This is a genomic window from Pseudomonas sp. FSL R10-0056, assembly GCF_009600105.1.
Classification (GTDB): Bacteria; Pseudomonadota; Gammaproteobacteria; order Pseudomonadales; family Pseudomonadaceae; genus Aquipseudomonas; species Aquipseudomonas bubulae.
Window position 1 is genome coordinate 1 of record NZ_WIWL01000161.1, and the last position, 57,671, is coordinate 57,671.

The 57,671-nt window shown below is 58.3% G+C and carries 49 protein-coding genes and 1 pseudogene; 21 read left to right on the forward strand and 29 right to left on the reverse strand.

Annotated elements, in window-relative coordinates; all coding sequences use genetic code 11:
- Both GHO42_RS08160 and GHO42_RS08165 read right to left on the reverse strand, forming a co-directional pair.
- Positions 1 to 274: pseudogene (locus GHO42_RS08160) on the reverse strand (YdcF family protein); the annotation flags it as partial.
- Between the two features lie 157 nt (positions 275 to 431).
- The gene (locus GHO42_RS08165) at positions 432 to 716 is read right to left on the reverse strand and encodes a hypothetical protein (RefSeq protein ID WP_094999426.1); all 285 of its coding nucleotides are present in this window, start codon (positions 714 to 716) and stop codon (positions 432 to 434) included.
- A 235-nt stretch (positions 717 to 951) separates the two neighbouring features.
- On the opposite strand from GHO42_RS08165, the gene leuS reads away from it, so the two are divergent.
- The 5 genes from leuS to GHO42_RS08190 all read left to right on the forward strand — a co-directional run bounded on the left by leuS (position 952) and on the right by GHO42_RS08190 (position 7,018).
- Entirely contained in the window at positions 952 to 3,558 is a 2,607-nt protein-coding gene (leuS, locus tag GHO42_RS08170) for a leucine--tRNA ligase (RefSeq protein WP_095039136.1), read from the forward strand.
- Positions 3,559 to 3,647: 89 nt separating this feature from the next.
- Positions 3,648 to 4,253: an LPS assembly lipoprotein LptE gene (lptE, locus tag GHO42_RS08175; RefSeq protein ID WP_094999428.1), complete on the forward strand. Its 606-nt coding sequence runs from the start codon at positions 3,648 to 3,650 to the stop codon at positions 4,251 to 4,253.
- Between the two features lie 42 nt (positions 4,254 to 4,295).
- A complete protein-coding gene (gene holA / locus GHO42_RS08180; RefSeq protein WP_094999429.1) occupies positions 4,296 to 5,333 on the forward strand; it encodes a DNA polymerase III subunit delta in 1,038 nt (345 codons plus the stop codon).
- Positions 5,334 to 5,507: 174 nt separating this feature from the next.
- On the forward strand, positions 5,508 to 5,657 hold the full coding sequence (gene arfA / locus GHO42_RS08185; protein ID WP_003444166.1) for an alternative ribosome rescue factor ArfA: 150 nt from the start codon (positions 5,508 to 5,510) through the stop codon (positions 5,655 to 5,657).
- A gap of 50 nt (positions 5,658 to 5,707) precedes the next feature.
- Entirely contained in the window at positions 5,708 to 7,018 is a 1,311-nt protein-coding gene (locus tag GHO42_RS08190; protein ID WP_094999430.1) for a lytic murein transglycosylase, read from the forward strand.
- A gap of 38 nt (positions 7,019 to 7,056) precedes the next feature.
- Here the strand turns inward: GHO42_RS08190 and GHO42_RS08195 are convergent, their stop codons facing one another.
- The 13 genes from GHO42_RS08195 to GHO42_RS08255 form a co-directional block, all read right to left on the reverse strand.
- Positions 7,057 to 8,007 carry an LD-carboxypeptidase gene (locus GHO42_RS08195; RefSeq protein WP_153327104.1) on the reverse strand — a complete coding sequence of 317 codons (951 nt, stop codon included), beginning with the start codon at positions 8,005 to 8,007 and terminating at the stop codon, positions 7,057 to 7,059.
- 4 nt (positions 8,008 to 8,011) lie between these two features.
- A complete protein-coding gene (lipA, locus tag GHO42_RS08200; RefSeq protein ID WP_094999432.1) occupies positions 8,012 to 9,052 on the reverse strand; it encodes a lipoyl synthase in 1,041 nt (346 codons plus the stop codon).
- A 1-nt stretch (position 9,053) separates the two neighbouring features.
- Positions 9,054 to 9,707 (reverse strand): lipoyl(octanoyl) transferase LipB, encoded by a 654-nt coding sequence (gene lipB, locus GHO42_RS08205; protein WP_094999433.1) that lies wholly within the window; start codon positions 9,705 to 9,707, stop codon positions 9,054 to 9,056.
- The gene (locus tag GHO42_RS08210; RefSeq protein ID WP_016779266.1) at positions 9,707 to 9,982 is read right to left on the reverse strand and encodes a DUF493 domain-containing protein; all 276 of its coding nucleotides are present in this window, start codon (positions 9,980 to 9,982) and stop codon (positions 9,707 to 9,709) included. The genes lipB and GHO42_RS08210 overlap by 1 nt, the downstream gene beginning before the upstream one ends.
- Before the next feature lie 79 nt (positions 9,983 to 10,061).
- Entirely contained in the window at positions 10,062 to 11,219 is a 1,158-nt protein-coding gene (locus GHO42_RS08215; RefSeq protein ID WP_094999434.1) for a D-alanyl-D-alanine carboxypeptidase family protein, read from the reverse strand.
- 176 nt (positions 11,220 to 11,395) lie between these two features.
- Positions 11,396 to 12,385 carry a septal ring lytic transglycosylase RlpA family protein gene (locus GHO42_RS08220; RefSeq protein ID WP_094999435.1) on the reverse strand — a complete coding sequence of 330 codons (990 nt, stop codon included), beginning with the start codon at positions 12,383 to 12,385 and terminating at the stop codon, positions 11,396 to 11,398.
- Positions 12,385 to 13,395: a lytic murein transglycosylase B gene (mltB, locus tag GHO42_RS08225; RefSeq protein WP_094999436.1), complete on the reverse strand. Its 1,011-nt coding sequence runs from the start codon at positions 13,393 to 13,395 to the stop codon at positions 12,385 to 12,387. Before mltB ends, GHO42_RS08220 begins: the two co-directional genes overlap by 1 nt.
- Positions 13,396 to 13,412: 17 nt before the next feature.
- Positions 13,413 to 14,516, reverse strand: a complete 1,104-nt coding sequence (gene rodA / locus GHO42_RS08230; RefSeq protein WP_165484550.1) for a rod shape-determining protein RodA — start codon at positions 14,514 to 14,516, stop codon at positions 13,413 to 13,415.
- A gap of 31 nt (positions 14,517 to 14,547) precedes the next feature.
- The gene (gene mrdA, locus GHO42_RS08235) at positions 14,548 to 16,443 is read right to left on the reverse strand and encodes a penicillin-binding protein 2 (RefSeq protein ID WP_153327106.1); all 1,896 of its coding nucleotides are present in this window, start codon (positions 16,441 to 16,443) and stop codon (positions 14,548 to 14,550) included.
- A 12-nt stretch (positions 16,444 to 16,455) separates the two neighbouring features.
- Complete coding sequence (rlmH, locus tag GHO42_RS08240) at positions 16,456 to 16,923, reverse strand: 23S rRNA (pseudouridine(1915)-N(3))-methyltransferase RlmH (RefSeq protein ID WP_003444191.1); 468 nt, start codon at positions 16,921 to 16,923, stop codon at positions 16,456 to 16,458.
- Between the two features lie 9 nt (positions 16,924 to 16,932).
- Positions 16,933 to 17,427: a ribosome silencing factor gene (gene rsfS, locus GHO42_RS08245; protein WP_016779261.1), complete on the reverse strand. Its 495-nt coding sequence runs from the start codon at positions 17,425 to 17,427 to the stop codon at positions 16,933 to 16,935.
- 72 nt (positions 17,428 to 17,499) lie between these two features.
- Positions 17,500 to 18,222, reverse strand: coding sequence for a nicotinate-nucleotide adenylyltransferase (gene nadD, locus GHO42_RS08250; RefSeq protein WP_232527619.1), 723 nt, complete (start codon positions 18,220 to 18,222; stop codon positions 17,500 to 17,502).
- On the reverse strand, positions 18,191 to 19,462 hold the full coding sequence (locus tag GHO42_RS08255) for a glutamate-5-semialdehyde dehydrogenase (protein WP_095019051.1): 1,272 nt from the start codon (positions 19,460 to 19,462) through the stop codon (positions 18,191 to 18,193). Before GHO42_RS08255 ends, nadD begins: the two co-directional genes overlap by 32 nt.
- Positions 19,463 to 19,638: 176 nt before the next feature.
- On the opposite strand from GHO42_RS08255, the gene GHO42_RS08260 reads away from it, so the two are divergent.
- Together GHO42_RS08260 and GHO42_RS08265 are read left to right on the forward strand one after the other, a co-directional pair.
- Entirely contained in the window at positions 19,639 to 20,307 is a 669-nt protein-coding gene (locus GHO42_RS08260; protein WP_153327144.1) for a DNA-3-methyladenine glycosylase, read from the forward strand.
- Positions 20,308 to 20,468: 161 nt separating this feature from the next.
- On the forward strand, positions 20,469 to 21,785 hold the full coding sequence (locus tag GHO42_RS08265; protein ID WP_153327108.1) for a bifunctional DedA family/phosphatase PAP2 family protein: 1,317 nt from the start codon (positions 20,469 to 20,471) through the stop codon (positions 21,783 to 21,785).
- Positions 21,786 to 21,787: 2 nt separating this feature from the next.
- Here GHO42_RS08265 and GHO42_RS08270 read toward each other — a convergent pair whose 3' ends face one another.
- The 3 genes from GHO42_RS08270 to GHO42_RS08280 are packed head-to-tail and all read right to left on the reverse strand — an operon-like array spanning position 21,788 to position 23,464.
- Positions 21,788 to 22,378: an LON peptidase substrate-binding domain-containing protein gene (locus GHO42_RS08270; RefSeq protein WP_095019053.1), complete on the reverse strand. Its 591-nt coding sequence runs from the start codon at positions 22,376 to 22,378 to the stop codon at positions 21,788 to 21,790.
- Positions 22,379 to 22,388: 10 nt separating this feature from the next.
- Positions 22,389 to 23,105 carry an LrgB family protein gene (locus GHO42_RS08275; RefSeq protein WP_094999443.1) on the reverse strand — a complete coding sequence of 239 codons (717 nt, stop codon included), beginning with the start codon at positions 23,103 to 23,105 and terminating at the stop codon, positions 22,389 to 22,391.
- A complete protein-coding gene (locus GHO42_RS08280) occupies positions 23,102 to 23,464 on the reverse strand; it encodes a CidA/LrgA family protein (protein ID WP_094999444.1) in 363 nt (120 codons plus the stop codon). The genes GHO42_RS08275 and GHO42_RS08280 overlap by 4 nt, the downstream gene beginning before the upstream one ends.
- A 166-nt stretch (positions 23,465 to 23,630) precedes the next feature.
- Between GHO42_RS08280 and GHO42_RS08285 the strand changes: the two genes are divergently transcribed.
- Positions 23,631 to 25,313, forward strand: a complete 1,683-nt coding sequence (locus tag GHO42_RS08285) for a C13 family peptidase (RefSeq protein WP_094999445.1) — start codon at positions 23,631 to 23,633, stop codon at positions 25,311 to 25,313.
- Between the two features lie 49 nt (positions 25,314 to 25,362).
- The gene (locus GHO42_RS08290) at positions 25,363 to 26,004 is read left to right on the forward strand and encodes an oxidoreductase (protein WP_094999446.1); all 642 of its coding nucleotides are present in this window, start codon (positions 25,363 to 25,365) and stop codon (positions 26,002 to 26,004) included.
- Positions 26,005 to 26,020: 16 nt separating this feature from the next.
- Here GHO42_RS08290 and GHO42_RS08295 read toward each other — a convergent pair whose 3' ends face one another.
- The 4 genes from GHO42_RS08295 to GHO42_RS08310 form a co-directional block, all read right to left on the reverse strand.
- The gene (locus tag GHO42_RS08295) at positions 26,021 to 26,308 is read right to left on the reverse strand and encodes a YceK/YidQ family lipoprotein (RefSeq protein WP_094999447.1); all 288 of its coding nucleotides are present in this window, start codon (positions 26,306 to 26,308) and stop codon (positions 26,021 to 26,023) included.
- The gene (ubiX, locus tag GHO42_RS08300) at positions 26,301 to 26,930 is read right to left on the reverse strand and encodes a flavin prenyltransferase UbiX (RefSeq protein ID WP_094999448.1); all 630 of its coding nucleotides are present in this window, start codon (positions 26,928 to 26,930) and stop codon (positions 26,301 to 26,303) included. The genes GHO42_RS08295 and ubiX overlap by 8 nt, the downstream gene beginning before the upstream one ends.
- Positions 26,927 to 28,276 carry a UDP-N-acetylmuramate:L-alanyl-gamma-D-glutamyl-meso-diaminopimelate ligase gene (mpl, locus tag GHO42_RS08305; RefSeq protein WP_153327110.1) on the reverse strand — a complete coding sequence of 450 codons (1,350 nt, stop codon included), beginning with the start codon at positions 28,274 to 28,276 and terminating at the stop codon, positions 26,927 to 26,929. The genes ubiX and mpl overlap by 4 nt, the downstream gene beginning before the upstream one ends.
- 189 nt (positions 28,277 to 28,465) lie before the next feature.
- A complete protein-coding gene (locus GHO42_RS08310) occupies positions 28,466 to 30,346 on the reverse strand; it encodes a sigma-54-dependent Fis family transcriptional regulator (RefSeq protein WP_095023463.1) in 1,881 nt (626 codons plus the stop codon).
- Positions 30,347 to 30,692: 346 nt separating this feature from the next.
- Between GHO42_RS08310 and GHO42_RS08315 the strand changes: the two genes are divergently transcribed.
- The 8 genes from GHO42_RS08315 (at position 30,693) to GHO42_RS08350 (ending at position 39,370) form a co-directional block, all read left to right on the forward strand.
- Positions 30,693 to 32,213 (forward strand): aldehyde dehydrogenase family protein, encoded by a 1,521-nt coding sequence (locus tag GHO42_RS08315; RefSeq protein WP_095020958.1) that lies wholly within the window; start codon positions 30,693 to 30,695, stop codon positions 32,211 to 32,213.
- A 193-nt stretch (positions 32,214 to 32,406) separates the two neighbouring features.
- Positions 32,407 to 33,852 carry an ethanolamine permease gene (eat, locus tag GHO42_RS08320; protein WP_094999452.1) on the forward strand — a complete coding sequence of 482 codons (1,446 nt, stop codon included), beginning with the start codon at positions 32,407 to 32,409 and terminating at the stop codon, positions 33,850 to 33,852.
- A gap of 52 nt (positions 33,853 to 33,904) precedes the next feature.
- Positions 33,905 to 35,305, forward strand: coding sequence for an ethanolamine ammonia-lyase subunit EutB (locus GHO42_RS08325; protein WP_095024993.1), 1,401 nt, complete (start codon positions 33,905 to 33,907; stop codon positions 35,303 to 35,305).
- Between the two features lie 2 nt (positions 35,306 to 35,307).
- A complete protein-coding gene (eutC, locus tag GHO42_RS08330; RefSeq protein ID WP_094999454.1) occupies positions 35,308 to 36,105 on the forward strand; it encodes an ethanolamine ammonia-lyase subunit EutC in 798 nt (265 codons plus the stop codon).
- Between the two features lie 212 nt (positions 36,106 to 36,317).
- On the forward strand, positions 36,318 to 36,971 hold the full coding sequence (locus tag GHO42_RS08335) for a DedA family protein (protein ID WP_094999455.1): 654 nt from the start codon (positions 36,318 to 36,320) through the stop codon (positions 36,969 to 36,971).
- Positions 36,972 to 36,986: 15 nt separating this feature from the next.
- Positions 36,987 to 37,799: a zinc-dependent peptidase gene (locus GHO42_RS08340; RefSeq protein ID WP_094999456.1), complete on the forward strand. Its 813-nt coding sequence runs from the start codon at positions 36,987 to 36,989 to the stop codon at positions 37,797 to 37,799.
- A 101-nt stretch (positions 37,800 to 37,900) separates the two neighbouring features.
- Complete coding sequence (ppa, locus tag GHO42_RS08345; protein WP_016779241.1) at positions 37,901 to 38,428, forward strand: inorganic diphosphatase; 528 nt, start codon at positions 37,901 to 37,903, stop codon at positions 38,426 to 38,428.
- 207 nt (positions 38,429 to 38,635) lie between these two features.
- Entirely contained in the window at positions 38,636 to 39,370 is a 735-nt protein-coding gene (locus GHO42_RS08350; RefSeq protein WP_095019059.1) for an XRE family transcriptional regulator, read from the forward strand.
- A gap of 444 nt (positions 39,371 to 39,814) precedes the next feature.
- On the opposite strand, the gene GHO42_RS08355 is transcribed toward GHO42_RS08350, so the two are convergent.
- The 4 genes from GHO42_RS08355 to GHO42_RS08370 are packed head-to-tail and all read right to left on the reverse strand — an operon-like array spanning position 39,815 to position 47,505.
- On the reverse strand, positions 39,815 to 42,499 hold the full coding sequence (locus GHO42_RS08355) for a TnsA endonuclease N-terminal domain-containing protein (RefSeq protein ID WP_153327113.1): 2,685 nt from the start codon (positions 42,497 to 42,499) through the stop codon (positions 39,815 to 39,817).
- Positions 42,489 to 44,381 carry a site-specific DNA-methyltransferase gene (locus GHO42_RS08360; RefSeq protein ID WP_178126954.1) on the reverse strand — a complete coding sequence of 631 codons (1,893 nt, stop codon included), beginning with the start codon at positions 44,379 to 44,381 and terminating at the stop codon, positions 42,489 to 42,491. The genes GHO42_RS08355 and GHO42_RS08360 overlap by 11 nt, the downstream gene beginning before the upstream one ends.
- Positions 44,378 to 47,296 (reverse strand): ATP-dependent DNA helicase, encoded by a 2,919-nt coding sequence (locus GHO42_RS08365; protein WP_153327115.1) that lies wholly within the window; start codon positions 47,294 to 47,296, stop codon positions 44,378 to 44,380. Before GHO42_RS08365 ends, GHO42_RS08360 begins: the two co-directional genes overlap by 4 nt.
- Positions 47,293 to 47,505 (reverse strand): helix-turn-helix domain-containing protein, encoded by a 213-nt coding sequence (locus GHO42_RS08370; RefSeq protein ID WP_153327117.1) that lies wholly within the window; start codon positions 47,503 to 47,505, stop codon positions 47,293 to 47,295. Before GHO42_RS08370 ends, GHO42_RS08365 begins: the two co-directional genes overlap by 4 nt.
- 123 nt (positions 47,506 to 47,628) lie before the next feature.
- Here GHO42_RS08370 and GHO42_RS08375 point away from each other — a divergent pair, with 123 nt between their 5' ends.
- Both GHO42_RS08375 and GHO42_RS08380 read left to right on the forward strand, forming a co-directional pair.
- A complete protein-coding gene (locus GHO42_RS08375) occupies positions 47,629 to 50,898 on the forward strand; it encodes a sacsin N-terminal ATP-binding-like domain-containing protein (protein WP_340056903.1) in 3,270 nt (1,089 codons plus the stop codon).
- Between the two features lie 110 nt (positions 50,899 to 51,008).
- A complete protein-coding gene (locus GHO42_RS08380; protein WP_153327150.1) occupies positions 51,009 to 51,929 on the forward strand; it encodes a restriction endonuclease in 921 nt (306 codons plus the stop codon).
- A 435-nt stretch (positions 51,930 to 52,364) separates the two neighbouring features.
- Here the strand turns inward: GHO42_RS08380 and GHO42_RS08385 are convergent, their stop codons facing one another.
- A complete protein-coding gene (locus GHO42_RS08385) occupies positions 52,365 to 52,598 on the reverse strand; it encodes a helix-turn-helix domain-containing protein (protein WP_153327118.1) in 234 nt (77 codons plus the stop codon).
- A gap of 478 nt (positions 52,599 to 53,076) precedes the next feature.
- Here GHO42_RS08385 and GHO42_RS08390 point away from each other — a divergent pair, with 478 nt between their 5' ends.
- Together GHO42_RS08390 and GHO42_RS08395 are read left to right on the forward strand one after the other, a co-directional pair.
- Positions 53,077 to 53,427, forward strand: a complete 351-nt coding sequence (locus GHO42_RS08390) for a hypothetical protein (RefSeq protein ID WP_153327120.1) — start codon at positions 53,077 to 53,079, stop codon at positions 53,425 to 53,427.
- Positions 53,428 to 54,079: 652 nt separating this feature from the next.
- Positions 54,080 to 55,261, forward strand: coding sequence for a hypothetical protein (locus GHO42_RS08395; RefSeq protein WP_153327122.1), 1,182 nt, complete (start codon positions 54,080 to 54,082; stop codon positions 55,259 to 55,261).
- 1,431 nt (positions 55,262 to 56,692) lie between these two features.
- Here the strand turns inward: GHO42_RS08395 and GHO42_RS08400 are convergent.
- Both GHO42_RS08400 and GHO42_RS08405 read right to left on the reverse strand, forming a co-directional pair.
- Positions 56,693 to 56,893, reverse strand: coding sequence for an AlpA family phage regulatory protein (locus GHO42_RS08400; protein ID WP_256670571.1), 201 nt, complete (start codon positions 56,891 to 56,893; stop codon positions 56,693 to 56,695).
- A gap of 77 nt (positions 56,894 to 56,970) precedes the next feature.
- Complete coding sequence (locus GHO42_RS08405; RefSeq protein WP_153327126.1) at positions 56,971 to 57,609, reverse strand: hypothetical protein; 639 nt, start codon at positions 57,607 to 57,609, stop codon at positions 56,971 to 56,973.
- Positions 57,610 to 57,671: the final 62 nt, after the last annotated feature.

A 57,671-nucleotide genomic window follows, 5' to 3' on the forward strand; every position in this document is an offset into this window, starting at 1 on the left:
GCTCACGCCCCGAGCCCAGCACCACAATGGCATCGGCACGCGCGGCCAGCGTCGACCACTCGCTCTGCGCCAGCGGTGGTTCGCGCTCCAGCACACGGGCGCCCCACTCCACCATTATTGGCAAACTCATCAGCCAGAAGCCGCCCAGCCCCAGGGCAAACAACACACCCGCCACTCGCGGGCGCGAACGCCGTAGCCACCAGGCAAGCGCCAGGAGCAACAGAAAAATGCCAGGGGGTAATAGAAGCTGTTTTAAAAAGTATCGAATAGGCATCGAGCATCTCCAAAGATGCCCGAAGCCTAAGGGGGTTGATTGAGCGCATCAACAACGCAGGTGAGAAACCCAAACACAAACGTGTAATGCATCAACCCGGAGGTACAACTTTCTTGATGCGGCTTTGTTGAAGGCCGGGCTTGAATCGCCGTATGGCCTAAGCTCCCTGCACCCTGTCTTTAAGCCAGATAACCTTGGCCCTGGGGGCATCCTGCATGTTCACGCTGCCTTGCGAGCGTTTAATTGCCTCACGCCCGATCCGGTTCAAATAGAGGTTGATCAACTCCAGCTCGGCATGACTCAAGCCTCGCAATTCCAACTCGACTGGGCGTTCATCACGTAATTGGACAGCCGTCTTTGCTGAATCAAGAGCCACACTCAAACGATCAATCAGCCGCTCATACACTTGCGATGTTGCTACGCTGCGTTGCAACTCTGCCATCCGTCCACCTCATTTAAGGAAATGAATCTCCCCCACAGGAGAGCTTAGCTGCGCTTGTAAAAGCGGCGTGCTGCTGCGACCAACGGAGTGATGAGGCAATCAGGGTTTCCCTCGATAGAGCGGGGTCATGTATGCTACGGGACTTCCTGTAACCCCTGCTCCAACCTGACCGGGCAACACTGTCGCCGGTCTATGTTGAAGAGGATTAGGCCACCCTTTATCAGTACAAGTAGCCATGCACGAACAATATCAGCCCCGTGAAATAGAAGCCGCCGCCCAATCATTCTGGGACAACCAAAAGTCCTTCGAAGTCAGCGAAGATCTAGGCAAAGAGACGTTCTACTGCCTATCGATGTTCCCGTACCCAAGCGGCAAGCTACACATGGGGCACGTGCGCAACTACACCATCGGTGACGTGATCTCCCGTTACCAGCGCATGCTCGGCAAAAACGTCCTGCAACCCATGGGCTGGGACGCCTTTGGCATGCCGGCCGAAAACGCCGCGATGAAAAACAAGGTCGCGCCGGCCAAATGGACGTACGAAAACATCGCCTACATGAAAACCCAGCTGCGCAGCCTGGGTCTGGCCGTTGACTGGTCGCGCGAAATCACGACCTGCAAGCCGGATTACTACCGTTGGGAACAATGGCTGTTCACCCGCCTGTTCGAAAAAGGTGTGATCTACCGTAAAAACGGCACCGTGAACTGGGACCCGGTGGACCAGACCGTTCTGGCCAACGAGCAAGTGATCGACGGCCGTGGCTGGCGTTCGGGCGCGGTAATCGAAAAACGCGAAATCCCGATGTACTACTTCAAGATCACCGCTTACGCGGATGAGCTGCTTGAAAGCCTCGACGACATGCCGGGCTGGCCCGAGCAGGTTAAAACCATGCAGCGCAACTGGATTGGCAAATCCCGCGGCATGGAAGTGCAGTTCCCTTACAACGTCGAGTCCATCGGCGCAGCAGGCGCGCTCAAGGTTTTCACCACCCGCCCTGATACCTTGATGGGCGCGACCTATGTCGCTGTGGCTGCCGAGCACCCGCTCGCCACCCAGGCAGCGCAGGGAAACCCCGAGCTGCAAGCGTTTATCGCTCAGTGCAAAGGCGGCAGCGTGGCAGAAGCCGACATGGCAACCCAGGAAAAAATGGGCCTGCCAACCTCCCTGTTCGTCGAGCACCCGCTGACCGGCGAAAAGCTTCCTGTATGGGTCGCCAACTATGTACTGATGCATTACGGCGACGGCGCGGTGATGGCTGTACCAGCACACGACGAGCGTGATTTCGAATTCGCCACCAAGTACAACCTGCCGATCAAGCCGGTTGTGCGTACCAGTGCTGGCGACGAGTCACCGGCACCGTGGCAGGACGCTTACAACGAGCACGGCCCGCTGATCAACTCCGGCGAATTTGACGGCCTGGATTTCGACGCCGCATTCGCCGCCATCGAAGCCGCCCTGACTGCCAAAGGCCTGGGCCAGGCGCGCACCCAGTTCCGCCTGCGTGACTGGGGCATCAGCCGCCAGCGCTACTGGGGCTGCCCGATCCCGATCGTGCATTGCGATACCTGCGGTGACGTACCAGTACCTGAAGCCCAGCTGCCAGTGGTCTTGCCAGAAGATGTCGTACCCGATGGTGCCGGTTCGCCACTGGCACGCATGCCTGAATTCTACGAGTGCAGCTGCCCTAAATGTGGCGCACCGGCCAAACGCGAAACCGACACGATGGACACCTTCGTCGAGTCGTCGTGGTACTACGCACGTTACGCCTCGCCGCACTATGAAGGCGGTCTGGTCGAGAAATCGGCAGCAGACCACTGGCTACCGGTGGACCAGTACATCGGCGGTATCGAACACGCCATTTTGCACCTGCTGTACGCGCGCTTCTTCCACAAGCTGATGCGTGACGAAGGCCTGGTCAGCTCCAACGAGCCGTTCAAGAACCTGTTGACCCAGGGCATGGTGATCGCCGAGACCTACTTCCGTACGCTGGACAACGGCGGCAAGGATTACTTCAACCCGGACGACGTGGAAATCGAACGTGATGCCAAGGCCAAGATCATCGGCGCCACGCTGAAGAGTGACGGCCTGCCGGTGGAAATCGGCGGCACGCAGAAAATGTCCAAGTCGCTCAACAACGGTGTTGACCCGCAATACATGATCGAACAGTACGGCGCAGACACCTGCCGCCTGTTCATGATGTTTGCTTCGCCGCCTGACGCAAGCCTGGAATGGTCCGACTCGGGTGTTGAAGGCTCCCACCGCTTCCTCAAGCGTGTATGGCGCCTGGCCCATGCCCATGTAGGCCAAGGCCTGCCGGGCGCGCTGGATATCGCCAGCCTGAACGATGAGCAAAAAGTCATTCGCCGTGCCATCCACCAGGCTATCAAGCAAGCCAGCCAGGACGTCGGCCAGCACCACAAGTTCAACACCGCCGTCGCCCAGGTGATGACCGTGATGAACGTGCTCGAAAAAGCACCGCAAGCGACTGAACAAGACCGCGCCCTGCTGCAGGAAGGTCTCGAGACTGTAGCTCTGGTACTGGCGCCGATCACACCGCACATCAGCCATGAGCTGTGGAACCGGTTGGGGCATGCAGGTGCAATCATCGACGCTGCATGGCCAACCCTGGATGAAACCGCGCTGGTTCAAGACACCCTGCAACTGGTTATCCAGGTCAACGGCAAGCTGCGCGGGCATATTGAAATGCCAGCTGCTGCCAGCCGTGAAGAGGTTGAAGCTGCTGCCCGCACCAACGAAAACGTACTGCGCTTTACAGAAGGCCTGACGATTCGCAAAGTGATCGTGGTACCAGGCAAATTGGTCAATATCGTCGCCAGCTAACTGGAACAGGCGCCCGCGTCATGCGCGGGCGCCCAACAAGACCTTCAGGGCCGCGTGGTCGGCCCATCTGGTTTCAAGGGGAGCAACACATGATCAAACGCAACTTGCTGGTGATGGGTCTCGCAGTTCTGTTGAGCGCCTGCGGCTTTCAACTGCGCGGTACCGGCACCAACCAGCTGACGATCACCGAACTCGATGTCAGCGCGCGCAATGCCTATGGCGACACTGTGCGCCAGCTGCGTCAGGTGCTGGAAAACAGCGGCGTGAAAATCACTGCCAACGCACCATACAAACTGGTTCTGACCGACGAGAAGGAAACCCAGCGTTCTGCCAGCTACACCGGCAATTCGGGTACCGCCGAGTATCAGTTGAACAACGTAGTGAAATACGAAATTCAGGGGCCGAGCCATCTGACGCTGCTGAGCGACAAGGTTGAAGCCTACAAAGTCTACCTGCAGGATGGCAGTAACGTGGCAGGCAGCACCCAGGAAGGCGACATGATCCGTAAGGAAATGCGCCGCGACCTGATCCAGCAACTGGTTCTGCGCCTGGAGCAATTGACCCCGGCCCAGCTGGAAGTACTGCAACAGCAAGCCGAAGCGAAGGCCAAGGCTGAAGCCGATGCCATCGAAGCTGCACGCAAGGCTCAAGAGGAAACTCCTCAACAGTCGCCTCTCGAACTGCAAAACCAGTAAGGCATACGGGGCGCTCAAGCGCCCCGCTATCGTTATGGTCCTATGAAACTCGCTCCCGCCCAACTCGCCAAGCATCTGCAAGGCCCCCTTTCGCCCGTCTACATCATCAGCGGCGATGACCCGTTGTTGTGTCAGGAAACCGCCGACGCCATCCGCAGTACCGCCCGCAAGCAGGGTTTCGATGAGCGCCAGGTGTTCAGCGCCGACGCCAGCTTTGACTGGGGCACGCTGCTGCAAGCTGGTGCCAGCATGTCGCTGTTTGCCGAAAAGCGCCTGCTGGAACTGCGCCTGCCTTCGGGCAAGCCTGGCGACAAGGGTGCTGCGGCGTTGATCGAATACTGCTCGCGCCCTGCCGAAGACACCCTGCTGCTGATCAGCCTGCCCAAACTCGACGGCAGTGCGCAAAAGACCAAGTGGGGCAAGGCGCTGATTGAAGGGGCGCAAACCCAGTTCGTGCAGATCTGGCCGGTGGACGCCAACCAGTTGCCGCAATGGATTCGCCAGCGCTTGTCGCAGGCCGGGCTGTCGGCCACCCATGATGCGGTGGAACTGATAGCAGCCCGGGTCGAAGGCAATCTTCTGGCTGCTGCGCAGGAAATCGAAAAGCTCAAGTTAATGGCTGAAGACGGGCAAATCACTGTCGAAACCGTGCAAGCCGCAGTGGCTGACAGCGCGCGGTTTGATGTGTTTGGCCTGGTGGATGCGGTACTTAACGGCGAAGCTGCCCATGCCCTGCGTATGCTCGAAGGCTTGCGCGGTGAAGGCGTAGAGCCTCCTGTGATCTTGTGGGCCCTGGCGCGTGAGCTGCGCGTACTGGCCAATATTGCCCTGCAGTACAGCCAGGGCACGCCATTGGACAAGGCGTTCAGCCAGGCGCGACCACCGGTGTGGGACAAGCGCAAACCGTTGATGAGCAAAGCCTTGCAGCGTTATTCGGCGCAGCGCTGGGCACAATTGTTGTTGGACGCGCAGCGTATCGATGCCCAGATCAAGGGCCAGGCAGCAGGGTCTGCCTGGAGCAGCCTGAGTCGTCTGGTGCTGCTGATGTGCGGGCAACGCCTGAATCTGCCAGCTGAATAAACACTGCTTTCTGTGGGAGCGGGCTTGCTCGCGATGCGGGCGTCGCGGCCTGACAGGCTGATAGCGTTGATGCTAACGCGAGCAAGCCCGCTCCCACCGATCACTATCCTGTAGACAATACGAAAAAACCGGCCGATGATTTGCGCTTGTTCAACTCAAGCGAGAGCACATGCCATGAGCAAGCGCCCCAACAAGGCCAAATCCATTGTTGCCCAACCCCTGTTCCGCAGCCGCCAGGAACGCCCCGCCAAAGGCAAAGGCAGCTACCGCCGCGAAGCCTTCCAGTCGAGAGACCGGGAGGCTTTTTACTTTCTGGCTGCCTGACGGCGGGGATGATAAGGTCTGCTTCTGTTTTGCATTACCTGGACCTGCGCATGCTCTCACGTCATACACGCCGTTGGCCGATGCGCCAACTGATCGCTGCTTCCAGCGTCATCCTTTTAGTCGCCTGCGCAGAGAAACCGACCGCAGCCGATGCTCAAACCTTGCCTGTGGTACCTCCGGCACCTGCGGTCATCAGCAGCGCGCCAGTGCCAGGCACCGACACCCCTCTTGTTCAGCCCACTCAAAGCTTCAGCGAGTGGCAAGCCGATTTCCGCGCCCAAGCGCTTAAAGCCGGAATCAACCCGCTGGTATTCGATAACGCCTTTGCCGGGATTACGCCAGACATGAGCGTGATCAAGGCCGACCGCAGCCAGCCCGAATTCAGCCGCCCGGTCTGGGAGTACCTGGACGGTGCCCTGTCGCCTTTGCGTGTACGTAATGGCCAGCGTTTGCTGGAGCAGAATGCCGAACTGCTGGGCCGCATCGAGCAGCGTTATGGCGTTGATCGCCAGGCGCTGGTTTCGGTCTGGGGCATGGAAAGCAATTTTGGCTCGTTCCAGGGCAACAAGTCAGTCATTCGCTCCCTCGCGACCCTGGCCTATGAAGGGCGTCGCCCGGAGTTTGCTCAAAGCCAATTGATCGCTGCACTGAAGATTATTCAGGAAGGCGATATAAGCCCCGAAAAAATGCTCGGCTCGTGGGCGGGCGCAATGGGCCAGACCCAGTTTATCCCCACCACCTATGAAACCCACGCCGTGGATTTCGATGGTGATGGCCGTCGTGATATATGGAACAGCTCGGCAGATGCCCTGGCCTCGACTGCCCACTACCTGCAAAGCTCGGGCTGGAAGCAAGGCCAGCCGTGGGGCTTTGAAGTGACGCTGCCTGCCGGGTTCGACTACGCCCTGGCTGATGGCGCAATCAAAAAGAGCGTTGCCGAATGGCAAAAACTGGGAGTCAAGGTACCTGCCAGCGCCGCAGGCTCAGAGCAGTTAAGCGCTGCCCTGCTGCTCCCTGCAGGCTATCGTGGCCCGGCGTTTCTGGTACTGGATAACTTCCGCGCCATCCTGCGTTACAACAACTCATCATCCTATGCACTGGCCGTGGGCTTGTTGTCGCAACGTTTCAACGGTGGCGGGACCATTTTGGCCGACTGGCCAAAAGACGACCGACCGCTGAGCCGCTCCGAGCGCGTCGAACTGCAAATGCTGCTGAGCCAGCGCAATTATGATGCGGGTAATGCAGACGGCATTATCGGCGCCAATACCCGCAAGGCTATTCGCAGCGCGCAGCAGGCCATGGGTTGGCCAGCAGACGGCTATCCGAGCCACAAGCTGCTGGAGAGTTTGCGTAGCCGGTAAGGTTGCTACCCTCTCCCTATGGGAGAGGGGCTTCAGGTTCAGGCGCTTACAACTACATCCTGCTCAAGCACCAGCAACTGCTGATCAGCATCCAGCCTGACCTGCGCACCCATCGGCAAGGTCAGGTTCGGATCGCAATGCCCGCTGCGCCAACCGGCCAGCACCGGAATACCCAGACCGCCCAGCTCCTGGGTGAGCAACCGCTCCAGCGCCGCGAAATCAACCCCGGCCACATCCCCCACCAGCACTCCGCGCAACCTGTCGAGCTTGCCCGCCAGGCGCAAATGCGTCAGCAGACGGTCGACCCGGTACAACGGTTCGTTGACGTCTTCGATAAACAGGATGATGTCTTCGCTGTCCATTTCAAACGCCGTGCCCATCACCGCGCAGATCATCGACAGATTGCCGCCCAGCAAACGGCCACTGGCGCAGCCCGGGGCAATGGTCGTCAACGGCCAGGCCGCGGGATGCTCCAGCACGGACGGCTGTTGCCCGCCGAGCATACGCAGCAATGAAGTTTCGGTAGGCGGTTGTTTGTTGCCCAGCAGATCAGCGTTCACCATTGGCCCGTGAAACGTCACAAAGCCCGCGTAACGAGTGATCGCCAGATGCAACGCGGTGATATCGCTGTAGCCGACAAACGGCTTGGGATGACGACGCAACAGCTCAAAGTCGATGCCATCGAGCAAACGCGGGCTGCCATAACCGCCACGCAGGCAGAAAATGGCATCGACGCTGTCATCGGCAAAAGCATCATGCAGGTCGCGTAAGCGCTCTGCATCAGAGCCGGCAAGATAACCATCCCTTTGCCACACCCCCGGATATACCCGCAGCTGATAGCCACGGGCATGCATCCATTGGGTCGCGAGGTTCAGATCAAGTTCGGCAGGCCCTGCCGGAGCGATCAGGCCGATCACCCCGCCAGCGGGCAACGCGGGCACCGCGCTGTGAGCCTTGAAAGACACTGGCGCGGTGAGCCGGTTGTTCATGGGATCAGGCACTCACCAGCATGGACTTGACCAGCTTGGCCTGTTCATCAGCGTGGTACGAAGAACGTACCAGCGGACCGGATGCCACGTTTTTAAAGCCCATCTTGTAGCCTTCCTCGGCAAACCACGCGAAGGTGTCCGGGTGCACGAAACGCTGGACCGGCAAGTGGTTGCGCGACGGTTGCAGGTACTGACCCAGGGTCAGCATGTCGATGTCATGTTCGCGCATGCGCTTCATCACTTCGATCACTTCCTCGTCTGTCTCGCCCAGCCCCAGCATCAGGCCCGACTTGGTCGGAATGTGCGGCATCATCTGCTTGAAACGTTGCAGCAGGGTCAGCGACCACTGGTAATCGGAGCCCGGACGCGCAGCCTTGTACAGGCGCGGCACAGTTTCGAGGTTGTGGTTGAACACGTCTGGCGGCTCGGCTGCGGTGATTTCAAGCGCAACATCCATGCGCCCACGGTAGTCCGGAACAAGTGTTTCGAGCAGCACGCCCGGCGACAGTTTGCGGATTTCGCGAATGCAGTCGGCAAAGTGCTGGGCACCACCGTCACGCAGGTCATCGCGGTCTACCGAGGTGATCACCACGTACTTCAGGCGCAGATCAGCGATGGCAATCGCCAGGCTTTCCGGCTCATTGGTGTCCAGTGGCTTCGGTCGGCCGTGGCCCACGTCACAGAACGGGCAACGACGGGTGCAGATGTCACCCATGATCATGAAGGTCGCGGTACCGCCCGAGAAGCATTCGCCCAGGTTCGGGCAGGAGGCTTCTTCGCACACGCTGTGCAGCTTGTGCTTACGCAGCAGGGACTTGATACGGTCGACTTCCGGAGAAACCGGAATGCGTACGCGAATCCAGTCAGGCTTCTTCGGCAGTTCGGTGGTCGGAATGATCTTTACCGGGATACGCGCAACCTTCTCGGCACCGCGCAACTTGACGCCGGTCTCAACCTTGGAACGGGCCTCGCTGGCGCGGGCCGCACGTTCTGAGATATCCAGCGTTGGGATCAGGGTTTGAACAGCGTCTTGCGCAGTAGTCATATCAATCGATTCCGCCCGTCAGGGTCGTCTGCTCAGCATAGTCGAGGTGTTTGACGAGCTGCGAGCGCAGCCGGGCACCAACCTCGGCAAATTCAATCGGCCCTGCATGGTCACGCAGCTGGGTCATCGCCAGCCCCGCATAGCCACAGGGGTTAATCCGTCGAAACGGTTCCAGGTCCATGTCCACATTCAGGGCCAGACCGTGGAAGGAGCAGCCATTGCGGATCCGCAGGCCCAAAGAGGCGATTTTCGCGCCATCAACATACACGCCCGGCGCATCGGCCTTGGCTGCAGCGCTCACGCCATAGCTGGCGAGCAAGTCGATCAGGCACTGTTCCATCCGCGTGACCAGCTCACGTACGCCATAGCCCAGCCGGCGCACATCGAGCATCAGGTAGGCAACCAATTGGCCGGGGCCGTGGTAGGTCACCTGGCCACCGCGATCCGACTTCACCACCGGGATATCTCCCGGTAGCAGCAGATGCTCGGCCTTGCCTGCCTGGCCTTGGGTAAACACCGGCGGGTGCTGCACCAGCCAGACTTCGTCTTGCGTGTCCGGCACCAGCTTGCGCTCATCGGTGAAACGCTGCATCGCCAGCCAGGTGCGCTCGTAATCAAGCTGGCCCAGCTCACGAATACCCAAGACCTGCGACATCACAACACCATATGTACGAAGCCGGTGGCTCGCAATTCGCTGTTGATGTTGTAGAGCTGATCCTGATCAGTGGCCACGATATGCAGCTGGATCGTCGTGTACTTGCCGTTGGTGCTCTGGCGCTCATCGACACGATCATCGTTGACCGTCGCGTGTTTCTTGACGATATCGATGATTTTGTCCTTATTGCCCACACCCGTGTCGCTGATCACCTTAACCGGGTAATCCACGTTGGGGAATTCGATCTTTGGCGCCTTTACTTCGGTATCGCTCATGGCGTATTGGCCTCGTAAGCCCGGAACAACAAAGGTGCCCCCGCGCAGGGTAGGCGCGGGGTCACACAGGTGGGTGCAATCAGTTGAACAGCCCGTAGAAGAATAGACGGATGCTATCCCACACGCGTCGGAAAATACCACCTTCCTCGACGGGCTCAAGGGCGATCAGGTCAGCACTGTGCACAACCTTGTCGTCAAGTTTGACCTCAACCTTGCCGATCACATCGCCTTTGGCGATAGGGGCCATCAGTTGCGGGTTCATGGTCATGCTTGCAGCCAGCTTTTTCAGTTGGCCTTTTGGCAGGGTCATGGTCAGGTCATCCGCCAGGCCAGCCTTGACCTGGTTGGTGGTGCCTTTCCAAACCGGAGCCTGAGCCAGCTCGGTGCCCTTCTGGTAGAAGGTCTGGGTTTCGAAGAAACGGAAACCGTAGGTCAGCAGCTTCTGGGTCTCTGCAGCACGGGCCGCTTCACTGTTGGTGCCGAACACCACGGCGATCAGGCGCATGCCATCACGTACGGCCGAAGACACCATGCAATAGCCGGCTTCGTCGGTGTGACCGGTTTTCAGACCATCAACGGTTTTGTCGCGCCACAACAACAGGTTGCGGTTAGGCTGCTTGATACCGTTCCAGAAGAACTCTTTCTGCGAGTAGATCGCGTAGTGAGTCGGGTCTTCGTGGATGATGGCGCGAGCCAGCAACGACATGTCGTGAGCCGACGAGTAGTGATCCGGGTTCGGCAGGCCGGTCGGGTTCATGAAGTGGCTGTTGGACATGCCCAGCTCACCGGCGGTCTTGTTCATCATGTCGGCAAAAGCGTCTTCGCTGCCGGCAATGTGCTCGGACAGGGCGACGCTGGCGTCGTTACCCGACTGGATGATGATGCCATGCAGCAGGTCGCTGACCGAGACCTGGGTGCCGACCTTGATGAACATCCGCGAACCACCGGTGCGCCATGCGTTTTCGCTGACAGTTACCGGGTCGTTTTCGCCGATCTGGCCACGACGGATTTCCAGAGTCGCGATGTAAGCGGTCATCAGCTTGGTCAGGCTGGCTGGCGGCAGACGCTGGTCGCCGTTGTTCTCGACCAGCACGTTACCGCTGCTGGCATCCATCAGAACATAGGACTTGGCTGCAAGTTGTGGTGGCGACGGCATCATCTCGACTGCCCAGGCGGCAGGAGTGACGATCAGCGGTACTAGCAGGCACAGGCGTTTGGCAAAGGTGGTGATGTTCATCCGTCTCTCGAAGTTGTTAATGGAAACTTACCCTCGCGGGCAAAACTGTACAGGCAGTCGTTTGACTGACTGCCGCGTATTCAGTTGCAGTCCCGGCCCCTGGAAGGGCTTTTATTCTTGACCTCTGCAACTGCGTTTGGGCCCCGACTGCTCAGGGCCCAACGCTTTGTTCGGTGTTACTGATCCGACGTCACAACGCTCGGCTGGCCCAGATTGGCCAGGCGCACGCTGTTTTGTGTTTGTGCCACCTCACCCGCCGAGGCTATTGGCCCCATGCGTACACGGTGCAAGGTTTGCTGATTGCGCACAATCGAACTGATAAACACGGGGGTACTGACCATGCCACTGAGTTTGGAACGAAGCAACTCGGCAGCGTCCGGATTGGCAAAGGCACCGACCTGAAGGTAGGTACCCTGGCCCTTGGCCATTGGACTGACCGGAACCACATCGGCAGCATGCTGCTGTGCGGGCGGCGTCCATTGTTCAACCTTGCCGGTGGACACGGTCGGGGCGGTGTTCTGGGCCACTTTCGGTTCGTTGAGCATCAGCGGCGCAGGGCGACCGCGCTGAGCCCACCAGGCCTGAGGGTCAATACCTTCAACCTTGACCCGGGCCGTACCGGTTTCGGCATAGCCGAGCTTTTTGGCAGCAGCGTAGGACAAGTCGATAATACGATCCGAATAAAACGGGCCACGGTCGTTGACGCGCAGGATCACGGCCTTGCCGTTATCCAGGTTGGTCACCTTGACGTAGCTGGGCAGCGGCAAAGTCTTGTGCGCCGCGCTCATGCCGTACAGGTCATAGACCTCGCCATTGGCGGTGTTCTGGCCGTGAAACTTGGTGCCGTACCAGGACGCGGTGCCCGAGGCCACATAGGTCTTGGACTCTTGCATCGGGAAATAGGTCTTGCCCAGCACCGAGTACGGCGCCGCCTTGTAAGGCCCGGTGTGCAGGGTCGGCGTGGCGTCGGGGATGCGCGAAACGTCAACATCCCACCACGGCGCACCGTCCTTGTGGGCACGGTTGATATCCAGGCCCGGCTTGGAACTGACCGCGGTCGATGTTTGCGGGGGCGTCGAGCGACTGCTCGAGCAGCTCACCAGCAGCAACGCAACAGCGGCGCAGGCGGCGAGTTTCAAAGGTGTACGGGTCGCTAGAAACGGCATTACTTGTTGCCCCGTGCTTGAACCAGCAGATCGGACAGTTGATGCACTGCCATGGCGTACATCACGCTTCGGTTATAGCGTGTGATCGCATAAAAGTTTTTCAGGCCCATCCAGTATTCAGGGCCGTCGGCGCCTTCCAGACGAAACGCCGTGACCGGCATATCGTCGCGCAACGCATCATGACTCGACCAGCCCAGCGCTCGCAACTCCCCGACGGTCTTGACCGGTTCGATCCCCTGGGTCAGGCCTTCATCGGCGCGATCACCGGTCACATCGGCGCGAATCACCACCGGCTCACCGGCTACCCAGCCATGACGTTTGAAGTAGCTGGCAACGCTACCGATGGCATCGTCCGGGTTGCTCCAGATATTGATATGGCCATCACCGTCGAAATCCACGGCATAGGCGCGAAAGCTGCTCGGCATAAACTGCGGCAAGCCCATGGCTCCGGCATAGGAACCCTTCAGGGTCAGCGGGTCAACCTGTTCTTCGCGGCTCAGCAACAGGAACTCTCGCAGTTCCTTGCGGAAAAACTCGGCGCGGGGCGGGTAATCGAAACCCAGGGTCGACAAGGCATCGATCACGCGGTAGTTACCGGTGTTGCGACCATAAAAGGTTTCGACGCCGATAATCGACACAATCACCTGGGCCGGAACGCCATACTCCTGCTCGGCACGGGCCAGAACGGCTTCGTGCTCGCGCCAGAAATCGACACCGCGGGCGACGCGGGCGTCGGTCAAGAACATCGGACCGTATTCTTTCCACTGCTTGACCCGTTCGGCCGGGCGCGAAATGGCGTCGAGGATGCTCTGCTTGCGCTCGGCTTCGCGGAACACGCCCATCAGCTGCTCGCCGGCAAATCCGTAATCACGGGTCATTTCGCCTACGAACTCAGCCACCTGGGGCGAGCCTTCGTAGTCACCGGCCAGCGCACCCTGTGCGGTCCCGAACAGACCCAGCAGGCCTACCCACGACGCGTATCGAGCAGCCCAGCCACGCATTGCTTGCATTGAATAATTCACCTTAATCAAACTTGTGCGATCCACTTGCGATGTGTGTGGATCGACATCAAAACCCCGAACGCTGATAACAGCGTCACGAGCGAAGTGCCGCCGTAACTGATAAAGGGCAATGGCACGCCCACCACCGGCAGCAGGCCACTGACCATACCGATGTTGACGAAAACATAAACAAAAAACGTCATGGTCAGACTGCCTGCCAGCAATTTGCCGAACAGGGTCTGGGCCTGGGCAGTGATCACCAGGCCACGACCAATCAACAACAGATAAATAAGCAGCAGCGCGCAAATGCCGACCAGACCGAACTCTTCGCCCATCACCGCGATGATGAAGTCGGTATGGCTCTCGGGCAGGAAGTCCAGGTGCGACTGGGTACCCAGTAGCCAGCCCTTGCCGAACACCCCGCCCGAACCAATCGCGGCCTTGGACTGGATAATGTTCCAGCCAGTGCCCAGCGGGTCGCTTTCAGGGTCGAGGAAGGTCAGCACGCGCTGCTTCTGATAGTCGTGCATCACGAAGATCCACATGGCCACCGCCACTGGAACCGTCGCTGCCAGTACGCTGAGGATCCAGCGCCAGCGCAGACCGCCCATGAACAATACAAATGCACCGCCTGCCAGTACCAGCAGCGCCGTACCCAGGTCGGGCTGGCGCACAATCAGGGCAAAAGGCACCCCGATAAGCATCAGGCTGACCGCCACATGCTTGAGTTGCGGCGGCAAGGTTCGCTTGGACAGGTACCAGGCGATGGTCGCGGGCATCAGGATTTTCATGAACTCGGAGGGCTGAAAGCGAATCACCCCGGGGATATTGATCCAGCGAGTGGCGCCCATGGCGTTGTGGCCCATGACATCCACCACCACCAGCAACATCACCCCGATCAGATAGCCGATCGGTACCCAGCGCGCCATGAATCGCGGTTCCAGCTGGGCGATGATAAACATCGATACCAGCCCGATACCGAACGAAGTCGCCTGTTTGCTCAGCAAGTCCCAGCTTTTGCCGCTGGCCGAATACAGTACAAACAGGCTGCCAGCCGCCAGGGTCAGCAGCAGAATCAGCAGCGGGCCATCGATATGCAAACGCTGAAGCAGCGTGGCACGGCGACGCATCACGTCCTCACTGGAGAGGATGCGGTCAAAATTACTCATCATTGGCCGCAACCTCTGCCTTTACGGGGCCGCCGTACTCGGGTTTGAGTTTGCCGTCTTCACCCAGCAACCAGGCATCCATGACCTTGCGCACCACGGGCGAGGCGACACGACTGCCGGCTTCGCCGTTTTCAATCATCACCGAGACGGTGATCTGCGGTTTGTTGGCCGGCGCGAAGCCGACGAACAAGGCGTGGTCGCGGTGACGCTCCTGCACCTTGGAACGGTCGTATTTTTCGCCCTGCTTGATCGCCACCACCTGGGCCGTACCGCTCTTGCCGGCAATCAGGTATTGCGCGCCAACGCCCGCCACCCGCGCCGTGCCGCGAGCGCCATGCACCACTTGCTGCATGCCGTGGTTGACCTTGGCCCAGTTGGACGGGTCACGCAGGACAATATCCGGCACCGGGTCCGGGTCCACCGGCGGTACGCCCTCGATGGTCTTGGCCAGGTGCGGACGGATCCACTTGCCTTTGCTGGCGATCAACGCGGTGGCCTGGGCCAGTTGCAAGGGGGTGGACTGCATATAGCCCTGGCCAATCCCCAGAATCAGCGTCTCGCCCGGGAACCAGGCCTGGCGTCGGGTGGCACGTTTCCACTCGCGGGACGGCATCAGCCCGGCGGACTCTTCGAACATGTCCAGCGAGACCTTGCGGCCGATACCGAACTGGTTCATGTAGCTCGACAGACGGTCAATCCCCAGCTTGTGGGCCAGGTCATAAAAATAGGTGTCGTTGGAGCGCATGATTGCGGTATCCAGATCGACGTAGCCATCACCGCTACGGTTCCAGTTACGGTATTTGTGATCGTAATTGGGCAGCTGGTAATAGCCGGGGTCATACACCCGCGAGGAGCCGGTGATCACGCCGCTGTCCAGGCCGGCAATCGCCACTGCAGGCTTGATCGTCGAGCCCGGCGGATACAGGCCGCGCAGGATGCGGTTGAACAATGGTCGGTCAATCGAATCACGCAGCTCGGCATACGCCTTGAAGCTGATGCCGGTCACGAACAGATTGGGGTCAAAACTCGGCTGGCTGACCATGGCCAGCACTTCCCCCGTCATCGGGTTGAGTGCCACCACTGCGCCACGACGCCCTGCCAGCGCCTCTTCAGCTGCTTCCTGCAGTTTGATATCGAGGCTGAGCACGATGTCCTTGCCAGGGATCGGGTCGGTGCGCTTGAGTACTCGCAACACGCGGCCACGGGCATTGGTTTCGACTTCTTCGTAACCCACCTGGCCATGCAGCTCGGCTTCGTAGAAACGCTCGATGCCGGTTTTGCCGATATGGTGGGTGCCGCTGTAATTGACCGGATCGAGGGTTTTAAGCTCTTTTTCGTTGATCCGCCCCATGTAACCCACCGAGTGCGCAAAATGCGCGCCTTGAGGGTAATGCCGCACCAGTTGCGCAACCACTTCAACCCCGGGCAGGCGGAACTGGTTTACGGCAATCCGGGCGATCTGTTCTTCGTTGAGCTCAAACAGAATGGGCACCGGCTCAAACGGCCGCCGCCCCTGCTTCATGCGCTTTTCGAACAGGGCGCGATCCTCGGGCGCAAGCTGCAACACTTCAACAATAACGTCGAGCACTTGCTGCCAGTCACCAGAGCGTTCGCGGGTCATGCTCAGGCTGAAGCTGGGGCGGTTGTCTGCGATCACCACGCCATTACGGTCAAAAATCAGACCGCGGGTAGGCGGGATCGGCTGCACATGCACCCGGTTGTTCTCTGACAAGGTGGAGTGGTAGTCGTACTGCACCACCTGCAGGTAATAAAGCCGCGCGAGCAGCACACAAATCAGCGTCACGACCACAATCGCACCGACCACGACTCGTCCGCGCACAAGGCGTGCGTCTTTCTCGTGGTCTTTAAGGCGGATCGGCTGAGTCATTCAGAGCGCTGACTATTTGTGATACGGGTGCCCGGACAGCACTGTCCAGGCGCGATACAACTGCTCACCGATCAGAATCCTCACCAACGGGTGCGGCAGCGTCAATGGCGACAGCGACCAGCGCTGGTCAGCGCGGGCACAGACTTCCGGCGCCAGCCCTTCCGGGCCACCGACCATAAAGTTCACCGTGCGCGAATCCAGGCGCCAGCGGTCAAGCTCAACCGCCAGCTGCTCGGTACTCCACGGTTTGCCGTGCACTTCGAGGGTTACGATGCGCTCGCCCGGGCCTACCTTGGCCAGCATGGCTTCGCCTTCCTGGCGGATGAAGCGGGCCACGTCAGCATTCTTGCCACGGGTGTTGAGCGGTATTTCCACCAGTTCAAGTGCCAGCTCGGATGGCAGACGCTTGGCATATTCATGCCAGCCTTCTTCCACCCACTTGGGCATACGCGAACCGACAGCGATCAAACGCAGGCGCACAGCGAACCCTTACTCTTGGTCTTTGTTGAGCTTCAGGAAGTGCTCATGGGTGTTTTCCGGGCTGTGGTGAGCAGCGCTGCCTGCACGGCTTTGTTCAGCACCGGCCCACAGACGCTCCAGGTCGTAGAACTGACGGGCACTGGCGGTCATCATGTGAACGATCACGTCGTCCATGTCCAGCAGAACCCAGTCGCTGTCGCCCTTGCCTTCTTCGCCCAGCGGCTTGACGCCCAGAGCCTTCACCGCTTCGCGGATCTTGTCGAGCATCGCACCGATCTGACGGTTCGAAGTACCGGTAGCGATGATCATGAAGTCAGTGATGCTGTGCTTGTCACGCACGTCGATGACCTGGATATCCTGGGCCTTGACGTCTTCCAGGGCGGCAACAGCAACCTTGACCAGCTCTTCACCCTTGAGAGGCTCGGCGCTGAAGGTTTTTTCCGGCAATGGCGCGCTTTTGAAGGTGCCTTTGCGCTTTACTTTGCTTACATCTTTGTCAGTCATATAAAACTCGTTTTGCTCGTATGTTCGGGTGTTTCAATACACGACAATTGGCGCCTTGAAACACACCCTTTTTCAGTTCGACGCACGGTAAAGCCCGTGCGCATCGATGTAGGCCAGGACCGCGTCGGGCACCAGGTAACGTACCGACTTACCGCTGGCCAGCAGTTGGCGGATCTGGGTGGCGGATACCGCGAGCGGCGTCTGCCAAACGAATGCAATCTGTCCGCTTGCCCCCTTCAGGGCCAGCGGGTCGCTTACCGAGCGCGCTGCCAGCAGGTTGCGCAAGGCATCCGGCGGTTCGCTGTCGGCATCCGGGCGCTGTAGCACCAGGATATGGCAATGCTGGAGCAACTCTTCCCAGCGATGCCATGTGGGCAGGCCGCAAAACGCGTCCCAACCCAACAGTAAAAACAACTGGTCATACGCGGCCATCTCGGCCCGCATCAATTCCAGTGTATCGATCGTGTAGGACGGTTTGTCCCTTTGCAGCTCCCGGGCGTCCACTACCAGCGTAGCCACTCCTGCGACAGCGCACTCGACCATCGCCAAACGGTCGTGGGCTGACACCTGGGGGGTGTCACGGTGCGGCGGCCTGGCATTGGGGGTAAGACGCAGCTCGTCGAGCCCCATCATCTCCGCCACTTCCAGCCCGCCACGCAGATGACCGATATGCACCGGATCGAAGGTTCCGCCCAGTACGCCTATGCGTTGGGGTAACACGTCGATCACAGGTGCCGGCGCTGACGCTTTCAGCTTGACCAAGTCAGACTGGCTCCTGACCGCGCAACTGGCCATCGCCGACCACAATGTACTTCTCGCAGGTCAGACCTTCGAGACCCACCGGGCCGCGGGCGTGCAGCTTATCAGTAGAAATGCCAATCTCCGCACCCAATCCGTATTCAAATCCATCGGCAAAGCAGGTTGGTGTGTTGAGCATCACGGAACTGGAGTCCACTTCGGCCATAAAACGCCGGGCATCGCCCTGGTGTTCGGTGACGATTGAGTCGGTGTGATGGGAGCCATAGTGATTGATATGCTCAATCGCCTGGTCCAGACCCTCCACGATACGAATCGACAGGATGGCGTCCAGGTACTCGGTGTTCCAGTCGTCTTCAGTGGCGGCAACCACGTCGATCAACTCCCGGGTACGCTCGCAACCGCGCAGTTCGACGCCCTTGGCGCGAAATTGTTCAGCCATTGCCGGCAAAAATTCTGCCGCGACGGCCTGATCCACCAGCAGGGTTTCCATCGCGCCGCAAATGCCATAACGGTAGGTCTTGGCGTTGAACGCAATGCGTTGCGCCTTGGCAAGATCGGCATGGGCACTGACGTATACATGGCAGATGCCGTCCAGGTGTTTGATCACCGGCACCTTGGCATCACGGCTGACCCGTTCGATCAGCCCCTTGCCGCCGCGAGGCACGATGACATCAACGTACTCGGGCATGGTGATCAGCGCGCCGACAGCGGCACGATCGGTCACTTCAACCACTTGCACCACGGCGGGCGGCAAACCGGCTTCGGCCAGGCCGCGCTGGATGCACACTGCAATGGCACGGTTGGAGTGAATCGCCTCGGAGCCACCGCGCAGGATGGTTGCGTTGCCCGACTTCAAGCACAGGCTGGCAGCATCAATGGTCACGTTAGGACGCGACTCGTAGATGATTCCGACTACACCCAGCGGTACACGCATCTTGCCGACCTGAATACCCGAAGGGCGGTAGCTCATGTCGCGAATCGCGCCGATGGGGTCTGGCAGGCTTGCCACCTGACGCAAACCGACAATCATGCTGTCGATGCGTGCAGGGGTCAGCGCCAGGCGCTCCAGCATGGCCGGCTCAAGGCCGTTGGCCCGGCCGGCGGCCAGGTCCAGTTCGTTGGCAGCAACCAGCTCCAGACGTGCGGCATCCAATGCAGCAGCAGCGCCGTGCAGGGCACGGTTTTTCTGCGCCGTACTGGCACGGCCGATCACGCGGGAGGCTTCGCGAGCAGCGCGACCCAGGCGGGTCATGTAGTCAAGAACGGACTCAGTCATGGTCTCAAGGGTCTTGGCAGGGAGGAAAGCGGCCGATTATAGCGGTCCCGCCGCCTCACGCACAGCGGTGGCAGGCGGATGGTCGAAATGGACCACAAATACACTGCGTTCAGCCCCGATTAAGCATGACTTGCTATGATCTGCACCTTTTCAGCTATCCACTGACCGTCCTGCACATGCCCATGATGCTGCCTGATGCCTTTTTCGATCGAGATGCCCAGCTTGTTGCTTGCCAACTGCTGGGCAAAGTCATTCGCCATCGGGTCAACGGGCTGTGGCTCAGCGCCCGGATTATCGAAACCGAAGCCTATTACCTCACCGACAAAGGCAGCCACGCCTCTCTGGGCTATACCGACAAGCGCAAGGCGCTGTTTCTCGATGGCGGGCATATCTACATGTATTACGCCCGCGGCGGCGACTCGCTGAATTTCAGCGCCCACGGCCCCGGCAACGCAGTGCTGATCAAATCGGCCCATCCCTGGCTTGATGAGCTGGCGGGCCCGGACAGCCTGGCGCAGATGCAACGCAACAACCCGGACGCCCAAGGCAACCCCCGGCCCGCACACAAACTGTGCGCGGGGCAAACCCTGCTGTGCAAAGCGCTGGGGTTGAAGGTGCGCGAATGGGATGCAAAATGTTTCGACCCCGAACGCTTGTGGGTCGATGACGTCAGAGAACCACCTTCGAAAATTATCCAGACCACCCGTCTGGGCATCCCCCACGGGCGCGACGAGCATTTGATGTACCGCTTTGTCGATGCTGACTACGCTGCGTATTGCACGCGTAATCCGCTGCGTCGCGGGCAGGTTGAGGGGCGGGATTTCATCACCCTGGAGCACAACTGATCCTGTGGGAGCGGGTTTGCTCGCGATGGCATCGCCGCAATTGTCCTGACAGACCGCGGGGCCTGCATCGCATGCAAACCCACTCCCACAACTAGAGCCGGGCCAGCTTCAAGACTGTAGCGCCTACAAACAACCTAATAAGCAGACAAGGAAATCGGAACATGGGCCCATGGCTCGATAGCATCACCGGCTGGCTGACAGCCAACCCGCAGTGGCTGGGCCTCGCGGTGTTTATTGTGGCTTGCGTGGAGTGTCTGGCAATTGCCGGCATCATTGTTCCCGGCACCGTATTGTTGTTCGCCATTGCCGTCATGGCCGGCAGCGGCGCCCTGTCCCTGGGCCAAACCCTGCTGCTGGGCTTTCTCGGCGGGTTGCTCGGCGACGCGGTGTCCTACGCCCTGGGCAGGCGCTTCCACCAGAACATTCGCCGCTTACCCCTCTTGCGCACTCATCCCGAATGGATGAACGGGGCCGAGAGCTACTTCCATCGCTACGGTATTGTCAGCCTGTTGGTCGGGCGCTTTATCGGCCCGCTGCGGCCCATGCTGCCGATGGTGGCCGGGATGTGCGACATGCCGATCCCGCGCTTTATCGGCGTCAGCCTGCTGGCCGGAGCAGGCTGGTCGGTGGCGTACCTGCTACCGGGCTGGGCCACCGGTGCTGCCATTCGCCTGCCACTGCCCGAAGGCTTCTGGCTACAGGCCGCCATTGTTGCCGCAGGCCTTGCCGCCCTGCTGGGCCTGAGCATCAATGCCAGTATCCGTCGCCAACCCCGGGCCACGCTGCTGATCGGCACACTCAGCTTCGCCCTGCTACTGGCCGTCTTTATCGGTTATCCACACATGACCGCCTTCGACCAGGGCATCACGGCCCTGGTACAAGAGCATCGCAGCAGTGCCATGGACAGCGCCGCCGTGCTGGTGACGCAAATCGGCAACTTCCGTACCCAGTTTCTGGCGGCAGCCCTGGTGTGCGTCATTCTGCTGTTTACCCGGCAATGGCGGGCAATGTGGTTCTTTGGCGGGGTCACGCTGTTTACCGCGCTGGCCAATACCGCGACCAAGCACTTCTTCGCCCGGGTGCGCCCCGAAGTGCTGGTGGACCCGCTGACCAGCTACAGCATGCCCAGCGGCCACAGTTCAGGGGCATTCGCATTTTTTATAGCCCTGGCCATTCTGGCCGGGCGCAACCAGCCACAACGCATGCGCGTCACCTGGGTATTGCTGGGTTGCCTGCTGGCGATCACCGTGGCGATGTCGCGGGTGTACCTGGGCGCTCACTGGCCAACGGACATCACCGCTGGGGCCCTGCTCGCCATCACGGTCAACGCATTCGCTCTGGCGCTAAGCCAGCGATACATGCCCCTTGAGCCGATCCCGCAGAAAATCTGGTGGCTGATCTTGCCGTCAGTCACTGCGCTCTACGGGTTTTTCATGCTCGGGCACTTGTCCAGGGAACTGCTGCGCTACGCCTACTGAGATCAGTTGAGGGCTTCGCCCTGGATCTCATCGAGCAGCACTTGTATCCCGTCCAGTCGCTGCTGCGGGTCATTGACCTGCAGCAGTTCGATCTTGTCTGCCTCGGCAAAGGGCAACAGGTACGCCAGTTGATTGGACAGCGACTGTTGCCCCGCCACCTCGGTGTTCATGTTCAGGGCCGCCACCATCGGGTGCTCGGCCAGCGCCTTGAGCAAGGCCAGCAGGTCCTGGTCTTCTTCCTGCAGGGGCTGCTCGGGGGCGTCATCCAGCCACTCGATTTGCGCCAGCAGTAGCTGATCGCGCTGCAACTCAGTGCCCAGCACTTCAAAGCGCCGCCCGCCCTCGACGCGAATGCCCAGCAGGCCGTTGTCCTGCTGCTGAAAATCGCGAATCAGGGCTTCACAGCCAATCCCGGCGATACCCTGGGGTGCATTGCCGACCTCACGGCCATCCAGGATGCACACCACACCAAAGCCTGTGCCCTGCTTCATGCAGCGGGCAACCATGTCCAGGTAGCGCGCCTCAAATATCTGCAAATCCAGCACACAACCTGGAAACAGCACGGTATTCAAAGGAAACAGCGGCAATGTCATAGCTTCACCCTTACACCATGAGGGTCACGGCCAACGGCAGGAACACCGCCGTACCCAGACCCATCAGACTCATCGCCAGCGCCGCGAAGGCGCCACACTCTTCACTTTCCTGCAGGGCCACCGAAGTGCCAACCGCGTGCGCCGTCATGCCCAGGGCCATACCTCGGGCCTCCGGGCTGTGAACCCCGAGCAGGCGCAACAGGCCCGGCCCGCAAATTGCGCCGATCACCCCGGTAATCAGCACAAACACTGCTGCCAGCGCCGCCACACCACCAATCTGCTCGGCCACCAGCATGGCAATCGGTGAGGTCACCGACTTGGGCGCCAGGGTCATCAGCATCATGTGCTCGGCCCCGAACCACCAGGCCAGGCCCACCACCAACGCAGTGGCGAAGACGCCGCCAATTACCAGCGTAGTAAAAATGGGCCAGAACAACTGCCGGATCCGCCGCAGGTTCAGGTACAGCGGCACCGCCAGCGCCACCGTTGCGGGGCCCAGCAAAATACTCAGGATATCGGTGCTCTTGCGGTACTCCGCGTAGCTCAGGCCGCAACTGAGCAGCACACCGATCACCAGCAGCATCGAGGCCAGCACCGGCTGCAGGAAGAGCCAGCGGGTTTTCTCGTAAGCGGCGAGCACCAGTTGATAGGCGCCCAGGGTGATACCGATACCAAACAACGGATGATGGATGACTGACTCCCAGGCGCCCTGCCATTGCAGATTCATGGCCGCTCCTCGGGATGGCTGTGATTCTTGAGCAGACGCTGCATCAGTACGCCGACGAATGCCATCGAGATCAATAGCGACAGCACCAGCGCCCCGACAATCGCCCAGAAGTCAGCGGCAATATCGGCGGCGTACACCATCACGCCCACTGCGGGCGGCACCAACAGCAAGGGTAAATAACGCAACAACCCGCCGGCAGCCTGACTCAATGGCTCGCTGACTTGACCGCGCACCATCAAGAAGCCCAACAACAGCAGCAATCCGATAATGGGCCCGGGCAATACGGGGACGAACAAGTGATTGAGGGCGGTACCGAGCAATTGAAACAGCACCAGCCAAGTCAAGCCGCGTAGCAACATTTCACCTCTCCAGCGAATATTTTTGTGCCGCATTATAAGCACGTCCTACCGACCAACGGCCCAGGCTTGCACCTTGGCATACAATAACTGCCGATGTTTCATCCGGGCCTATAGACAGCTTCCATTGCTGCGGCATACTCGGTGGCTTAATTATCCGGATCCCGTTATGCGCCCATTTGCCCCCCTTGCTTTGACCCTGCTGCTGACGGCCTGTGGAGACGGTGAATCACTGTTACCGCCCGACGCACGCCTGCCCGATGGCGGGCGCTATCGAGGCGAAGTGGTCAACGGGTTGCTGCAGGGCCAGGGTCGTATCGACTATCCGAATGGCAATTGGTACGCAGGGGAGTTCAAAAATGGCCAGTGGCACGGCCAGGGCGAGTGGCACGCCAGCAATGGCGATAGCTATCGCGGCGGTTTCGCGCAAGGCCTGTACAGCGGCCATGGCCGCCTGACCACCCACGACAGCACCTACGAGGGCGGGTTCAAGCTGGGCAACCGCGAGGGCGAGGGCACGCTCAAGCAAGGCACCCTGAGCTATCGCGGCGACTTCAAGGATGACCAGTTCTCGGGCGATGGCCATCTGGAGCTGGAAGACGGCAGCCAGTACCAGGGCCAGTTTGCCCACGGCAAACCCCACGGCACCGGCAGGCGCAGCGATGCCAGCGGCAATGAGTTCGTCGGCGAGTTCGTCAATGGCGAACTTGAAGGCAACGGCATCTTCAACAGCGCCGACGGCGACCAGTACGAGGGCGCGTTCAAGCACAACCAGCTCAACGGCAAGGGCCGCTATGAGAATGCCGACGGCGATGTGTGGAGCGGCGACTTCAAGGACGGCGCATTAACCGGCAAGGGCGAACTGACAGGCATCGACGGCAGCCACTACAGCGGCATGTTCAACGAGTGGCGCTTCAACGGTCCCGGCCATTTGAGCCTGCCCGACGGCAGCACCTATGTTGGCGAGTTCGCCGCAGACACCTATCAGGGCCAGGGCACCCTGACCCTGAGCGACGGTACCGTACAAAGCGGCTACTGGCTCAACGGCCAGCGAGTGCGCGATGCCAAAGGGACAGTCTTGCCCGACCCGCTGGAGCTGGGGCTGCTCAACCAGGGCACATTGCTCAACAAGGCGCTGGACGGCGTTGCCCCATCCACCCCGGCAATCGAGCTGTACAGCCTGGTGCTGGCGGGCGACGGCAAGCAGAGCGTGTTCAAGCGCGAAGCCGATTATGTCAGCGACATGCTGGCCAGCCGTTTTGGCAGCCGTGGCCGGATCACCCTGGTGAACCACCGCGACCATCTGCTCGATCGCCCCATGGCCACCCGCGAAAACCTGTACCGCGCGGCAAAAACCCTGGCCGGGCGCACCGGCCCTGAAGACCTGATTTTCATTTATCTGACCAGCCACGGCACCCAGGAACACGAGCTGGTACTCGATCAACCGCGCATGGAGCTGGCAGACCTGCCCGCCGACGAACTGGCTGCAGCCTTGGCCCCACTGAAAAACCGCGACAAGATTATCGTGATTTCATCCTGCTATTCAGGCGGTTTTATCCCCGCGCTCAAGGATGAAAAAACCCTGATCATGACCGCATCCCAGGCTGACCGCGTGTCTTTTGGCTGCTCTGAAGAAGCCGACTTTACCTACTTCGGCAATGCCTTGTTTGCTCAGGCGCTGAACCAGACCGACGACCTGCAAAAAGCCTTCAAACTGGCCAGGCAGTACGTGGCCGAACGCGAACAAGCGGATGGCTACGAGCCATCCGAACCGCAAATCTGGGCGCCAAAAGGCGTTCTGAACCACTGGCAACGCTTGCGTCAACAACAAGCGAAACAGGCTTTGCAGTAAGCAAATAACCCTGGAATGGCTAAGCTGGTTGTATCAAGGGAGAAACATTATGCACTTGACGCCTTCACATATTTTGCTCGCAGGCGCTACCGGCCTTACCGGCGAACTGCTACTTGACCGCCTGCTCAACGAACCCACCATCACCCGCGTGCTCGCCCCTTCACGCAAGCCTCTGGCGGCGCATCCGCACCTGGAAAACCCGGTAGGTGACCCCGCCGTGTTCCTGCCTCAACTCAGTGGCCGGGTCGATGTCGCCTTCTGCTGCCTGGGCACCACGATCAAGCAGGCAGGTTCCGAGGCAGCCTTCCGCGCGGTGGATCACGACATGGTGGTGGCTTTCGCCAAACGCGCGCGGGAAATGGGCGCACGCCATCTGGTGGTGGTCAGTGCCATCGGCGCCGATCCCAAGTCCTCGGTGTTCTATAACCGGGTCAAGGGTGAAATGGAGCAGTCGCTGCGCGCGCAAAACTGGCCGCAACTGACCATTGCCCGTCCTTCCCTGCTACTGGGCGATCGCGTCGAGCCACGTCTGGCCGAACAGATCGCCGGGCCACTGTCCAAACTGATTCCGGGCAAGTACCACGGTATCGAAGCCTGCCAGCTGGCCCGTGCGCTGTGGCGCCTGGCACTGGAAGAACAGGACGGCGTGCGGGTGATCGAATCCGATGAGTTGCGCAAGCTGGGTAAATAGTCACCCGCCCTGCTGGCTACAAACCACCGCTGGCCTGAAACCCGACACCCAGCACCGTCAGCACGGACAACGGCAATAGCACGGTATCGAGCAACGCGCTGGCGGGCAGGTCCAGGCCCGGATAGCGTGGAGCCTCGGCGCCAAAGCGATCCTTGGCACAGCACCCGCCCTCAAGGGCATACACGTCCAGCCGCGTACCCGAGTACACAACGGGAGCGCCCGGCTTGGCCGCATCCAGCGTTCGCACGCTGGCGCAACCACAAACCAGAGCCGCCACCAGCAGGGCCAATAGCGCCTTACTCATCGCCGCCCACATGGTACTCGCCCCAGCGCGGGAGCATGTCCTGGGGGATATTGAGCAGGTTGAGAATGCGCGCCACCACAAAATCCACCAGGTCATCGATAGTCTGCGGTTGATGATAAAAGCCGGGCGATGCAGGCACTATTACCGCGCCCATATTGGACAGCTTGAGCATGTTCTCCAGATGGATACTGGAATACGGCGCCTCACGCGGCACCAGAATCAGCTGGCGACGCTCCTTGAGCGTCACGTCTGCGGCCCGCTCGATCAGGTTGTTGCAAGCGCCGGTGGCAATCCCCGACAGGGTGCCGGTGGAACACGGCACCACCACCATCGCAGCGGGTGCTCCCGACCCCGAAGCCACGGGCGACATCCAGTCCTCCTTGCCGTATACGCGAATCTGCCCTGCGGCAGCGCCCGTGTATTCAGTCAGAAAAGCCTGCATTGCTTGTGGCTTTGGCGGCAGGCTGACATCCGTTTCGGTTGCCATGACCAATTGTGCGGCCTTGGAGATCAGGAAGTGGACTTCGCGGTCTTCGCGCACCAGGCAATCGAGCAGGCGCAAGGCGTACGGCATGCCGGAAGCACCGGTGACCGCCAGGGTTATGCGTTCCGGGCCACTCATTGCAGCGCTTCCGCCAGCTTGCCATGCAGCCCGCCGAAGCCGCCATTGCTCATGATCACCACATGGGTACCGGGCTTAACCTGGGCCTTGACCTCGGCAATGATGGCGTCCAGCGAATCGCACATCTTGGTCGGCACCGGGCTCGATGCCACCGTCGCGGCCAGATCCCAACCCAGATTGGCCGGGGCATACCAGACCACATGATCCGCCTGCACCACGCTTTGCGGCAGGCCATCACGGTGGGCTCCGAGCTTCATGGAGTTGGAGCGCGGCTCAATCACCGCGATCAAGGGCGCGTCACCAATGTGCTTGCGCAGGCCATCGAGGGTGGTCGCGATCGCAGTCGGATGGTGGGCAAAGTCGTCGTAGAGGGTAATGCCGTGGACTTCGGCGACTTTCTCCATACGTCGTTTTACGCTTTTGAAAGCGCTCAACCCATCAATCGCCATGCTCGGCACCACGCCTACATGGCGCGCTGCGGCCAGGGTCGCCAGGGCGTTGGCCACGTTATGCTGGCCGGTCATATTCCAATCGACGGTACCTTGCAGCGCGCCGTCAAACAGCACCTCAAAGCGAGAGCCGTCATCACTGAGCAGCCTGGCTTGCCATTGACCATCGACGCCCGTGGTTTGTACCGGCGTCCAGCAGCCCATTTCGATTACACGCTGCAATGCAGGCTCGGTGGTCGGGTGGATAACCAGCCCTTCACTCGGGATAGTGCGCACCAAATGGTGGAATTGCCGCTCAATGGCCGGCAAGTCCGGGAAGATATCAGCGTGATCGAACTCGAGATTGTTGAGGATTGCCGTGCGCGGACGGTAGTGGACAAACTTCGAGCGCTTGTCGAAAAAGGCGCTGTCATATTCATCGGCTTCTACCACAAAGAACGGCGTATCACCCAGACGGGCCGACACGGCAAAGTTCTGCGGCACACCGCCAATCAGGAAACCCGGGGCCATGCCCGCGTACTCCAGCACCCAGGCCAGCATGCTGCTGGTCGTGGTTTTACCGTGGGTACCTGCCACGGCCAGTACCCAGCGGCCTTGCAGCACATGGTCAGCCAGCCATTGCGGGCCGGACACGTAAGGCAGGCCCTTGTTCAGCACGTACTCAACTGCGGGGTTGCCACGGGACAGCGCATTGCCGATCACTACTACATCTGGCGCCGGATCGAGCTGAACCGGGTCATAGCCCTGGGTTAGTTCAATACCTTGAGCCTGCAGCTGGGTGCTCATCGGCGGATAGACGTTGGCGTCTGAGCCAGTAACGTGATGGCCCAGTTCTTTGGCCAGAACCGCCAGCGACCCCATGAAAGTGCCGCAAATACCCAAAATATGAATGTGCATAGTTGACCTCGTAAACCATCGGCGAAGGGTAGCGTAGCAAGGTTCTTTTCGCACCTGATGATTCTGAAACCCTCACCCTGGCCCTCTCCCTGAGGGAGAGGCGACTAAAAGCAAAAGCGGATTTGCGCAACGCCTCAGGTCAGCCCCCTCACCCTCCGGGAGACGGTTGGGGTGAGGGGCTTTTAAGCATTACCGCTCAATCCCATGCTTGCGCAGCTTTCTATACAGGGTGTTGCGGCTCACCCCCAGTTGCAGCGCGGTATGGGTCATATGCCAGCGGTGCAGTTCGAGCGCCAGCAACAAGGCCTGCTTTTCGGCATCCTCAAGCGGGTATTCACATGCTTCAGGGGCTTTGGGCGGAGCCAGGCGAATAGTGGCCGGCAGATCTTCGTACTGGATCACGTCGTTTTCGCAGAGTGCAGCCAGGGTTCGCAGCACATTGCGCAGCTGACGCACGTTGCCTGGCCAGGCAAAATCCAGCAACGCCTCACGTGCCGCCGGGCTGATAAACAGGCGCTGCCCTCCCGCCTCTTCGGCCAGCAAGAAGTCCAGCAACTGCGATTTGTCCGTGCGCTCGCGCAACGCTGGCAAACCGATTTCCAGTCCATTAAGGCGGTAATACAGGTCTTCACGAAAACTGCCGTCCGCCACGCGCTCCTGCAAGTTACGGTGGGTGGCGCTGATAATGCGCACGTTGACCGCCATCGGCTCGCCACCAATGGGCACCACCACACGGTCCTCCAGCACTCTTAACAACCGGGTTTGCAACGCCAGCGGCATATCGCCAATTTCATCCAGAAACAGGGTGCCGCCATCGGCCTGCTGCAACTTGCCCTGCATGCCTTCCTTGCGTGCCCCGGTAAAACTACCACCGCGATAGCCGAACAGTTCGCTCTCGATCAGGCTTTCGGGGATCGACGCGCAGTTGAGCGCCACAAACGGCTTGCTGCTGCGCAAGCTGGCTTGATGCACAGCCTTGGCAAAGGCTTCTTTGCCGGAGCCGGTTTCACCATTGACCAACAGCGGCACATCGCGCTCAAACACCCGTAATGCCCGGCGAAAATCCGTCTGCAGGGCCTCATCACCCAGGCAGATGCTGCTCGGGCGCGGTGGCTCGGCTTGCACCATGACCGGGGCAGGCCCGTTCCGTGGTTGGCCGCGCAGTGCCGCAAATAATCGACGCCCGTCGCGGGTATGCAGCGGCCAACTGGCATTCGCCTGGAGGGTGGCCCGACTGAAAAGCTCATCCCGCGGGCAATCGAAAACACTGTCGACCGATTGCCCGAGCAAACTGCCACGCACATGCCCTAGCAGGTTCAGGGCACTCTGGTTAACCGCGCCTATAACTCCGTCGCCATCAAACGCCAGCATGCCTTCGCTGAACAATCCGACAGACTCGGCGTGCAGATGAAAACGCAGCAGCCACTGATTCTGAAAGTGCCCGAGGAAGTAGCTGTTTTCGATGATTTTCGCTGACAGATTAACCAGCGCCATCGTATGAAACTGGCTCTGACGGGAAGCCTCATGGCGGGCCGAAGACACGTCGAGCACCGCCAGCAACTCGCCCTGCGGATCGAACACCGGGCTGGCCGAGCAGGTCAGCCCGGTGTGCCGGCCACGAAAGTGTTCATCCTGATGGATGGTCAGTGCCTGACGCTCGACCAGGCAGGTACCGATGCCGTTGGTACCCTCCCTGGCTTCGCTCCAGTCGGCTCCCAGCCACAGCCCCGCCTGCTCGAACACCTTGCGTTCGGAGGGGGCAGTGACACAGTTGAGGATCACGCCACGGGCATCAGTCAATAGCACCGCGTGCCCGGCACCGGAGAGTTGCTGATGCAGGCTGTTCATTTCGTGACCGGCGATTTTCAGCACCTGCTGCAAACGCTCGCGGCCTTCAAGGATACGGCCTTGCTCAAGTACGGTCGGGGCTACGGTTTGCGCAGGATCGAGGTGATAGTCCTCCAGGCAACGCTGCCAGGAACGGACGATGGACGGGTCACACCCTTGCGGGCGACCGCGGGTGACATCAATGACTTGCCGTGCGTGACGGCGCAAATCGGTGCTGTGCATTTCTTATTGTTCTCCGCTCTGTCTCGGTGGTCCCGTGCTCAACAGAGGCAACTCGCCCTCAGCGGCAACAAAGATCCAGTCCAAACCGAACGCCCAGCATCCTCTTGCTCACCGGCCTTTGCAATCGCGAACTGACCGGCCGGTCATCGGTTGTACCAGGACTGGTACAAATTGTCACCACAGCTGTATCAGGTGTGCCACAAGCCCCTCTCCCCAACGACCGGGTAAAACCCGCAAAGCCTTGGAAGACAAGGCCTGCACAAAGATGGCCCAGCCCTTGCTCATACTTTTGCCAGCGCCACAGCGCGTCTTCCCATAAGCACAATAAAGCCAGGAGACACTCACCATGCGTTACGCACAACCCGGTACTGAAGGCTCGATTGTTTCGTTCAAGAGCCGTTACGGTAACTACATCGGCGGCGAATTCGTGGCACCGGTCAAAGGCCAGTACTTCACCAACACCTCGCCGGTCAACGGCAAAGCCATTGCCGAATTCCCGCGCTCTACTGCCGAAGACATCGAAAAAGCCCTCGACGCGGCCCACGCCGCTGCTGATGCCTGGGGCGCGACCTCAGTGCAGGCACGTTCGCTGGTGTTGCTGAAGATTGCTGACCGCATTGAGCAAAACCTCGAACTGCTGGCCATTACCGAAACCTGGGACAACGGCAAAGCCGTACGCGAAACCCTGAACGCCGACGTGCCGCTGGCTGCGGATCATTTCCGTTACTACGCCGGCTGCATCCGCGCTCAAGAAGGCAGCGCCGCCGAAATTGACGGCAATACTGTGGCGTATCACATCCACGAACCGCTGGGCGTGGTCGGGCAGATCATTCCGTGGAACTTCCCGCTGCTGATGGCCGCCTGGAAACTTGCCCCTGCACTGGCGGCGGGCAACTGCATCGTGCTCAAACCGGCTGAGCAAACGCCGCTGAGCATCACCGTTTTTATGGAGCTGATCGGCGACCTGCTGCCACCTGGCGTCCTCAACGTCGTGCAGGGGTTCGGTAAAGAAGCAGGCGAAGCGCTGGCTACCAGCAAACGCATTGCCAAGATCGCCTTCACTGGCTCCACACCTGTAGGCGCTCACATCATGAAATGTGCCGCCGAGAACATCATCCCGTCGACCGTGGAACTGGGTGGCAAGTCGCCAAACATCTTCTTTGAAGACATCATGCAGGCCGAGCCGGCCTTTATTGAAAAAGCCGCTGAAGGTCTGGTGCTGGCATTCTTCAACCAGGGCGAAGTGTGCACCTGCCCGTCGCGGGCGCTGGTGCAGGAGTCGATCTACGACGACTTTATGAAAGTGGTGATGCGCAAGGTCGAGGCAATCAAGCGTGGAGACCCGCTGGACACCGACACCATGGTCGGCGCCCAGGCCTCCGAGCAGCAATTCGACAAGATCCTGTCCTACCTTGAAATTGCCAGGAACGAAGGCGCTGAACTGCTCACCGGCGGTGCCGTAGCCAAGCTCGAAGGCGATCTGGCAACCGGCTATTACATCCAGCCGACCCTGCTCAAGGGCACCAACAAAATGCGCGTCTTCCAGGAAGAAATCTTTGGCCCGGTGGTCAGCATCACCACCTTCAAGGACGAAGCCGAAGCGCTGGCGATTGCCAACGACACCGAGTTTGGCCTCGGCGCCGGCCTGTGGACCCGCGACATCAACCGCGCCTATCGCATGGGCCGTGCCATCAAGGCGGGTCGCGTGTGGACCAACTGTTACCACCTCTACCCGGCACACGCCGCGTTCGGCGGGTACAAAAAATCCGGCGTCGGCCGTGAAACCCACAAAATGATGCTCGACCACTACCAACAGACCAAAAACCTGCTGGTGAGCTACGACATCAACCCGCTGGGTTTCTTCTAACCCAGAACCCTGTAGGAGCGGGCTTGCTCGCGAAAGGATCGCTGCGCTGTACTGAACGACCGCAGCGCCTGCATCGCGAGCAAGCCCGCTCCCACAAACTGGCATCAATAGCTCTACACCGGGCCTTCTGGCCTAGCTCTTGCTTATCTCCCTGTCATATTTTCTCAAACTATAAAAGAACAGGTGAATTCCCATGCCTAGCGAACCTACTGCCGCTGCGGCGGCGTCCTCTGTCGATTTCGAAAAAGTCGGCTCCGATTATTTCCAACAACGTGAACTGAAAAAAGGCGCTGCCGGCTGGGTCCTGCTGGTGGGCCTGGGCGTGGCCTATGTGATTTCCGGCGACTACGCCGGCTGGAACTTCGGCCTGGCCCAGGGCGGCTGGGGCGGAATGTTTATCGCCACATTGCTGATGGCCACCATGTACTTGTGCATGTGTTTTTCACTGGCCGAACTGTCCTCGATGATCCCCACTGCCGGTGGCGGCTACGGCTTTGCCCGCAGTGCTTTCGGGCCGTGGGGCGGGTTCCTCACTGGTACGGCGATCCTGATTGAATATGCCATCGCCCCTGCCGCGATTGCCTGTTTTATCGGCGCCTATTGCGAGTCGCTGTTCGGTATTGGCGGCTGGATGATCTACCTGGCGTTCTACATCATCTTTATCGGCATCCATATTTTCGGGGTCGGGGAAGCGCTCAAGCTGATGTTCATCATCACCGCCGTGGCGGCCATTGCCCTGGGGGTGTTTCTGGTCGCGATGGTGCCGCACTTCAGCGTCGCCAACCTGCTGGATATCCCGGTCACCGAGGCCAAGGGCGCCAGCGCATTTCTGCCCTTCGGTTATGTCGGTGTCTGGGCAGCCATCCCTTATGCGATCTGGTTTTTCCTCGCTGTCGAAGGCGTGCCGCTGGCTGCTGAAGAAACCAAGAACCCCAAGCGTGACCTGCCTCGCGGCCTGATTGGCGCCATGCTGGTTCTGGCCACCTTTGCCCTGCTGATTCTGGTGATCGGCCCGGGCGGCGCCGGCGCGCACCACTTGATGGCATCGGGCAATCCGCTGGTCGAAGCCCTGAGCAAGGCGTATGGCGGCTCGACCTGGATGGGCGGCTTTGTGAACCTGGTGGGCCTGGCCGGTTTGATTGCCAGCTTCTTCTCGATCATTTACGCCTATTCACGTCAGATCTTCGCCTTGTCCCGCGCCGGCTATTTGCCGCGCAAACTGTCCGAAACCAACAAGAGCAAGGCGCCGGTGCTGGCCTTGATCATCCCCGGCATTATCGGTTTTGGTCTGTCACTGACCGGCCAGGGCGACTTGCTGATTCTGGTGGCGGTATTTGGCGCGACCATTTCCTATGTGCTGATGATGGCCGCGCATATCACCCTGCGTATTCGCCGCCCTAAAATGGAGCGCCCGTATCGCACGCCGGGCGGGATTTTCACTTCGGGCACTGCTTTGGTGCTTGCCTGTGTCGCGGTGGTGGCCGGCTTCCTGGTTGACCCGCGGGTGGTGATTGGCGCTGCGGTGATCTATGGAGTATTAATTGCCTACTTCGCTTTTTACAGTCGGCACCATTTGGTGGCCGGTACGCCGGAAGAGGAATTCGCGGCTATTCAACAGGCCGAAAAAGCCTTGCACTGACCGCTGAGAATCCCGCCAGACGCCTTGCGTCTGGCGTCATGGAGCACCCTGTATGGCAACGTTCTCACATGCGGTTGGCACTCAGACCTACCGTTTCGATAGCCTTAAAGATGTAATGGCCAAGGCTGGCCCGGCCCGTTCCGGGGATTTTCTGGCCGGCGTGGCTGCGCAAAACGACGGCGAACGGGTGGCCGCGCAAATGGCGCTGGCTGACATCCCGCTCGCCTATTTTCTGCAAGAAGTTCTGATCCCCTACGAGACCGATGAGGTCACCCGGCTGATTATCGACAGCCATGATCTTCAAGCCTTCGCCCCGGTCAGCCACCTGACCGTCGGTGGCTTTCGCGACTGGCTGCTCAGCGACGCAGCCAGCGAACACAGCCTGCGCGCCCTGGCGCCGGGCCTGACCCCGGAAATGGCCGCCGCCGTGTCGAAGATCATGCGCGTACAGGACCTGATTCTGGTCGCGCAAAAGATCCGTGTGGTTACCCGGTTTCGCGGCACCATGGGCCTGCGCGGCCGACTTTCGACACGCCTGCAACCCAACCACCCCACCGATGACCCGGCCGGCATTGCCGCCAGCATTCTCGACGGGCTGCTCTACGGCAACGGCGATGCCATGATCGGCATCAACCCGGCCACTGACAGCATTGCCTCGATCTGCGACCTGCTGAACATGCTCGACGCCATCATCCAGCGCTATGAAATCCCCACCCAGTCCTGCGTACTGACCCACGTCACCACCTCGATCGAAGCCATCAATCGCGGCGTGCCGCTGGATCTGGTATTTCAGTCCATTGCCGGCACCGAGGCCGCCAACGCCAGTTTTGGCATCAACCTGAATGTGCTGCAGGAAGGCTATGACGCAGGCTTGAGCCTTAATCGCGGGACTCTGGGCAATAACCTGATGTATTTCGAAACAGGTCAGGGCAGCGCGCTGTCGGCCAACGCTCATTTCGGCGTGGATCAACAAACCTGTGAAACCCGCGCCTACGCCGTGGCACGGCATTTCAAGCCGTTTCTGGTCAATACCGTGGTCGGTTTTATCGGCCCCGAGTACCTGTACAACGGCAAGCAGATCATCCGCGCCGGCCTTGAGGACCACTTCTGCGGCAAGCTGCTGGGTGTGCCCATGGGCTGTGATATCTGCTACACCAACCATGCCGAAGCGGACCAGGACGACATGGACACCCTGCTGACATTGCTGGGGGTGGCCGGGATCAACTTCATCATGGGCATCCCGGGGTCGGACGACATCATGCTCAACTATCAGACCACGTCGTTCCATGACGCCCTGTATGCCCGCAAAACCCTGGGGTTAAAACCCGCCCCAGAGTTTGAACAGTGGCTCAGCAAGGTGGGCATTTTTACTCAGAACGATGGCCGCATCGAGTTCGGCCATCAACTGCCACCTGCATTTCGCCAGGCGCTGGCTCATTTGGGAGGACGCTAGGCATGGCCGACAACCTTAACCCGTGGCTGGAGCTGCGCCGCCTGACCCCCGCACGTATTGCCCTGGGACGCACCGGCACCAGCATGCCGACCCAGGCCCAACTCGACTTTCAATTCGCCCATGCCCAGGCCCGGGATGCGGTGCATTTGCCGTTTGATCACCCCGGCCTGAGTGCACAGTTAACCGAGCGCGGGCGCGAGAGCCTGCTGCTGCACAGTGCCGCGGCTGACCGCCACAGCTACCTGCAACGCCCGGATCTGGGACGCAAGCTCAACGACGACTCTGCGCAGCAATTGCGCGACTACGCAGCGGCCAACCCCGGCGGCATCGATGTCGCCGTGGTGGTAGCGGATGGCTTGTCGGCACTGGCCGTGCATCGCCACACCTTGCCCTTCCTGGCGCGCATGGAAGAGCACACGGCGACTGAAGGCTGGTCGCTGTCGCCGGTGATTCTGGTAGAGCAGGGGCGAGTTGCCGTGGCCGATGAAATTGGCGAACTGCTGGGCGCACGCATGGTGGTGATGTTGATCGGCGAACGCCCCGGGCTCAGCTCCCCCGACAGCCTGGGGCTGTACTTCACCTACGCGCCGAAAATCGGCCTGACCGATGCGTATCGCAACTGTATTTCCAATGTACGGCTTGAAGGCCTGAGCTACGGCATGGCCGCTCATCGGCTGGCGTACCTGATGCGCGAAGCCTGCCGGCGGCAATTATCGGGAGTGAATCTGAAGGATGAAGCCCAGGTGCAGACCCTGGATGTCGAAGCGCCCAGCGAAAACTTTCTGCTCAAGGGCGATTAACTCTGCGTAGCAGCTGCCGAAGGAACGAGGCTGCTGCTACGGCTTTTGACTACCAATACACGCTTCGCTACAAACTCACACTGCAGAATTCGTCTCAATCCGTATAATCCGGTTCTTCAAAAAAGTACGAAAAAACTACAATTGTTGTAGTTAACTACGCATCCCTACCCGCACAGACCTGCAGAGCCGGGTCATCAACACAGGTGCTTCACATGGATTTCAACCCGATCGACATTATCCTGCACCTCGATGTGTACCTCGACATGCTGGTAAACAATTACGGGCCATGGATCTACGCCATCCTGTTTCTGGTGATTTTTTGCGAAACCGGTCTGGTGGTCATGCCGTTTTTGCCGGGTGATTCGCTGCTCTTTATCGCGGGCGCCGTAGCTGCCGGCGGCGGCATGGACCCGGTACTGCTCGCAGGCTTGCTGATGCTGGCTGCGATCATGGGCGACAGCACCAACTACGTTATTGGACGAACGGCAGGCGAGCGCTTGTTCAGCAACCCGAATTCGAAAATCTTCCGTCGCGACTACCTGGAAAAAACCCACGACTTCTATGAGCGTCATGGCGGTAAAACCGTAACCATGGCCCGTTTCCTGCCGATTTTCCGCACCTTCGCTCCGTTTGTTGCCGGTGTGGCGCGCATGTTCTACCCGCGCTTCTTTATGTTCAGCGTATTCGGCACCATCCTGTGGGTTGGCGGCCTGGTCACTCTGGGTTATTTCTTCGGCAATGTGCCATTTATCAAGAAGAACCTGTCGCTGCTGGTGGTGGGCATCATTCTGCTGTCGCTGGTACCGATGATTATTGGCGTGATCCGCAGCCGTCTGGGCCGTACTCCAGCCAAAGCCAAAGCCTGATCGGGAGACACCACCATGTGGTCTCTAAGTGAATGGCGGCGCCAGCGAATCCTTGCGCAGCACCCGGTAACGCCTGACGTATGGCACAACGTGCGCCAGCATCTGAGCATTCTCGACGGGCTGAATGACGAGCAGGACAAATGGCTGCGCGACAGCAGCGTATTGTTTCTGCAAGCCAAGCACCTCACCCCCATGCCCGGGGTTGAGCTGACCGAAGAGGGCCGGCTGTTGCTGGCCGCTCAGGCGCAATTGCCGCTGCTCAACCTGGGTGACCTGGACTGGTACCAGGGGTTTCACGAAATCGTGCTCTACCCCGACGACTTCGTCAGCCCCCAGCGCCATCGTGATTCCAGCGGTGTAGAGCATGAATGGGAAGGCCATCACAGCGGTGAAGCCTGGCAGCATGGCCCGGTGGTTCTGGCCTGGCCGGGCGTGCTGGCCAGCGGTGGCTGGGAAGGCTACAACCTGGTCATCCACGAACTGGCGCACAAGCTGGACATGCTCAATGGTGCCGCGAATGGCATGCCGCCCTTGCACAGCAGCATGCATGTCAGTGACTGGACCCAAGCCATGCAACAGGCCTACGACCATCTCAATCACTACCTCGACCACCACAACCCCGACCACGCGCCTATCGACCCCTATGCCGCCGAAAACCCGGCGGAGTTTTTTGCGGTCACCAGCGAGTACTTTTTCAGCGCACCCGACCTGTTGAACCATGCCTACCCGCTGGTCTATCAACAACTGAGCCTGTTTTATCGTCAGGACACGCTGGCACGCCTCAAGCAGCTGCAAAGCGAACACCCCGAATACCGCGCGCAGCACTGATCGCCCAAGGGTGACGTCCTTATAGGAATACGCCTATAATCGCCGCCACTTTTTGGCCAAATCGGCCAAACAAACTGGCCTACTAACGGGGGCACCGCCCAATGAGCTACAGCAAGATTCCGGCTGGCAAAGACCTGCCGAATGACATCTACGTCGCTATCGAGATTCCGGCTAACCACGCGCCGATCAAATATGAAATCGACAAAGACAGCGATTGCCTGTTCGTTGACCGCTTCATGGCCACCCCGATGTTCTACCCGGCCAACTACGGTTTTATCCCTAACACCCTGGCTGACGACGGTGATCCGCTGGACGTGCTGGTGGTTACCCCTTACCCGGTAGCTCCAGGCTCGGTTATCCGTGCTCGCCCGGTTGGCATCCTGCACATGACTGACGACGGCGGCGGCGATGCCAAAGTGGTTGCAGTGCCTCACGACAAGCTGTCCCAGCTGTACGTTGACGTGAAAGAGTACACCGACCTGCCACCCCTGCTGATCCAGCAGATCCAGCACTTCTTCGAGAACTACAAAGATCTCGAAAAAGGCAAATGGGTGAAGATCGAAGGTTGGGGCGATGCTGAAGCTGCCCGTGCCGAAATCACCAAATCGGTTGCGGCCTACAAAGGCTAAGCAAGCGGTTAAAAAAAACCTCGGCTCGCCGGGGTTTTTTTATGCCTGCATAAACGCAATAAAACAGCCTGTTTACGGCGCGCAAAATGCCCAGTCAATGCCAGTAGGAAATATCGCTGCAAGCCTAGGAATTTTCTGGTTTTACCGTTTTTTTTTGAACGCTTAGTTTATTTAAACAGGCTTGGCTTGCCCGTAGACTCTGTGTTCATGAATACATCCGGTGATCGCCTGAAAGCCCTCCTGCGGGAGTGCCATTTAACCGCTTCGGACTTCGCAGCCAATCGCCGCGTTACGCCGCAGCACGTCAACAACTGGTTCAAACGGGGCATTCCGATGGCTCGCCTGGACGAAATCGCCGAACTGCTGTGCGTCAACAGCCGCTGGCTACGTACCGGCGAGGGCGTCAAGCATCCGGGCCTTGTCAGCAGCAACGATGAAAAATCGCCTGCCCAGACCGGACAGCCCAAACCGGCTAATGCCTGCGATATTGACGCGCCCTTCTACAACGAAACCTTGCACCCCGACGGATCAGGCAAAACCCATGTGGTGAAAATTCCTGATTGCACCGTGCGGCTCAGTTGCTCGACCCTGCAGGCCCTGGATGTCAGCCCCGACCAGGCCATTTGCGCACCCATGATTGGCAACAGCATGGCGCACAGGATCCAGGATGGTTCCACAGTCGCCATCGACCGCAGCCTGACCCAAATCGTCGACGGTGAAATCTACGCGCTCGAGCAGGATGGCATGCTGCGCATCAAATACCTCTACCGCCTGCCCAACAACGGCCTGCGCATCCGCAGCCACAACTGCCTGGAGTATCCGGACGAAGTCTTTGACGCAACAGAAGTCCATGCGCAGCAGATACGGATACTGGGCTGGGTATTCTGGTGGTCCACGCTTAGCCAGCGACGCCCGCCAGTGCCTTACAAACTGGACGAATAACCTTAGGTCTGGGAAAAGTACTCAAACCCCAGTATGATTCGTCGCACTTGTGCACTCCCCCTCGCGGCACGCGAGCCGGAATGCAGGGCCAGGCAGCAAAAAGCCGCTACGCCCCACACCCAGCCACAACGCGCTGGATGTCCCGATTGAAGGCGAGTACGGCTTACCAAAAATAAGCCAAACCCGCCCCCGAGAAGCCGGCCACAAGCCGGCTTTTTAATGCCTGAAATCCAAGCAAAATAGGGGCTGAATACAAAACGCCATTCTTGACCCACACTTTGACCCACACCCAAGCGCTGGGTTGCAGGCCGGAGCTCCATCGGTTCGCATTCAACGAACATGGTTGGTGTCGGCTACTCAACATCTGAAGAAAAGCGCATTTGGATCATGCAGCGGGCTCAGGAGGCTGAGACACTAGCTCCACCTCCTGTACTACCACCCTGATTAAAACAACACTCGAAAACGCCGCTTGTCAGCATCCGACGATTTGAGAATTCGATACTCCATCCCACTGGCCACCGCGATCTGCTGGGCGAAGTCCTTTTTGGCCTGCACCACGGCATCTTCGATCTGGTTGTCGGCTTTCACTTCGACGATAACGTACTTCAGGCTGCCATCCGGTTCTTCACGCAGGAAGATGAAGTCAGGATAGTAGCTGCGCACGGTACGTGAGTCCGGGTCGATATACTGAATAAAGAAGTCGGACTGACCGTGCGTCAGCATTCCGGTGAAGTAGATCTTCCTCACCCGCTGCTCGCGCAGCAAGTCCCAAAAAAGCCAGTTTTCTGAGCCCGAATCGAAGCAGTAGGTGTCAAGGTGGAAGCTCTTTGCGCGTTCCTCGTCCTTGATCTGCACGTCGTGCATCCGCACGATCTTGTCCTTGGACGCCGACACCTCGTAGTAGCCGTTGGCAGGCATCTTGATCAGATCGACCTCGTACTCGTCCTTCTTCTCATACTCGTCAAGATCAAACAGCAAACGGAATAGGCGTGGAATGATCTCGTCGTAGAGCAGCTCGTTGAACTCGTTGGTGATGGCTACCAGTTCGTCGATGCCTTCGCTGGTCGTGTCAAGCAACTCCTCGATTTCCAAGGGGCTTCGGTTCAGATAGCGGGACACCTCGGCCACCAGCGATAGCTGTGAGAAGACTCGCTTTTCTCGGCGCGAAGTCAGATCGAAAGTTCGACTACCGGAGGCACGCGTCGCGTCGGCGGCGGTCAAGCCGTCTTGCTGAGTTTCGATCAGGCGGTACTTCTCGACCAACGTACTCCAGTTTTTCTTTTCGGTGCGGTCAATTCCCAGCTTCTGGCCGGGCAGAATTGCCTTCTCACGTATCTGATAGAGCTTGCGAACGCGAACCAGTTTAATCTTAACCGGGGGTTCTACCACGCGGACTTCAACTCGCTCTTTGTCCTTGGCGACATTCTGCAGCTCATCGGCGCTGATGTGGAAGTTCTGCTGCAGCTCGTCGTTGAGGGTGTTGAGGTTGTCGTCCGAAAGGAAGACGTGACCCGTGTGCTGGGCCTGGCCAATGGCACGTAGGCAGCGCATCGTGGCCTGCAGCACGAACACCTTAGACTTGGGCTCGCGGAACAAGCCAACGCCAAACAGAGAACGGCAGTTCCAGCCTTCGCGGCCCTTGTTCACCAGCAGGATGAACTGTTTTTCCGAGCCTATGGTGTCCAGCTGGTTGAACTCGCGGATGTCGTCATTTGAAGTGATTTTGCTGTCGCCCACGTTGACCAAGATGCGCGAAGTCGGGATGCCATGTTTGAGCAGCACGCGCTCGACGGCTGGCCTCAGCTCGCCGATCAACTCTTCTACGGTGGAAGCGAAGAAGGCTAGTTTGGGCAGCAAACCTTCCGGGCGCAGCTCACCAGATTCCTTCAGGAAGTTCTCAATGGCGATATCGACAAACTCGTCGGAGCGGGTGTTTGCGTAGCCGTGCAGCGTCACCTTCTTGAGGAATCCCTTGCCGATGGCTTCCTTCAGTCCGTAGGCATAGACCACCTCCGGCAGCACCACGCGTCCAACGTAGGGCGTGCCAGTGTAGTTGTAGCAGGCCACCACCCTCGTGCCCGCCGCGTTCAGGCTGGCGGCCAGAATGTCGATGGTGGTACGCAGGCTTGTATCTGTTTCTTTGGCACCCACGCCCATGTCCTTAGCCAGCGCCTTGCCGAAGGCGTGGTGGGCCTCATCCACAAAGATGCCCAATTGCTCCAGGCGGCGCAGCTTCTCGAAACGTTGGTTGGTGGTCAGCTCCCCTTCTTCCTCTGGCTGATCGAAATTGTAGAGATCGGCCGCATCGGCGTAGACGCCAGTGGCGGCGAGGGTTTCTCCGGTCGCACCGAACAGCTTGTCGACAGAGGTTTTATCCTTGTGCTGGCGCTTGAGGATGATCTTCTGCGTGTTAGAGACGATGATGTTGAAACGCGAGCGATCCAACGTGTCCAGCGAGGTGCCCGCCTCTTCGAGGTAATGAAATCGCACGTGCATTGTCAGGAAGTTGACGTACTCCGGAGGCACAACGCGGGTGAGGTCAAACGACTCAATTTCCTTTAGCGACTGCAACACCGTTTTGTCTGGCGCAAACACCAGCGCGTTGTGGCAGTAACGCGCGTCCTTCTCAAATTTGTTGCCCAGCAGGAACTCGTAGAAGATGCAGGTCGCCATTAGGATGGTTTTGCCCGTGCCCATCGTCAGCGCAAAAATGTAGTTGGGGTAGGCGCGCGAGTTTTTGCGCATAGCCGCGAATACAGCCTTGTACTGTTCCTGAGTGATCTTGTCGAACAGGCCCACCTGGCCAGCATCGCCGGAAACTACGCCACCCTCGGCGCGGTTGGCAAAACGACCTTGCTTCTCGAACCACTGCTGGAAGATTTCCTCGACCTTGGCGTTCCCGAGAAACTCCTTGAGGAAAACGTAGGTTTCCAGCGCCTCAAACTGCGGCTGGCGCAGGAAGGCCTTGGGGTTCTTATCCGGGTTGTTGAAATCGAGGAACTTGCGCGTCAGCTCCTTGTAGTGCGAGCGGATCGTGCCGCGATTACCCTGGTAGAACTGCCACAGGAACTGAAAGAAGGCAAAGTCGAGCGACGCGCTCACCGCCTTGGCCGCACGTTTAGTCGCCATTGATCACACTCCCTTCCCACGACTCCGACAGCAGGTCGGTAATCTTCACGCGGACGGTGCCTGCATCCTGGGGCACCTTGTAAGCACCCTTGACCAGATCATTCTTGCCGGGGATGTCCACCACTGTCGGTTGCAGCACCGCGCCGTCGTAGTTCCAGTCAATCAACACCGACTCGACCAGCTCCTTCCAGTCCTCAACCGACTCCTTCTGCAGCGAGAGCTTCTGTAGCAAACTCATCGGATAGAAGCGCTCGATAACCAGCTCTCCCTTCTTAATGCACACCTTGGCTTGCGAGTCGCGCTTGAACTCTAGATCAGCCTTGTCGCGCAGAATGTCGACCACCTCGACGTCGATCTTGAACGGCCTGGCGGCCAGCTCCAGCTGCGCAGCCAAGTCCGACTCATGCCCCATGCAGACGAGGGTGATCTTTTCGACCGTGGGGTTTGATTTTTCGTTCTGCTTGCGCTCCCAGGACTTATAGTCGAAGCCCGCGATTAGCTCGTTCAGATCGGCGCGCGTAGCGATGCGGTTGACGGGCATGATCTTGATCATGCGCCCATCCTTCTCGCCGTCGAAAACGGTGCTGAATTCGAGCTTTTGAACTTCAAGCGCCTCGATCAGCAACTCCTTAGCTTGAATGGGGTTGCGGAAGATATCGTAGTTGTTGACTGTATGTACCTCGAAGCCTGGATAGACCTTCTGCACTTTAAAGACAGCAGTCCAGTCGGCTGCGGCGTCATCCCCTTCTTCCTCGATGCTGGCTTGGAAATCACTACCGCCTCGCAAGCCATTCTTGATAGTCGGCTGATATTTGTCATCAGCCATTTCTTCATGGATTCCGAGAAGCCGTTTCGAGGTGGTTTGAACTGATGCCAAGTTAATATCATTGCCGATATAACGTCTGCCATATTTACTGCTTACTGCTTGTGTGGTTCCAGAACCCATAAAGCAATCGAACACGATGTCACCCGGGTTCGAATAGGCAAGGATGATTCGCTCCAACAGAGTTTCTGGCTTCTGTGTTGGGTAGCCCACCACCTCAACGCGATCTGCGGGCTGAAGCATGGGCAGACGCCAAACATCATCAATGGTTCTGTGAGTGGAATTTATGTAAACAACTTTCCCATTCTCGTCTTTGGCATTAACCAGAGACTGAGTGGCTTTATCCCAAACCCGCTTAATTTGCTGCACAGGCTTTTCGCGCTTTTCGCGCAGCTTATTGAATTGAAATTTTCCCGATTTTGAGTAGACAAGAATGATGTCGTGATCAGATGCGAAGCGGTTTATGTTCCCCTGCATCTTGTTGTAGTAGTGCCAGACAATCTCATTCTGGAATGCCCCAGCGCCGAACACTTCATCTAGCAATGCGCGCAGGTAGTGGGACTTATGCCAATCGCAGTGCAAACAGAACACCCCATCATCGCTCAATAGCTCACGCATAAGGATTGCTCGTTCGTAGATGAATTGCAGGTACTCATCATTCGTCCAAACGTCGGTGTATTGCTTTTCCTCAAATGCGGTATACCCAGTCTCTGCGCTCTGCCTGTTTACCTTGATTGTTTTCTTGTATTCGATCTTTGAGTCAAACGGCGGGTCGATATAAATCAGATCTACCTCGCCCCGGAATTCCTTCAACAGGTGGCTCATGACCTGCAGGTTGTCACCCCAGAAAATCTTATTGCGCCAGCCATCCACCTCTTCGCCGTGGACTTCTTTCAGTTGTGCCGGGTAGTACTGCGTCGAGGTAAACGGACGCTTACCGCGCCAGTTGAGCATAGGGTAGCCCTTGATCGGCTCGAACTTGTACTTCTCGACATTGGTGGTGCCGCCATCGATTGTGGTGAGTTGCAGGCTATCCTGCGCGGGGGTGTTCTTGCTCACGAGTTGTTGCTCCTGAATTTCCAATTCTTGTTGTCACAGTAGGCGCGCATATCGCAGCTCTGACACAGCTTTACCGGGCGTGCGGCTATGGCGTACTCCTGCTGCGCAATGCGCGCGACGATGTTGTCGAAGCGCGCGATGGTCTTATCGATGGCCCGGCTGTCCTTAGCGAACGACACGTAAGGGTTCCCGCCGTCCTCGCCGGTGTAGTACAGGTGCATCCGACTGACCTTCTGGCCAGTACGCTCTTCCACCAGGTGGGCGTATACCTCCAGCTGGTGTTGGTACTGACGCAGGCGATCCCGGTCTTTTTCCATGTCAGGCTTCTTCTCAGACTTGAAGTCGATGATCTCGACCGTGTCATGCTCGCCCCTGATCAGGTCGACACTACCTTTGAGGATGTACTGATCCTTGATGAGCGAGATCTCAACCTCGGCCTCTTTGATGCGATCCCAGTGGTCGTTCTCGCGCTCGTAGTAGCGCAGCACGTGTAACAGCGCCGCCTGTTGCGAAGAGGGTGCGAGGTAGACACGCTCTTTCTTCGAGAGCATGGCGTAGTTAGTTGAGAACCAGCCCTTGATTACATCGAAGGTGATGCTGGCTTCTTCGCCCCGCAGTACCGTCTTGTGGATGTCCTCGATGGTCTGGTGCACCAGCGTACCGAACAGCATTGGGCTCTCACGGGTGGGCGCGAACTCAAACTCTTTGAAAAAGCGGTACTGCTCGGCGCAATTCTCGAACACCGTGATGTGCGAGGTGAATGAATACTCGCGCTTGAGGTTGATCTGTTTGACGGCTTCAAAAGTCAGCGCCGACAGATCGACGTCGCGCCAGCTGGGCAGCTCATAGAACAGCCGCTCGAAGTATTTGGACGGCGACTTGCCGTGCCCTTGTTTTTCCTGCGTGGCCAGCATCAACAGGTTCTGGGCACGCGAGAAGGCGGTGTAGAACAGCCGCCAAAAGTCGAAGTCCTTGATGTGGTCGAGCGGCTCGAAGCGCTCCTTGGAAAGGTAACCGCCATCTTCCAGCAGCACATCAAGCGCGCTGTATTGCTTGCGCGGCACCGCCTCCAGCGAGCCACACACCACCACCGGAAATTCTAGGCCCTTGGACTGGTGGATGGTCAGGAATGAGACACAGCCCTTGGGTGCGTACTCGGCCTCGTCCTCGTACTCGCCGATGCCGCCATCCTGAAGGAAGCGCAAGAACTGGTTGAACAGGTCGCGCAGATTCTTTTCCAGCCACTCGGGGTTGAGCACGCTGACAAAGTGCAGATACTCGAACTTAGAGATCAGTTTTGAAAAGGTACCGAGGTTGCGGGCAGCACGCCCTTTGTCCACGCCTTGGACGGCCTCTTCAGTGAGGAATCGCGAGAACAGCGGGAACTGCAGTAACTGGTAGAACAGACCAGAGAAGGCGTAGTCGGTGTTCTGCGTGAGGACGGCGTGGTGTTTGGCCAGTGGCCGTGCCCAGTCCAGCATCGCCTTATTCTCCGGCTTGCGCAGCTCATCGATGAAGGGCTTGAAGCACTGGTGGTCGTAGTAATCCCAGATGGGCAACGTGACGCCTTCGACCCACGCCCGTACCTTGGAGAACTGGGGGAAAAGAAAGATCAGCGCCCCTATCATCAGGCGGATTTCCTCGCGCTCGAAGAACATATTTGAGCGGGGTGAGAATACGGGTACGCCCTGGGCTTCGAGGAAGCGCGCCAGTGCCACCACCTTGTAGTTCTTGACCGAGCGGTACAGGAAGGCTACCTGATTCCAGTCCGAGAGTTGGCCGGAGCTCTTCAACCCATTGAGGAAGGTCAGTACCTCGGCGTGCCAGTTAGTGGTGTCGCCGTTGTTGTCACTGGCGGTCAGTCGCACCGCCGTAGGCAGATCGGGGAAGTCGTCCTCGCGCGGGACGATCTGTTTGGCGAAGCGGTACGCCCGAGTGCCGTCGTCCCAAACCTGCTCCTTCATCCACTCGTTGTAGAAACGGATGATATCCGGGTGAGAGCGGTAGTTGACGGTGAGCTTGACCTGCTTGCACTGGCCGCTGTCGAACAGCGCCGGGAATTCCAGAATATTCCGGATGGTGGCCCCCCGAAAGCGGTACAAGCCTTGGTCGTCGTCGCCCACCACGCACAAATTGCGGCGCTCGCCCGCCAGCATCAGGAGGATGCGCTCCTGAATGGTGTTGGTGTCCTGATACTCGTCCACCATCAGGTGAGTGAGTTTGTCGCGCAGTTGCGCCAGTACCTCGGGGCGCTTTTCCAGCAGTTGCAGGGCCTCATACTGGATACCGGAAAAGTCCAGCGAGTTGTGCTCGTTGAGCAGCTCTTGGTACTTGGCAAAACAGGTGGCCAGTGCGCGGATTTCCACTTCCGGTGCCACCGCCAGCGCAGCTGCGTCGAGCGCCTCCTCGCTCACCTTGTTGAGCCACTTGAGTAAGTTCTCCGACTGCGCCCAACGGCCCGCCTGATCATGGCCCATGACAAGCTGGGCGTCTGGCAGCTCGCGGAAATCTTTGATGCGCTGGTAGAGGAAGTACTGCTGATCGAATTGGTCGAACAGCGTGAAGCTGCGCTTGAGCCGGGTGAACTCGCGGTAGTCTTCCAAGAGCCGTAGGCAGATGGAGTGGAAGGTGCCGAGATACATCTCGTTCAGGTTGAACTGGATGTTCAGCTCGGCCAGCCGATTGGATATGCGGGTGGTGAGCTCGCGCGCGGCCTTATCGGTGAAGGTGACGACCAACAGCGACTCGGGGGCTATCCCCTTGTGGGTGATTAGATAGACGATGCGCTCTACCAGCGTGAAGGTCTTGCCCGACCCGGGCCCGGCAATGATGAGCACCGGGCCGTCGGTGGCCAGAATGGCTTCAAGTTGCTGGGGATTGGCCTTGGACTGGAGGGCGGTGGCGTTGGAAGTCATTCAACCCCCTCGTCATCATCCACTGTCGCTCTGCCGATGCGACTGGCGATCCACTTGTCCAGATCGCTGCGCCGAAAGCGCCACGTGCCACCGAGTTTGAAGGCCGGGAGCTTACCGCTGGCGGCCAGGCGATAGACCGTGCGCTTACCTGCCTTCAAGAAGGCAGCAACCTCGTCAATCGTGAGAATCTCGTCTGGCTGGTCGCTCATCGGCTTCCCATTTCATATGCAGAGTGTTTGGTTTACTGCAACATCTTGTCATTTTATTTCAGACTTGTGCAGACTTGTGCAAACTTGGCATCGGAAAAGATGCCTGACCGAGAGGGAACAGCGGTGACATCGAACTACGAGGCAATTTGCAAGGAAAACCGGGAGAGCTACGGCACTAAGGGCGCTCAAAAGTCAGGGAAGCTTGCCGCCGGGCTGTACGACGACCGCACTCACTTCATCTTCGAATTGCTGCAAAACGCCGAGGACGCCCTCGGCAGGCGCGGAGACTGGCACGGGTCGCGCAAGGTTGCCTTCACTCTAGATTCGACCCGCCTGACCCTCTCCCACTTCGGCAAGCCGTTCGACGAGGCTGACGTCCGAAGCGTCTGCGACATTGCCGAGAGCACCAAAAACGAGTCCTCGATTGGCCGCTTCGGCCTTGGCTTCAAGTCGGTATACACGGTCACCGATCTGCCGGAGATTCACTCTGGCGATGAGGACTTCGCCATTGAGAACTATGTCTTTCCCAAACGAATGGCGCGTTTGGCGCGCGCAGCGGACGAGACGCAGATTATCCTCTCCCTGAAACCCGAGGACACGAGCGCAGCCCAGGACATCACGGCAGGGTTTCGCCACTTGGGCCCGGGCGCGCTGCTGTTCCTGCGTCACATCGACGAAATCAACTGGAGCGTCGAAGGCGGCGCCTCCGGGTTCTACTTGCGTAACAGCCCGGAAACGCTTGGGGCCAATGTTCAGCGCATCACGGTGATCGGCAACGAGGATGATCGCCCCGAAGTCGATCAGAACTGGCTGGTGTTCCACCGCGACGTGTTTTCTGCCGAACAGCAAAAGATCGGACGAGTAGAAATCGCCTTCTCGCTGATCGCAGTGAAGGACGCTCCCGGCCGCTGGGCAGTGCAGCCATTGGCCAAGTCACCATTGGTGGTGTTCTTCCCGACCGTGGTTGAAAGCCATCTTGGCTTCCTCGTGCAGGGGCCGTACCGCACCACGCCCAGCCGCGACAACATCCCGCCCGGCGAGCCGTGGAACCAGCATCTGGTCAAGGAAACGTCCAGCTTGCTGGTGGAAGCGATGCGCTGGATGCGGGACAAGGCGATGCTGGATGTATCGGCGCTTCGGTGTCTTCCGCTTGACCGCGAGAAGTTCCCACAAGATTCGCGGTTCGCGCCGATGTTCGATGCCGTCCAGCAGGCATTTCAGAAGGAGGCGCTGCTTCCGACCTTCGACGGCGGGTACGTTAGCGCCGATCAGGCCAAGCTGGCGCGTACACAAGAGCTGCGCGAGCTGTGCAGCCCGGAGCAGGTTGCGGCACTGTTCGACTCGGAAGTCGCCGCTTGGTTGTCTGGCGACATCACTCAGGACAAGGCACCCGAGATTCGCCAGTACCTGATGCGCGAACTCGACATCGACGAAATCACACCAACAAAGCTGGTGCCGAGCCTGAGCAAATCATTCCTTGAGGCTCAACCTGATGAGTGGGTATTGCGGCTGTACGAATTCCTGAGCGGCCAGGAGAAGGCTCTGCGGCGCCACCTCGACAGCGTTCCGCTCATCCGTCTTGATGATGGCAGCCACGTTGTCGCCCGCGAGAATGGGAAAGCCAAAGCATTCTTGCCAAGCGCCATTGCCACCAGCTTCCCGACGATGCGACGCGCGGTGTGCGCGACACCCGAGGTATGCCTGTTCCTGAGTTCGCTAGGCATCACCGAACCCGACCCGGTGGATGACGTGATCTGGAACCTCCTGCCGAAGTACCAGCAGGAAGAAGTGGATGTGGACGACGATGCCTACTCTGCCGACATCGAACGCATCCGTACTGCCTTCAACACCGACTCGGCCAGCCAGAAGGAAAAGCTCCGCTCAGCCCTGCGCGATACCAACTTTGTAATGGTGGTCGACACCGGCGATGGCAAAGCCTACGTTGCCAAGCCCGGAGACATTTATATCGCCACCGACCGCCTGCAGCAGCTCTTCGCCGGCGTGCAGGACATCCTGATCGTCGACAACGAATACGACTGCTTGCGCGGTGAAGACATCCGCGACCTGCTGGTGTCGTGTGGCGCAAGCCGCTATCTCATTCCTCAAGCAACACCGTCAGGGCTGGCGCATTCCGAGAAGGTGCAGATTCGCCGTGAAGCAGGCCTTGAGCGCGCGAGCTCGGAAAGCCAGCCAGAAGACTTCACTCTTCGCGGGCTGACGCAGCTGCTGGAATTCTTGCCCATGCTGAAACCCGAGGAGGCAGCAGCCAAAGTGAAGGTGCTGTGGGAGGCGTTAGCTGACCTTGAGGCGCGTGGCACTGCCGCCTTCTACGGTTCCTACAGATGGGGCTATTACCACGAGACAAAGACCGCCCGATTCGACGCAGCCTTCATTCGGACGCTCAATCAGGCCGCCTGGGTGCCGAACGCCGACGGGAAGCTCGTACCTCCGGCGCTCGTAATGTTCGACACCCTTGGCTGGAAACCCAATCCTTTCCTGCTGACCAAAATTGCATTCAAGCCGCCGATCATCGATCAGTTGGCCAAAGAGGCAGGCATCGATCCGGCGATTCTCGATCTATTACGAAGAGACCCCGCTATCGTTGCTGAGCTGGTATCTCGATTGAGTGCCAGTTCATTACAGGAGCCCGAATCATCAACAATCCCCGAGCCAGAGGCCGACGAGCCATCCGACGGCGACGTGTACGACGATGCGAAAGATTTGTATGGCGACGACATGCCAGATATCCCGCCTGGGACACCTGATCCCGATGGTGGCGACGGCCAGGGCAATGGAGGGAGACGCGGCGGCCACGACCATACTGGTACCGGCACACCAAGCGGCAATGGCCAGGGCAGTGGCGGCGCTCATGGTGGCTCAGGTGAGCACGGCGGATCTGGCGGTAGAGGAAGTGGAAATGGCGGAGGCAAAAGGACGCCCGGACAGGCCGGGGCGCGCCCCTTCATTTCCTACGTCGGCGCACATCCGGATGACAATGGCCTAGACCCCGATGGCCTCGATCAAGCGGAGCGGATGCAAATCGAAGGGCACGGCATCGGCATAATCATTGGCTTTGAGCCGACGTTGCGCCGCACGCCGGATGGCAATCCCGGCTTTGACCTCTACGAGGTTGACAGCAGTGGCAGGCAGATTCGGTGGGTAGAGGTGAAGTCGATGACGGGCAGTCTGGAAAACCGTCCCGTGGGATTGTCACACACTCAATTCGAATGCGCCCGAGAAAAGGGTGATGCGTATTGGCTGTACGTGGTCGAATACGCGACGGACGCAACAAGAGCTCGCGTACTGAGAATTCAGAATCCCGTCGCTCACGCTAAGACGTTCACGTTCGACCGGGGGTGGGGCGAAATCGCTCAAACGGGACTTCCAACTTGAACGATTCAAGAGCAAACCATTCGGACAGCATCTCCGAAAGATGCTTCCGAAAGTGTGCAGAACCGTATGAAACCTTCGCCCACGCCATCAACCTTGCGCCTGGAGTTGCAATGTCCGTCCCTACATACGATCAGTTTATAGAGCCGATACTGCGCTACCTAGCAGCTACATCCGAAGGCGCGACAGCTCGAGACGCCCATGAAGCTGCTGCTGGGGCCCTAGATCTGTCGGAAACACAACGGCAAGAGCTGATTGCGAGCGGCCAGGCAACATACAAGAACCGTGCAGGCTGGGCCCATGATCGCCTCAAACGCGCCGGCCTATCCACTAGCGCTAAACGAGGCTATTGGAAGCTAACTGATGCAGGCATCAGCTATGCCGCGCAGCATCCCTATCCCCTTACTGCAGATAAGGTAGAACAGCTCGCCATCGGCTTTATGGATGTAAAGCTCAAGGGGCCATCTGACGCCATCCCGCTCGACGGACAAGAGCAGGCTGCTCAGACAGCAAGCTCAGCCACTGTCAGCCCAGATGATCGGCTGGAGCAGGCGTTGCGTGAGCTACGCGAAGCGACTGCAGTTGACCTGCTGGACAGCCTTCTGCAAGTCAGCCCTAACCGCTTCGAAGTCATAGTGCTGGATGTATTGCACAGCCTTGGCTACGGCGCTAGCCGCAATGACTTGCAACGCGTAGGCGGTAGCGGAGATGGCGGAATCGATGGAGTGATCTCGCTCGACAAGCTCGGACTGGAAAAGGTCTACGTCCAAGCCAAACGTTGGCAAGGTACGGTTGGCCGCCCCGAGCTGCAAGCCTTCTATGGCGCACTTGCCGGGCAAAAGGCGAAGCGCGGAGTATTTATTACCACCTCTGGATACACTGCCCAAGGCATCGACTTTGCCCGTTCGGTCGAGGGTATGGTGCTGGTTGATGGAAGTCGGCTTGTTAACCTGATGATGGATCACGAAGTCGGAGTAACGTCGCGGCTGCTCAAGTTGCCGAAACTGGATAGCGACTACTTCGATGAGGAATGAGGCTATTAATTGGTCGTAGGCTCCAGCTGTGTGTCCATCACCGGCAGCGGGTTAAGTGCTCGCACAGTGATCGTAAGCTGATGGCTGCTCGCTGCCGTCGCTACTACATCAGCAAAGTGATAGCGTTTAGGGCGATTGCTTACTATTACTTACCCATCGCAGTAGTCGTCCAAGGACGGATTGATTAAAAACCGCGTCCCAGGCCGACTCCAGGCACACACCTTCGAGAACCAGATAGCCATATCTGCCATCAACGGGTAAGACCACCGCCTGCCAATCCAATGGATTCGAGCAAAAAGTGCCTTTTTTCTTACTACATTTAGTGAAAAGCACGCCCAATGAACATGGATCGATGCCGTGCGGATAGCGGACAGCATTTTGTTTATGAATAAGGAGGGGCGGCTTGTCTTTCTTCAAAATGCAAAATAAATCTCGTCATTGATCGTCAACAGGCTTCAACAACTCTATGACATCCACGTCCAGCGCGTGCGCTAAGCGCTCTAGGCCATCAATGCTGATATTGGTTATACAGCGCTCCACCTGAGAAACGTAGGTGCGATGAAAGTCGGCAAGCTCGGCGGCCTTCTCTTGGCTCAACCCATGGGCGAGACGTAGGCGCTTGAGATTGTGTGAAATACGTTGGCGGGCTGTGGCATGAAGTTTTTCCATGACCAAAGCGTCGGGCTCTACGCTGTTAACATCTACAGAGTATTGATCTACTGCCTTTGAATCTCATACAGTGATCGGCATTCGCCTAAATGGAATTATCGTCATGAACGCCAAGCCCCTTGTACACATCTCCATCGCCTTGCTTGCAGGCTGCGCCCAATCCAGTGGCGTATCAAAAATGGGGCCGGACACGTACTCGGTCTCCGTTCATGCCGCGCCCGCCCGAGGCGGTGAACCAGGGGCAATGCGGTTAGCAATGACAGAGGCTAACCAAACGTGTTTATCGCAAGGCCGGGAAATTCTCGTGAACAACGTCACCTCTGGACGATCCAGTCATTTTCCAGGGGGAACTGTAGACCTGATCTTTCAGTGCCTAGACGGGGCTGATTCGACCTTACAGCGTCCTAGCTATTCGCATACACCTGACGCGGTAATCCAATTCCGGTAACGGATCTATAGTAAGCAATGGAGTCAGATTATGCTGGTTACAGGATGTCTAATCGTCGTGTTCAACATCGTGCTTAGGGCGGCGCTATTTCCTGCTGAGTACACCCTGGCGGGCGACCCAAGCAACTACCCCCGTATTTTCTTCAGCTCACTAAACCGGATGGCTTATCGCTTGGTTGAGTCAGGCAGTCGCTGGGGCGGCAGCATATTGATTGCCGGGGGCTGGATTGGTTTTGAGAAAAGCCTATCTACGTTGGCAATGGGAGGGGTCGTGGTGGGTGTTATTGCTTGCTTCGTCGCGCCAATGACTTCAATGCTGATTGCCACCAAGATTCACCGCGGCTTTAATCACACCTTGGATGAAAATAATCCGCCTCATTAAGATGCTGGCGACTAGGTATGCGAACCGCACTGCCGGCACAGGATCTACTGGCTTTAGATAACTAAAACTGTCGCGGGAGAATAGAAACTATCGCGCCAACTTGCGCTGGCTGCCGCTGCCGGTGCCGGCAGCCAGGACGTCAGCTGCGCAGAGAAAAAGTAGACCACCACGAACTCACATCGTTCAGCGCTGCTGCGTGGCTCCAGCACCCGCTGTGGCGTGAGACACGAACTGGTCCCTTGGCAGACCATTGCGTGAAGGGCGGCCCCATACCCCTGCGTTGCTGAACGCTTTCGCTCTTGCGGTTTTGACCCAGGTTGCCGCAAATCGTTGATCTAACTGAATACTCGGCCATTAATGGTCTTATGTGTATCTTTCGACACCTAAGGCAGGGAACGGCCCTTGCACTTCGTACAGCAAAAATCCGGACCCAGTTCTGGGCGAAGGAGTAGTCGGACCAGGACCAGGATCTGCGTCTAAGATCGGGCCGGGCCACGGCACCACCAACTCGATGGGCTGGCCAGCAACTGCTACAGGACTTAGTGGTGGGGATTGCCCTCGACTTACTCAGAGGCTCGCGTTGGCGTTAGTATTGCCCCCTCTAGATTGAAGCTGCTAATCAGTTGGATTAGTAAACGACGAGGAAACAGGGATGGGAGATTGGGAGCGAACCTTCGGCCAGTCAGGGATGGCCAATGGAGGGATGGGCATCGTCGATGAAATCGTTAACTCCGAGCGACGCGAAGCCAGGCATTCCGCACGACTGCGATTCGACACCTGGGCAGAAGCAAACAGCTGGGCCAAAGCCAACCCCGGAAACACAGTGATTCGCAACCCCAACGGCCCTGGGTACGCAACGAAGTACCACCCCAAGTCCATTGAACCATCTGAAGGGATTCCCGACGCAAGGCAATCTGAAGCACGGAAAAAGATCGTAGCAATCACGATACGCGCCATGGATCTTGTTCAAACATGGCCAAGTACTCCTCAAGGCGTCATATTTATGAAGGACTTGATAACCTATCGTGATCATCAGATTTGTTTTGATACTGATTCGGCAACGATCTACGTTCGCGCAGGTGAGGAAACCATAGGGGCCAAGAGTTACGTAGACTTCGATTTTGCTCCCGAGCATTTTCGAGCTCAAGTGGATTGCTGGTTAGATGCAGTTGGAGCGCAGCCAGCGTCGTATGTTCGTCCGTTCGGACCACTACGCCCCCCTCCGATGGATGGGGACATGGCGTTGAATCTCATCGCAAGTTGGCCCAGCGCATTTTCATACTTCCCTAAAGATTACTGGGGCGAGGTATACTATCGAGAATTTCTCTTCAGTCACGATCCCTGCACCTCGAATATTCGTATTCGTACTTTAAGTGACCTCTTAGAAAAAAATGAATATCCGTCCTATCTAGCAGAGATTTCTGTTACCTATTTCCAAGAGTGTCAACGTTTCGGGTACTCCTTTCGCAATTATGTAGAAGGCTTGCTAGATAATATTGGAATCGGAGAGCCAAGACTTAAATGCAACTTTCTGGAGTGGCAGAGTCATCCGATTCGCGAAGCCTTTCTTTTTATTGCTGGTGAGGAATCTCCATGGGCGGTCGCGCCTCCCGCAACGCTTTTCCGAGGACACACATTCAGTATCTACGGCGATCATGTTTCCCTCGATGACGGCCATGGCGACCCCGCACAGTCTTTTTCTGTCCAACAGATCCGTGGGTGCGGTTCGATTAAGTTAATGATGCGGAGATTGATGCGGTCGCTTCACATTAATGAGAATTTAGCGGAGGAAAGCACTCTCCATTACGAACGAGAGAAGCGTTTCACTTATTAAACGCTGATTGTCCATTTTGTCCTACGAAATAAAAACTGTCGCAGCGTATTTGAAACAGTCGTCGACATCCGCCGCGAGGCGCCTAAACCGCTAGTGTTGCCGGTTCGGGCTGCCATCGTCATGTGGTGACCTGGGCGCTTGGGTGCCAGTTTGCGACAGCTCTTATTTGGTAAGCCATGTGCCGAAAACTCAAAAAACCGGTGTCGCGACAGTTTTTATTTCACCTTTCTTGCCGGCTAGCACCTGTAATTGCTGGGCTCGATGCGACAGTTTTTAATTCGTAGGGGCACTACATCGGGCTCACTTCGAGACTCTGCACCTCGGAGCTCAAGCCTCTAGCCAGATAACAGCTGACTGTTGCCGCTGACCGAATACGGCCAAGACCCAAGCCAGTGCGGTTTCATTGCAAGCATGTCCATCGACGAAACGATGAGAAACATGCGTCGTGATGATGTGGTACAGCCTCGGGCCCGCTTTATAGCAACAGAAATCCTGCACGACTGTCCGCCCATCCAGTGTGGGTGAAAAGCCAGTACCCGAGCAGCAGTGCCGTAGTGGCGTAGCGCCTCCCAACGAATCGCCCCAGTCCGCCATCTCAACAGCCCAGCCTCCGCATTCCTCAATTCGCGGACCTAGCAATGCACATTCCCAACTACCGGCATTTCTGAGCCTACCGCGCATACGCGTAAGTCCCGCCCCGACGCCCACTATCCCTTTTTGGCCTCCCTCGCCATATTCACTGCGCTATTTCACCAACTACCCGACTGACTACACAGGCCCTTGGTATATATAAAAAGGAGTCCAATTTCTGTACCTAGGGACCGACTCCATCGATACAGAAATTGGACGCACGGAGGTATTTCTGATCCTTTGTTTCCGTACTTAAAACCATCCCGCGTACAAAAACCGTACTCAACCTGGTACAGAAGCTGTACCGGGCATTTTGTTGTTTATGAGACTCAACTTTAGCGGTGGAGTAATCGTTGGCCCGACTTCAAGAGACTTACCGGGACAGTCGTCGATTGGCATCCATGCAAGCGCGAAGAGCGCACAACGGCCACCCGGGTTGATAAACACCCCCTCTCGAGTACGAATAATAAAACCAATATCCAAAAGTTGAGTCAAAGCACTAGCCAGAGATGACTTGCTACCTATCCCCCACTTCCTAGCCTGGACAAAAGACGCAGACAAGTCTCCGTTATTATTGCCCCGATACTGCCGCATAATTCCGAGTAGTATTTTGAGTGCGGAGGGACTCAGCTCACAAAATGCCGGATTATCATATAGCGCGTTCGGAAGCAGGATGAAACCGCCATACTCTCTCCGCCCTTTCAATTTCCGCCTGGTGCGCGCCATCCCTCAGCTCACCCTAATAAAGAAACAAACATTACGACAGTCGTAACCACGGATAGCCCCCTGATCCATGATTACCTACCGCCGCTCAAGGCGATCAGCCACCCACTGCTCGACCTCCCAGGAGTCCCAACCCACGGCACGAGCACCAATGCGACGAGCGCTAGGAAAACGACCTTCCTTCATCAGTTCGTAAATGTGGGTGCGCCCGAAACCAGAAGCAGCTTTCACTTCCGGCAACCGCATGATGCGGCGGGTCCTGTTACCATCAGTTGTCATCGTCATCGCTCCTAAGCGGATTGCAGCGGTGTGCTGCGGACGACGCCTAAACTGCTCGATGAAACTGTCACAACCGGCTAAGTGACAGTAGTTTTGTCATCAATCCTTTTATTCTGCCGTGACACCCCATGTGCTTTAAGTGCTCGAGCAACAGTAGATTGGCTAGCCTCAAAGCTGGCCATTAATTCGTAGATAATTGCTTTTCTGTTCGGGCTATTCGCATAGTCACGAGCTATCGCGGCACTGGCGATCAACTCAGAACGCTGCCCATCTGGCTTTAATAATGCGTGGTCTCCACGCCGAGGCTTTTTGGCCACATCACTTTGCCGTTCGGACAAAATTATTTTTCTTCCGAGCTCTAACGCTTGCAAAGCTTGGTGCTGGGTAAGTTGGCTTTCTGGGCTATCGATATGTTGTTGAATCATATCCCTCGCCCGAAGCAGTCTTTGCTCTAGTGGTAGCCACATATCAACGAAACACCTCGTACAAAGACGACGGTATTCAAGAGGCAGGAACTCAGATTCCCAATTTTCAGAGAACAAAATACCAAATCGGCCTGGGTTCTCTTTTCTATCAGCAATCAACGCTAGACAAGCAGACTCCGCCTCATTTAGTTCTTTCGCTAAATGCGGTGGTATTGATGGAAGCCTTGAAATAGCACGCCTTGCTTCTTTAGATTCGGGCGTAATCTTTCTCGTTACCAAAGTCGTCTCCATTTGGTGATTGTTGAATGAGTACCCGTTACCTGTAGACCGGCAACAAATTCAGCTGTGGCTTG

Excerpts from the sequence above, each read along its gene's own strand:
- GHO42_RS08165 (WP_094999426.1), bottom strand. The coding sequence starts at position 716 with ATGGCAGAGTTGCAACGCAGCGTAGCAACATCGCAAGTGTATGAGCGG.
- leuS (WP_095039136.1), top strand. The coding sequence starts at position 952 with ATGCACGAACAATATCAGCCCCGTGAAATAGAAGCCGCCGCCCAATCA.
- lptE (WP_094999428.1), top strand. The coding sequence starts at position 3,648 with ATGATCAAACGCAACTTGCTGGTGATGGGTCTCGCAGTTCTGTTGAGC.
- holA (WP_094999429.1), top strand. The coding sequence starts at position 4,296 with ATGAAACTCGCTCCCGCCCAACTCGCCAAGCATCTGCAAGGCCCCCTT.
- arfA (WP_003444166.1), top strand. The coding sequence starts at position 5,508 with ATGAGCAAGCGCCCCAACAAGGCCAAATCCATTGTTGCCCAACCCCTG.
- GHO42_RS08190 (WP_094999430.1), top strand. The coding sequence starts at position 5,708 with ATGCTCTCACGTCATACACGCCGTTGGCCGATGCGCCAACTGATCGCT.
- GHO42_RS08195 (WP_153327104.1), bottom strand. The coding sequence starts at position 8,007 with ATGAACAACCGGCTCACCGCGCCAGTGTCTTTCAAGGCTCACAGCGCG.
- lipA (WP_094999432.1), bottom strand. The coding sequence starts at position 9,052 with ATGACTACTGCGCAAGACGCTGTTCAAACCCTGATCCCAACGCTGGAT.
- lipB (WP_094999433.1), bottom strand. The coding sequence starts at position 9,707 with ATGTCGCAGGTCTTGGGTATTCGTGAGCTGGGCCAGCTTGATTACGAG.
- GHO42_RS08210 (WP_016779266.1), bottom strand. The coding sequence starts at position 9,982 with ATGAGCGATACCGAAGTAAAGGCGCCAAAGATCGAATTCCCCAACGTG.
- GHO42_RS08215 (WP_094999434.1), bottom strand. The coding sequence starts at position 11,219 with ATGAACATCACCACCTTTGCCAAACGCCTGTGCCTGCTAGTACCGCTG.
- GHO42_RS08220 (WP_094999435.1), bottom strand. The coding sequence starts at position 12,385 with ATGCCGTTTCTAGCGACCCGTACACCTTTGAAACTCGCCGCCTGCGCC.
- mltB (WP_094999436.1), bottom strand. The coding sequence starts at position 13,395 with ATGCAAGCAATGCGTGGCTGGGCTGCTCGATACGCGTCGTGGGTAGGC.
- rodA (WP_165484550.1), bottom strand. The coding sequence starts at position 14,516 with ATGCGTCGCCGTGCCACGCTGCTTCAGCGTTTGCATATCGATGGCCCG.
- mrdA (WP_153327106.1), bottom strand. The coding sequence starts at position 16,443 with ATGACTCAGCCGATCCGCCTTAAAGACCACGAGAAAGACGCACGCCTT.
- rsfS (WP_016779261.1), bottom strand. The coding sequence starts at position 17,427 with ATGACTGACAAAGATGTAAGCAAAGTAAAGCGCAAAGGCACCTTCAAA.
- nadD (WP_232527619.1), bottom strand. The coding sequence starts at position 18,222 with ATGGCCAGTTGCGCGGTCAGGAGCCAGTCTGACTTGGTCAAGCTGAAA.
- GHO42_RS08255 (WP_095019051.1), bottom strand. The coding sequence starts at position 19,462 with ATGACTGAGTCCGTTCTTGACTACATGACCCGCCTGGGTCGCGCTGCT.
- GHO42_RS08260 (WP_153327144.1), top strand. The coding sequence starts at position 19,639 with ATGCCCATGATGCTGCCTGATGCCTTTTTCGATCGAGATGCCCAGCTT.
- GHO42_RS08265 (WP_153327108.1), top strand. The coding sequence starts at position 20,469 with ATGGGCCCATGGCTCGATAGCATCACCGGCTGGCTGACAGCCAACCCG.
- GHO42_RS08270 (WP_095019053.1), bottom strand. The coding sequence starts at position 22,378 with ATGACATTGCCGCTGTTTCCTTTGAATACCGTGCTGTTTCCAGGTTGT.
- GHO42_RS08275 (WP_094999443.1), bottom strand. The coding sequence starts at position 23,105 with ATGAATCTGCAATGGCAGGGCGCCTGGGAGTCAGTCATCCATCATCCG.
- GHO42_RS08280 (WP_094999444.1), bottom strand. The coding sequence starts at position 23,464 with ATGTTGCTACGCGGCTTGACTTGGCTGGTGCTGTTTCAATTGCTCGGT.
- GHO42_RS08285 (WP_094999445.1), top strand. The coding sequence starts at position 23,631 with ATGCGCCCATTTGCCCCCCTTGCTTTGACCCTGCTGCTGACGGCCTGT.
- GHO42_RS08290 (WP_094999446.1), top strand. The coding sequence starts at position 25,363 with ATGCACTTGACGCCTTCACATATTTTGCTCGCAGGCGCTACCGGCCTT.
- GHO42_RS08295 (WP_094999447.1), bottom strand. The coding sequence starts at position 26,308 with ATGAGTAAGGCGCTATTGGCCCTGCTGGTGGCGGCTCTGGTTTGTGGT.
- ubiX (WP_094999448.1), bottom strand. The coding sequence starts at position 26,930 with ATGAGTGGCCCGGAACGCATAACCCTGGCGGTCACCGGTGCTTCCGGC.
- mpl (WP_153327110.1), bottom strand. The coding sequence starts at position 28,276 with ATGCACATTCATATTTTGGGTATTTGCGGCACTTTCATGGGGTCGCTG.
- GHO42_RS08310 (WP_095023463.1), bottom strand. The coding sequence starts at position 30,346 with ATGCACAGCACCGATTTGCGCCGTCACGCACGGCAAGTCATTGATGTC.
- GHO42_RS08315 (WP_095020958.1), top strand. The coding sequence starts at position 30,693 with ATGCGTTACGCACAACCCGGTACTGAAGGCTCGATTGTTTCGTTCAAG.
- eat (WP_094999452.1), top strand. The coding sequence starts at position 32,407 with ATGCCTAGCGAACCTACTGCCGCTGCGGCGGCGTCCTCTGTCGATTTC.
- GHO42_RS08325 (WP_095024993.1), top strand. The coding sequence starts at position 33,905 with ATGGCAACGTTCTCACATGCGGTTGGCACTCAGACCTACCGTTTCGAT.
- eutC (WP_094999454.1), top strand. The coding sequence starts at position 35,308 with ATGGCCGACAACCTTAACCCGTGGCTGGAGCTGCGCCGCCTGACCCCC.
- GHO42_RS08335 (WP_094999455.1), top strand. The coding sequence starts at position 36,318 with ATGGATTTCAACCCGATCGACATTATCCTGCACCTCGATGTGTACCTC.
- GHO42_RS08340 (WP_094999456.1), top strand. The coding sequence starts at position 36,987 with ATGTGGTCTCTAAGTGAATGGCGGCGCCAGCGAATCCTTGCGCAGCAC.
- ppa (WP_016779241.1), top strand. The coding sequence starts at position 37,901 with ATGAGCTACAGCAAGATTCCGGCTGGCAAAGACCTGCCGAATGACATC.
- GHO42_RS08350 (WP_095019059.1), top strand. The coding sequence starts at position 38,636 with ATGAATACATCCGGTGATCGCCTGAAAGCCCTCCTGCGGGAGTGCCAT.
- GHO42_RS08355 (WP_153327113.1), bottom strand. The coding sequence starts at position 42,499 with ATGGCGACTAAACGTGCGGCCAAGGCGGTGAGCGCGTCGCTCGACTTT.
- GHO42_RS08365 (WP_153327115.1), bottom strand. The coding sequence starts at position 47,296 with ATGACTTCCAACGCCACCGCCCTCCAGTCCAAGGCCAATCCCCAGCAA.
- GHO42_RS08370 (WP_153327117.1), bottom strand. The coding sequence starts at position 47,505 with ATGAGCGACCAGCCAGACGAGATTCTCACGATTGACGAGGTTGCTGCC.
- GHO42_RS08380 (WP_153327150.1), top strand. The coding sequence starts at position 51,009 with ATGTCCGTCCCTACATACGATCAGTTTATAGAGCCGATACTGCGCTAC.
- GHO42_RS08385 (WP_153327118.1), bottom strand. The coding sequence starts at position 52,598 with ATGGAAAAACTTCATGCCACAGCCCGCCAACGTATTTCACACAATCTC.
- GHO42_RS08390 (WP_153327120.1), top strand. The coding sequence starts at position 53,077 with ATGCTGGTTACAGGATGTCTAATCGTCGTGTTCAACATCGTGCTTAGG.
- GHO42_RS08395 (WP_153327122.1), top strand. The coding sequence starts at position 54,080 with ATGGGAGATTGGGAGCGAACCTTCGGCCAGTCAGGGATGGCCAATGGA.
- GHO42_RS08400 (WP_256670571.1), bottom strand. The coding sequence starts at position 56,893 with ATGACAACTGATGGTAACAGGACCCGCCGCATCATGCGGTTGCCGGAA.
- GHO42_RS08405 (WP_153327126.1), bottom strand. The coding sequence starts at position 57,609 with ATGGAGACGACTTTGGTAACGAGAAAGATTACGCCCGAATCTAAAGAA.